Source organism: Streptomyces sp. NPDC034103 (assembly GCF_055575395.1).
In genome coordinates this window covers 450107-507321 of record NZ_JBVISS010000003.1, presented here as the reverse complement: position 1 = coordinate 507321, position 57215 = coordinate 450107, and the positions used below count along the sequence as shown (strand labels likewise).

The 57215-nt window shown below is 68.7% G+C and carries 52 protein-coding genes (2 of these 52 running past the window's edge); 26 read left to right on the top strand and 26 right to left on the bottom strand.

What is annotated here, in order from left to right:
- Nucleotides 1–926, bottom strand: the 5' portion of a protein-coding gene (gene thiC / locus ACZ56U_RS08535) for a phosphomethylpyrimidine synthase ThiC (RefSeq protein WP_469083266.1). 880 nt of this gene lie to the left of the window's left edge; the window shows 926 of its 1806 coding nt (coding positions 1–926); it begins with the start codon at nucleotides 924–926; the stop codon falls past the left edge of the window.
- Between the two features lie 253 nt (nucleotides 927–1179).
- Between thiC and ACZ56U_RS08530 the strand changes: the two genes are divergently transcribed.
- Nucleotides 1180–3021, top strand: a complete 1842-nt coding sequence (locus tag ACZ56U_RS08530) for a YibE/F family protein (RefSeq protein ID WP_469083265.1) — start codon at nucleotides 1180–1182, stop codon at nucleotides 3019–3021.
- 261 nt (nucleotides 3022–3282) lie between these two features.
- Here ACZ56U_RS08530 and ACZ56U_RS08525 read toward each other — a convergent pair whose 3' ends face one another.
- From ACZ56U_RS08525 to ACZ56U_RS08510, 4 genes are all read right to left on the bottom strand, one after another.
- Complete coding sequence (locus ACZ56U_RS08525; protein ID WP_391233510.1) at nucleotides 3283–3720, bottom strand: SsgA family sporulation/cell division regulator; 438 nt, start codon at nucleotides 3718–3720, stop codon at nucleotides 3283–3285.
- A 95-nt stretch (nucleotides 3721–3815) separates the two neighbouring features.
- On the bottom strand, nucleotides 3816–4550 hold the full coding sequence (locus ACZ56U_RS08520; protein ID WP_469083409.1) for an IclR family transcriptional regulator: 735 nt from the start codon (nucleotides 4548–4550) through the stop codon (nucleotides 3816–3818).
- Nucleotides 4551–5159: 609 nt separating this feature from the next.
- A complete protein-coding gene (locus ACZ56U_RS08515; protein ID WP_469083264.1) occupies nucleotides 5160–5372 on the bottom strand; it encodes a DUF5326 family protein in 213 nt (70 codons plus the stop codon).
- A 181-nt stretch (nucleotides 5373–5553) separates the two neighbouring features.
- On the bottom strand, nucleotides 5554–5871 hold the full coding sequence (locus ACZ56U_RS08510) for a cupin domain-containing protein (protein ID WP_469083263.1): 318 nt from the start codon (nucleotides 5869–5871) through the stop codon (nucleotides 5554–5556).
- A 60-nt stretch (nucleotides 5872–5931) separates the two neighbouring features.
- Here ACZ56U_RS08510 and ACZ56U_RS08505 point away from each other — a divergent pair, with 60 nt between their 5' ends.
- The 5 genes from ACZ56U_RS08505 to ACZ56U_RS08485 all read left to right on the top strand — a co-directional run bounded on the left by ACZ56U_RS08505 (nucleotide 5932) and on the right by ACZ56U_RS08485 (nucleotide 9764).
- Complete coding sequence (locus ACZ56U_RS08505; protein ID WP_469083262.1) at nucleotides 5932–6309, top strand: phage holin family protein; 378 nt, start codon at nucleotides 5932–5934, stop codon at nucleotides 6307–6309.
- 7 nt (nucleotides 6310–6316) lie between these two features.
- A complete protein-coding gene (locus ACZ56U_RS08500; protein WP_469083261.1) occupies nucleotides 6317–6814 on the top strand; it encodes a low molecular weight protein-tyrosine-phosphatase in 498 nt (165 codons plus the stop codon).
- Complete coding sequence (locus tag ACZ56U_RS08495; protein WP_469083260.1) at nucleotides 6811–8019, top strand: cystathionine gamma-lyase; 1209 nt, start codon at nucleotides 6811–6813, stop codon at nucleotides 8017–8019. The genes ACZ56U_RS08500 and ACZ56U_RS08495 overlap by 4 nt, the downstream gene beginning before the upstream one ends.
- Before the next feature lie 268 nt (nucleotides 8020–8287).
- Nucleotides 8288–9193, top strand: coding sequence for a LysR family transcriptional regulator (locus ACZ56U_RS08490; protein WP_469083259.1), 906 nt, complete (start codon nucleotides 8288–8290; stop codon nucleotides 9191–9193).
- Between the two features lie 88 nt (nucleotides 9194–9281).
- Entirely contained in the window at nucleotides 9282–9764 is a 483-nt protein-coding gene (locus tag ACZ56U_RS08485; protein ID WP_469083258.1) for an NUDIX domain-containing protein, read from the top strand.
- A 125-nt stretch (nucleotides 9765–9889) separates the two neighbouring features.
- Here the strand turns inward: ACZ56U_RS08485 and ACZ56U_RS08480 are convergent, their stop codons facing one another.
- Both ACZ56U_RS08480 and ACZ56U_RS08475 read right to left on the bottom strand, forming a co-directional pair.
- On the bottom strand, nucleotides 9890–11407 hold the full coding sequence (locus ACZ56U_RS08480) for a globin domain-containing protein (RefSeq protein WP_469083257.1): 1518 nt from the start codon (nucleotides 11405–11407) through the stop codon (nucleotides 9890–9892).
- Between the two features lie 422 nt (nucleotides 11408–11829).
- A complete protein-coding gene (locus ACZ56U_RS08475; protein WP_469083256.1) occupies nucleotides 11830–12462 on the bottom strand; it encodes an HAD family hydrolase in 633 nt (210 codons plus the stop codon).
- 229 nt (nucleotides 12463–12691) lie between these two features.
- Between ACZ56U_RS08475 and ACZ56U_RS08470 the strand changes: the two genes are divergently transcribed.
- Nucleotides 12692–13558 carry a GNAT family N-acetyltransferase gene (locus ACZ56U_RS08470; RefSeq protein ID WP_469083255.1) on the top strand — a complete coding sequence of 289 codons (867 nt, stop codon included), beginning with the start codon at nucleotides 12692–12694 and terminating at the stop codon, nucleotides 13556–13558.
- A gap of 63 nt (nucleotides 13559–13621) precedes the next feature.
- Here the strand turns inward: ACZ56U_RS08470 and ACZ56U_RS08465 are convergent, their stop codons facing one another.
- Nucleotides 13622–14830 carry an MFS transporter gene (locus ACZ56U_RS08465; protein ID WP_469083254.1) on the bottom strand — a complete coding sequence of 403 codons (1209 nt, stop codon included), beginning with the start codon at nucleotides 14828–14830 and terminating at the stop codon, nucleotides 13622–13624.
- Nucleotides 14831–14970: 140 nt separating this feature from the next.
- Between ACZ56U_RS08465 and ACZ56U_RS08460 the strand changes: the two genes are divergently transcribed.
- On the top strand, nucleotides 14971–15429 hold the full coding sequence (locus tag ACZ56U_RS08460) for a MarR family winged helix-turn-helix transcriptional regulator (RefSeq protein WP_469083253.1): 459 nt from the start codon (nucleotides 14971–14973) through the stop codon (nucleotides 15427–15429).
- Between the two features lie 9 nt (nucleotides 15430–15438).
- Entirely contained in the window at nucleotides 15439–15891 is a 453-nt protein-coding gene (locus tag ACZ56U_RS08455; RefSeq protein ID WP_469083252.1) for a GNAT family N-acetyltransferase, read from the top strand.
- A 273-nt stretch (nucleotides 15892–16164) separates the two neighbouring features.
- On the opposite strand, the gene ACZ56U_RS08450 is transcribed toward ACZ56U_RS08455, so the two are convergent.
- Both ACZ56U_RS08450 and dnaB read right to left on the bottom strand, forming a co-directional pair.
- Complete coding sequence (locus ACZ56U_RS08450) at nucleotides 16165–17550, bottom strand: serine hydrolase domain-containing protein (RefSeq protein ID WP_469083251.1); 1386 nt, start codon at nucleotides 17548–17550, stop codon at nucleotides 16165–16167.
- Nucleotides 17551–17614: 64 nt separating this feature from the next.
- Complete coding sequence (gene dnaB, locus ACZ56U_RS08445) at nucleotides 17615–19087, bottom strand: replicative DNA helicase (RefSeq protein ID WP_398836922.1); 1473 nt, start codon at nucleotides 19085–19087, stop codon at nucleotides 17615–17617.
- A 449-nt stretch (nucleotides 19088–19536) separates the two neighbouring features.
- Here dnaB and ACZ56U_RS08440 point away from each other — a divergent pair, with 449 nt between their 5' ends.
- The gene (locus ACZ56U_RS08440) at nucleotides 19537–20883 is read left to right on the top strand and encodes an MATE family efflux transporter (RefSeq protein WP_469083250.1); all 1347 of its coding nucleotides are present in this window, start codon (nucleotides 19537–19539) and stop codon (nucleotides 20881–20883) included.
- Between the two features lie 167 nt (nucleotides 20884–21050).
- Here ACZ56U_RS08440 and rplI read toward each other — a convergent pair whose 3' ends face one another.
- From rplI to rpsF, 4 genes are all read right to left on the bottom strand, one after another.
- Nucleotides 21051–21497: a 50S ribosomal protein L9 gene (gene rplI, locus ACZ56U_RS08435; RefSeq protein ID WP_391233494.1), complete on the bottom strand. Its 447-nt coding sequence runs from the start codon at nucleotides 21495–21497 to the stop codon at nucleotides 21051–21053.
- Between the two features lie 18 nt (nucleotides 21498–21515).
- Nucleotides 21516–21752: a 30S ribosomal protein S18 gene (rpsR, locus tag ACZ56U_RS08430; RefSeq protein ID WP_003949403.1), complete on the bottom strand. Its 237-nt coding sequence runs from the start codon at nucleotides 21750–21752 to the stop codon at nucleotides 21516–21518.
- A gap of 39 nt (nucleotides 21753–21791) precedes the next feature.
- Nucleotides 21792–22394, bottom strand: a complete 603-nt coding sequence (locus ACZ56U_RS08425; protein WP_469083249.1) for a single-stranded DNA-binding protein — start codon at nucleotides 22392–22394, stop codon at nucleotides 21792–21794.
- Between the two features lie 80 nt (nucleotides 22395–22474).
- Nucleotides 22475–22765 (bottom strand): 30S ribosomal protein S6, encoded by a 291-nt coding sequence (gene rpsF / locus ACZ56U_RS08420; protein ID WP_005482942.1) that lies wholly within the window; start codon nucleotides 22763–22765, stop codon nucleotides 22475–22477.
- Between the two features lie 264 nt (nucleotides 22766–23029).
- Between rpsF and ACZ56U_RS08415 the strand changes: the two genes are divergently transcribed.
- The 3 genes from ACZ56U_RS08415 (at nucleotide 23030) to ACZ56U_RS08405 (ending at nucleotide 25775) form a co-directional block, all read left to right on the top strand.
- Nucleotides 23030–23341, top strand: coding sequence for a hypothetical protein (locus tag ACZ56U_RS08415; RefSeq protein ID WP_469083248.1), 312 nt, complete (start codon nucleotides 23030–23032; stop codon nucleotides 23339–23341).
- A gap of 179 nt (nucleotides 23342–23520) precedes the next feature.
- Entirely contained in the window at nucleotides 23521–24642 is a 1122-nt protein-coding gene (femX, locus tag ACZ56U_RS08410) for a peptidoglycan bridge formation glycyltransferase FemX (RefSeq protein WP_469083247.1), read from the top strand.
- A gap of 101 nt (nucleotides 24643–24743) precedes the next feature.
- Nucleotides 24744–25775, top strand: coding sequence for an alanine racemase (locus ACZ56U_RS08405; RefSeq protein WP_391233490.1), 1032 nt, complete (start codon nucleotides 24744–24746; stop codon nucleotides 25773–25775).
- Between the two features lie 101 nt (nucleotides 25776–25876).
- Here ACZ56U_RS08405 and ACZ56U_RS08400 read toward each other — a convergent pair whose 3' ends face one another.
- Nucleotides 25877–27385: a glycosyltransferase family 87 protein gene (locus tag ACZ56U_RS08400; protein ID WP_469083246.1), complete on the bottom strand. Its 1509-nt coding sequence runs from the start codon at nucleotides 27383–27385 to the stop codon at nucleotides 25877–25879.
- Between the two features lie 108 nt (nucleotides 27386–27493).
- Nucleotides 27494–30124 carry a transglycosylase domain-containing protein gene (locus tag ACZ56U_RS08395; protein ID WP_469083245.1) on the bottom strand — a complete coding sequence of 877 codons (2631 nt, stop codon included), beginning with the start codon at nucleotides 30122–30124 and terminating at the stop codon, nucleotides 27494–27496.
- Nucleotides 30125–30487: 363 nt separating this feature from the next.
- Between ACZ56U_RS08395 and ACZ56U_RS08390 the strand changes: the two genes are divergently transcribed.
- From ACZ56U_RS08390 to ACZ56U_RS08375, 4 genes are all read left to right on the top strand, one after another.
- Nucleotides 30488–31180: a PadR family transcriptional regulator gene (locus ACZ56U_RS08390; protein ID WP_469083244.1), complete on the top strand. Its 693-nt coding sequence runs from the start codon at nucleotides 30488–30490 to the stop codon at nucleotides 31178–31180.
- 44 nt (nucleotides 31181–31224) lie between these two features.
- Nucleotides 31225–32307: an inositol-3-phosphate synthase gene (locus ACZ56U_RS08385; protein WP_391233486.1), complete on the top strand. Its 1083-nt coding sequence runs from the start codon at nucleotides 31225–31227 to the stop codon at nucleotides 32305–32307.
- 100 nt (nucleotides 32308–32407) lie between these two features.
- The gene (locus ACZ56U_RS08380; RefSeq protein ID WP_469083243.1) at nucleotides 32408–33670 is read left to right on the top strand and encodes an MFS transporter; all 1263 of its coding nucleotides are present in this window, start codon (nucleotides 32408–32410) and stop codon (nucleotides 33668–33670) included.
- A 123-nt stretch (nucleotides 33671–33793) separates the two neighbouring features.
- On the top strand, nucleotides 33794–34276 hold the full coding sequence (locus tag ACZ56U_RS08375) for a proline-rich domain-containing protein (protein ID WP_469083242.1): 483 nt from the start codon (nucleotides 33794–33796) through the stop codon (nucleotides 34274–34276).
- A gap of 120 nt (nucleotides 34277–34396) precedes the next feature.
- On the opposite strand, the gene ACZ56U_RS08370 is transcribed toward ACZ56U_RS08375, so the two are convergent.
- A complete protein-coding gene (locus tag ACZ56U_RS08370; RefSeq protein ID WP_469083241.1) occupies nucleotides 34397–35863 on the bottom strand; it encodes a CCA tRNA nucleotidyltransferase in 1467 nt (488 codons plus the stop codon).
- A 246-nt stretch (nucleotides 35864–36109) separates the two neighbouring features.
- On the opposite strand from ACZ56U_RS08370, the gene ACZ56U_RS08365 reads away from it, so the two are divergent.
- From ACZ56U_RS08365 to trxA, 7 genes are all read left to right on the top strand, one after another.
- Nucleotides 36110–38473, top strand: coding sequence for a DUF6049 family protein (locus tag ACZ56U_RS08365; RefSeq protein ID WP_469083240.1), 2364 nt, complete (start codon nucleotides 36110–36112; stop codon nucleotides 38471–38473).
- Between the two features lie 47 nt (nucleotides 38474–38520).
- A complete protein-coding gene (gene murJ, locus ACZ56U_RS08360; protein WP_469083239.1) occupies nucleotides 38521–40791 on the top strand; it encodes a murein biosynthesis integral membrane protein MurJ in 2271 nt (756 codons plus the stop codon).
- A gap of 138 nt (nucleotides 40792–40929) precedes the next feature.
- Entirely contained in the window at nucleotides 40930–42648 is a 1719-nt protein-coding gene (locus ACZ56U_RS08355) for a protein kinase family protein (RefSeq protein WP_469083238.1), read from the top strand.
- 31 nt (nucleotides 42649–42679) lie between these two features.
- A complete protein-coding gene (sigM, locus tag ACZ56U_RS08350) occupies nucleotides 42680–43405 on the top strand; it encodes an RNA polymerase sigma factor SigM (protein WP_469083237.1) in 726 nt (241 codons plus the stop codon).
- Complete coding sequence (locus tag ACZ56U_RS08345) at nucleotides 43402–44268, top strand: anti-sigma factor family protein (RefSeq protein ID WP_469083236.1); 867 nt, start codon at nucleotides 43402–43404, stop codon at nucleotides 44266–44268. The genes sigM and ACZ56U_RS08345 overlap by 4 nt, the downstream gene beginning before the upstream one ends.
- A gap of 163 nt (nucleotides 44269–44431) precedes the next feature.
- Complete coding sequence (trxB, locus tag ACZ56U_RS08340; protein WP_391233475.1) at nucleotides 44432–45400, top strand: thioredoxin-disulfide reductase; 969 nt, start codon at nucleotides 44432–44434, stop codon at nucleotides 45398–45400.
- 44 nt (nucleotides 45401–45444) lie between these two features.
- A complete protein-coding gene (gene trxA / locus ACZ56U_RS08335; protein ID WP_391233474.1) occupies nucleotides 45445–45777 on the top strand; it encodes a thioredoxin in 333 nt (110 codons plus the stop codon).
- A gap of 53 nt (nucleotides 45778–45830) precedes the next feature.
- Here the strand turns inward: trxA and ACZ56U_RS08330 are convergent, their stop codons facing one another.
- From ACZ56U_RS08330 to rpmH, 9 genes are all read right to left on the bottom strand, one after another.
- A complete protein-coding gene (locus ACZ56U_RS08330) occupies nucleotides 45831–46448 on the bottom strand; it encodes a GNAT family N-acetyltransferase (protein ID WP_469083235.1) in 618 nt (205 codons plus the stop codon).
- Between the two features lie 325 nt (nucleotides 46449–46773).
- The gene (locus tag ACZ56U_RS08325) at nucleotides 46774–47874 is read right to left on the bottom strand and encodes a ParB/RepB/Spo0J family partition protein (RefSeq protein WP_469083234.1); all 1101 of its coding nucleotides are present in this window, start codon (nucleotides 47872–47874) and stop codon (nucleotides 46774–46776) included.
- Nucleotides 47871–48944: a ParA family protein gene (locus ACZ56U_RS08320; protein ID WP_469083408.1), complete on the bottom strand. Its 1074-nt coding sequence runs from the start codon at nucleotides 48942–48944 to the stop codon at nucleotides 47871–47873. The genes ACZ56U_RS08325 and ACZ56U_RS08320 overlap by 4 nt, the downstream gene beginning before the upstream one ends.
- A 382-nt stretch (nucleotides 48945–49326) precedes the next feature.
- Nucleotides 49327–50046 carry a 16S rRNA (guanine(527)-N(7))-methyltransferase RsmG gene (rsmG, locus tag ACZ56U_RS08315; RefSeq protein ID WP_469083233.1) on the bottom strand — a complete coding sequence of 240 codons (720 nt, stop codon included), beginning with the start codon at nucleotides 50044–50046 and terminating at the stop codon, nucleotides 49327–49329.
- Between the two features lie 127 nt (nucleotides 50047–50173).
- Nucleotides 50174–50686 (bottom strand): Jag family protein, encoded by a 513-nt coding sequence (locus tag ACZ56U_RS08310; protein WP_469083232.1) that lies wholly within the window; start codon nucleotides 50684–50686, stop codon nucleotides 50174–50176.
- A 15-nt stretch (nucleotides 50687–50701) separates the two neighbouring features.
- A complete protein-coding gene (gene yidC / locus ACZ56U_RS08305; RefSeq protein WP_469083231.1) occupies nucleotides 50702–51979 on the bottom strand; it encodes a membrane protein insertase YidC in 1278 nt (425 codons plus the stop codon).
- A gap of 3 nt (nucleotides 51980–51982) precedes the next feature.
- Complete coding sequence (gene yidD / locus ACZ56U_RS08300; protein WP_469083230.1) at nucleotides 51983–52336, bottom strand: membrane protein insertion efficiency factor YidD; 354 nt, start codon at nucleotides 52334–52336, stop codon at nucleotides 51983–51985.
- Entirely contained in the window at nucleotides 52333–52704 is a 372-nt protein-coding gene (gene rnpA / locus ACZ56U_RS08295; RefSeq protein WP_469083229.1) for a ribonuclease P protein component, read from the bottom strand. The genes yidD and rnpA overlap by 4 nt, the downstream gene beginning before the upstream one ends.
- Nucleotides 52705–52725: 21 nt before the next feature.
- The gene (gene rpmH / locus ACZ56U_RS08290) at nucleotides 52726–52863 is read right to left on the bottom strand and encodes a 50S ribosomal protein L34 (protein ID WP_015659252.1); all 138 of its coding nucleotides are present in this window, start codon (nucleotides 52861–52863) and stop codon (nucleotides 52726–52728) included.
- A 373-nt stretch (nucleotides 52864–53236) separates the two neighbouring features.
- Between rpmH and dnaA the strand changes: the two genes are divergently transcribed.
- Nucleotides 53237–55219 (top strand): chromosomal replication initiator protein DnaA, encoded by a 1983-nt coding sequence (gene dnaA / locus ACZ56U_RS08285; RefSeq protein ID WP_469083228.1) that lies wholly within the window; start codon nucleotides 53237–53239, stop codon nucleotides 55217–55219.
- Between the two features lie 880 nt (nucleotides 55220–56099).
- Nucleotides 56100–57215: the 5' portion of a DNA polymerase III subunit beta gene (gene dnaN, locus ACZ56U_RS08280; RefSeq protein ID WP_469083227.1), read on the top strand. Its footprint extends 15 nt past the window's final position; the window shows 1116 of its 1131 coding nt (coding positions 1–1116); its start codon is at nucleotides 56100–56102; the stop codon falls past the right edge of the window.

Sequence of the window (57215 nt, the reverse complement as noted above, 5' to 3'; positions counted from 1 at the left end):
TACGGCAGCCGGACGCCCGCGTGGACCGTCATGTAGTCCACGCCCTGCTCGGCCTGCTCGATGACCGTGTCCTTGTAGATCTCCCAGGTCAGCTCCTCGGCGCGGCCGTCGACCTTCTCCAGCGCCTGGTAGAGCGGCACCGTGCCGATGGGCACGGGGGAGTTGCGCAGCACCCATTCGCGGGTGGTGTGGATGTTGCGACCCGTGGACAGGTCCATCACCGTGTCGGCGCCCCAGCGGGTCGCCCAGGTCATCTTCTCGACCTCCTCCTCGATGGAGGAGGTGACCGCCGAGTTGCCGATGTTGGCGTTGACCTTCACCAGGAACCGCTTGCCGATGATCATCGGCTCGATCTCCGGGTGGTTGACATTGGCGGGGAGCACCGCGCGGCCGGCCGCGATCTCCTCGCGGACGACCTCGGGGGACACGTTCTCCCGGAGAGCCACGTACTCCATCTCCGGTGTGACCTCGCCGCGGCGGGCGTAGGCGAGCTGCGTGACCGCCGCGCCGTCGCGGCCGCGACGCGGCAGCCGGGGGCGCCCCGGGAAGACCGCGTCGAGGTTGCGCAGATTGCCGCCGCGCGGCGAGGTGTGCTTGATGCCGTCGTCCTCGGGGCGGACGGGACGGCCCGCGTACTCCTCGGTGTCACCGCGGGCGATGATCCAGTTCTCCCGCAGCGGCGCCAGGCCCCGGCGGACGTCGGTATCGACCAAGGGATCGGTGTACGGGCCTGATGTGTCGTACAACGTGACCGACTGCCCGTTGGTGAGATGCACCTGACGGACCGGCACCCGCAGGTCGGGGCGCGAGCCCTCGACATACGCCTTGTGCCAGCCGATGGACTTCCCACCTTGTGCTGACGTTTCACCCTGAATAGGCGCTTCGTCCTGGCTGGAGGCAGGCGTGCGTGCGTCCTCGATGGTCATGAGACCTACTCCCTACGCCGGCATTACCCGGTAACAGGTTCGGCGGTCGACGCAGCGGTTTCCGTCTGCCGACGTTTCGTGTGGAACGTCACTCGCTGGTGACGATGTTCCACGTGAAACATCGCTGGGACGGAGGTCAGCGCCCTCTCAGCCCGGTGCTCCGAGCTCCCGCGTGTACAAAGGTGCCCCCACGCTAGCGTCAATTCGGGCGCGGTGAACAGAGGGCCCCTGTCGTTCTTGCGATGATCGGTCGGTGACCACGACGCATCAGCCCCCGTACCCACCCGAGCCCCCGCGCAGGCCCGGCCCCGGAAGCGGGCCCGGCAACGGCCCGAGACCGGGGAGCCGGCAAGAGCCGGGGTACGGCCGGGGGCCGGGGGGTGGCCAAGGACCTGGGGGCGGCCAGGCGCCTGGGGGCGGCGGCCAAGGCCCTGGGTACGACCAGGCGCCTGGGTTCGGTCCTGCCGGGTACGGCTCCGTCTCTAGCTCCGGCTCCGGCTCCGGTTCTGACGACTGGCATGGGCACGACGCCGGTGGCGGGCGTGGGCACGGGCACGATCGGGGAGACGGGCACGGCCAGGGTCATGGGCACAGCGGCGGCCCGGGTTCTGGCCACGGCTCAGGTTCCGGTGACGGCTCAGGTTCCGGTGACGGCTCGGGTTCCGGTGACGGCTCGGGGGGTGGCGGCCGGGGCGGTGACGGTGGCGATAGCGGCCGGGGTGGTGGTGGGCACGGTCACTCCCACAGCCACAGCCACGGGCCCGCGGCCCCCGTCTCGAAGCATCTGCGCAAGGTCATCGCGGCAATCCTCATCCCGTTCGGTGTCGCCGTGATCGTCGGGCTCGCCGTGCTGTGGCCGGGAGGTGCGCCGGGGCACGAGCGCACCGGCGTCGGCTTCGACCGGCAGACCCAACAGGCCACGGTCACCAAGGTCGTGAGCGTGAGCTGCAAGTCGGTGAACGCCTCGGGCGAGACGCCGACCGGCGACACCTCCACCGCCGAGGGGTCCTCCGCCCAGCAACAGGCGGAGGGCGACTGCAAGAAGGCGACGATCCGGGTCGACACCGGCAAGGACAAGGGCCGTACGTTCACCGAGATCGTGCAGCCGGACCAGTCACGGCAGTTGGATCAAGGCCAGGAAGTCGTGGTCGCGTACGAGCCCTCCGCGCCCAAGGACCTCCAGTACTCGGTCACCGACGTCAACCGCAGGCTCCCCATGGGGCTGCTCGCCGGCATCTTCGCGCTCGCCGTCGTGGTCGTCGGGCGGTTGCGAGGTCTCATGGCGCTGGTCGCGCTGGCGATCAGCTTCCTGATCCTGAACTTCTTCATCCTGCCCGCGATCCTCCAGGGCTCGAACCCGCTGGTCGTGGCCGTGGTCGGGGCGAGCGCCATCATGCTCATCGCCCTGTATCTGTGCCACGGACTGTCCGCGCGGACATCCGTCGCGGTGCTGGGCACACTCATCTCACTGCTGCTGATCGGCGTCCTCGGCTCGCTCTTCATCGGCTGGGCCGCGCTCACCGGCAACACGGACGACAACACCGGTCTGATCCATGGCCTGTACCCGTCGATCGACATGAGCGGTCTCCTGCTCGCCGGCGTCATCATCGGGTCGCTCGGTGTCCTCGACGACGTGACGGTCACTCAGACGTCGGCGGTCTGGGAGCTGCACGAGGCCAACCCGTCGATGGGCTGGCGAGGTCTGTACCGCGCGGGCATCCGAATCGGCCGCGACCACATCGCATCCGTCGTCAACACGCTCGTCCTCGCCTACGCGGGCGCCGCGCTGCCGCTGCTGCTGCTGTTCTCCATCGCACAGAGCAGCGTCGGGACGGTCGCCAACAGCGAGCTGGTCGCGGAGGAGATCGTGCGCACCCTGGTCGGCTCGATCGGCCTGGTCGCATCGGTGCCGGTCACGACCGCCCTCGCGGCGCTGGTGGTCTCGGCCGACCGGTCAGGGTCTGGGTCCGGGTCGGGTACCCCGACCGCCCCGGCGGGTGGCGAGCCGAGCGCGGCGGGAGTCCGGCCGGGCTCGTCGGGCACCCAGCCGATCCCGGTGCTGCGAGGCGGACGGGGCCGACGACGCAAGCACTGACCCGGACTACGACGCGGGGGGCACCGCGGGTCCGAATCAGCCCCCGCGAAGAAGCACCCGAAGGAGCATCCCCAAAGCAGCAACTGACGTCACGTGGCCCAGGTGCCTTCACGATGCCTGGGCAACTTCAAGACACGGCCGGGCACGCCGGAGGGAAGCCGCCCCCGTCCGAGGGGCCCCAGGCCCCACTGAAGCAGAAGCGTTCCTGCGCGAGCCCCACGCCAGCGCTGAAGCGTTACTCCTCCTCCGTGCCGTAACGCTTCAGCCAGCGCTCTGCTCCTCCGCCAGGATCCGGTCCAGCGCCTCCTCGAGGTGCGCGTCGAAGTCCGCGAGCGCCCCCTCCTGGCCGAGCGGCACCAGCTTGTCGGTGCGGTCGAGGAAGGCGATGAGGGGCGCCGCCGAGGAGCGGAACAGGGCCTGGTCGGCGCCGACCTGAAGACGGATCAGGACCTCACCCAGCGTGTCCACCTCGGCCGGCGCGATGCGCACGTCACCGTCGCCGCACGGGCGCCCCACGCCGTCGATCATCAGCTCACGCCCGAACGCCCAGGTCACCGGCGCGTCTCCGGGCAGATGGAAGGTGAGCCGCACGGCGTAGGGATCGTGGGTCTCGTAGCCCAGCTCCACCGGGATGCGAAAGGAGAGTTCCTCGGAGACGAGAAAACTCATCATGACCTCTGCCTGTACGGACTCACCCATCGTGTACCCCGTCATCTGCCGCTGGCCGGGAATGATCCCTCTGACTGTGGTCGAAGTTTGCTTAACGTACACGAGAGATCACAAGGAGTGAGTTTTCAGATACTGATAGAGATCGCCAACGACCCCAGGAGCCGCCCGACCTCGCTCTGTAGCTGACGGGCGGCCTCGGGCAACCGGCCGGCCTGATGGACGGGCAGGGAGATGGCCATCGTCGCGGCGGTGGTGCCCACGGTGAGGGGAATCGCCGCACACACCGTCCCGAGTGCGTACTCCTGCCGCTCGAAGACCGGCTCCATGCGCGACGTCCGGTCCAGGCGCCGCAGCAGCGTGTGATCGTCCCGCACGGTGTACGGGGTGATGGCCTGCACGGGGTAGCGGTCGAGGTGGTCGCGGCGGGCCTGCTCGTCCAGCTGGGACAGCAGGCACTGTCCGATGGCGTGCGCGTGCGCGGTCTCACGGAAGTCGGCCCACTCCTCGACCGCCGGGTTGCCGGGGGTGTCGGAGACGCACATGACCTCGATCTCGCCGTCCCGGTAGAGCGCGTAGTACACGGGCACGCCCAGGGCATCGCGCCAGTGGGCCAGGGTCTCGGCGACCGTGCTGCGACGTTTCTGCCGCGCTCCGCTGCTGCTCAGCCGCTCCGCCGCCTCGCCGAGGAAGAACAGTCCCTTCTCCCGGCGCAGATAGCCCTCGTGGACCAGGGTGCGCAGCAGGTGGTAGGCCGTGGGCAGGGCGAGGCCGGTCTCGCGGGCCAGCTGTTTGGCGGGGGCGCCGTGTTCGTGGCCGGCGACGGACTCCAGCAGGCGCATGGCGCGCTGGACGGACCCGATGAGGGTCGTGGGGTGCGGGGCCTCTGGCGCGTCGGTCCGCGTCGGTGACGGAGGCGTCTCCGGGCGGGGCCGGCTCGCGCGTACGGGCTGCTCCGGGGGCCGGGGGCGGGAATCCACTGACGGGACGGGGGCTCGTGCCGGGCCGGGTGCCGTGAGGGGTTGTGCGGGTCCGGTGTCAACCGTGGCCAAGGGTCACTCCCGAAGCGCGAGGGGGCCGCCCGTGCGGGGGAACACGGGAGGGGTGTGCGCCGCTCACGGGGGATCGTCCCCGCGTCGAATTCCGGACTTTAACCGTCCGTCACCGCTCGCACTCGGCCTGTACCGAAAACTTCCCCCGCCCGAGGGAACCGGTGATTCCTGTTACCGACCCCCGGTCCCGCTCATCGGAGGTCGTACGGCGACACGTTCGCGGCCGCCCGACACCGCTCATCGGTCCCTCGCAACGCCCTTCCCAGGCCGCCGCAGAACGCCGATCACCGGTCACGCACGCACCGCCGATCACCGGTCACCGCACGCACCGCCGGTCGGCGGGTCGACTCACGCCGCCGCTCCCCGGTCGCCGCATCACGCCCTCCGCCCGTCACCGCCCGCCGCCGGTGACCCCACGCGTCACCAGTCGCTGCGCGACGAGGAGCTCGACATGAACTTCCGCACCACGTAGATCAGTCCGCCGACCAGGGCGACGAAGACCAGCAGCTTGAAGAGCAGGCTGATGACGAAGCCGACGACGCTGGCTATCAGCCCGCCGAACACGACCAGGGCGATGACCGGCACCGCGATCCACTTCACCCACCAGGGCAGTCCCGCGAAGATCTCTCCCATTGCTCTCGTCCTTACCTCTCCGCCCGTCGCTCGTGCCGGGTCCGGTCGAAGACCCGGGCTCGTGATGCCGGATCCCTCTGTTGTTCCTGCACTCGATGCTAGGTCGGGGAGTTGCCCGGCGGGGGCCTCGCACCCCTTGTCCTCCCCTGACTGATCCCCTAGGGAATCCCGGGGTGGCGGCTCAGCTCTCGGGCGGAGAGAACACCACGAGGACCCGCAGATCCTCGCTGATGTGGTGGAACTTGTGGGCGACCCCGGCCGGTACATAGACCACGCTGCCGCGCGCGACCTCGGTGGTCTCCATGCCCACGGTGATCGCCGCACGGCCGCTCACCACGAAGTAGACCTCGTCCTGATGGTGCGGCTTCTGTGGATCACGCTCGCCGGCGTCCAGCGCGTACAGGCCGACCGACATGTTCCGTTCCCGCAGAAACTGCAGGTAGGCGCCCTCGTTCGCGGCGCGCTCCGCCTCCAGTTCGTCCAGCCGGAATGCCTTCATCGCCCTCGTCCGCCTCTTTCGCACTGCTCGTAGCCGATCTCGTCTGCCACGATCAGACACATGAAGAATTTCGTAGTCAAGACGATCGCCAACGCGGGTGCCCTTGCGGTCGCCGTCTGGCTGCTGGACAAGATCACGCTGACCGGTGGCAGCACGGGCAAGAAGATCGCCACCCTGATCCTCGTCGCGCTGATCTTCGGAGTGGTGAACTTCCTGGTCAAGCCGGTCGTACAGCTCTTGAGCCTGCCGCTGCTGATCCTGACGCTCGGCCTGTTCACCCTGGTCGTGAACGCGTTGATGCTGCTGCTGACCTCGTGGCTGGCCGACAAGGTCGACCTGAGTTTCCACGTCGACGGCTTCTGGACCGCCGTGCTCGGCGGCCTGATCATCTCGATCGTGTCCTGGGCGCTCAACGTCGTCCTGCCCGACGGGGACTGAGCTCTCCATGACGTATCGGGTCTGCTTCGTCTGCACCGGCAACATCTGCCGTTCGCCGATGGCCGAGTCCGTCTTCCGCGCACGCGTCGCGGAGGCCGGGCTCGGTGACCGGGTCGAGGTCGACAGCGCCGGCACGGGCGGCTGGCACGAGGGCGACGGCGCCGACCCGCGCACGGTGTCGGTCCTCGAGGAGCACGGTTACGACAGCGCCCACACGGCCCGTCAGTTCCAGCCGTCGTGGTTCGAGCGCCTCGACCTCGTCATCGCCCTCGACCACGGTCACCTCAAGGCCCTGCGCCGCCTCGCCCCCACCGAGGAGGACGCCGCGAAGGTGCGGCTGCTGCGCTCCTACGACCCGTCCGCGAGCGCGGACCTCGACGTCCCGGACCCGTACTACGGGGGCATGGACGGCTTCGAGGAGTGCCTTGAGATGGTGGAGGCGGCGAGCGAGGGCCTGCTCGCCGCGGTACGCGAGGACGTGGACGGACAAGGACGGGTGGCATGAGCGATTCGACGGAGAACACTGGCGACGACACACGCGCGGTAGCGGCGGGGAACACCGGCGGCACGCGCGCGGTAGTGGCGGGGCATGCCGGCGACGGCACGCGCGCGGTGCGGGCCGGACTGCCCGAGCCGGTCAGGAACGAACCCACGCTGCCCGGCCCGGTGTTCGCCGCGCACTTCCATCTGCCGGGCGAGGTGAGCGGTCCGTACACCTACGGCCGGGACGAGAACCCGACCTGGACGCTCCTGGAGCGCGCCATCGGCGAGCTGGAGGCGCCCGGGCAGGACAGCGTGCAGACGCTCGTGTTCGCCTCGGGCATGGCCGCCATCTCCGCTGTCCTCTTCTCACAGCTGCGCGCCGGGGACACGGTCGTGCTGCCCGCCGACGGTTACCAGGTGCTGCCCTTGGTGCGCGCGCAGCTGGAGGCGTACGGCATCGAGGTGCGGACCGCCCCGACCGGCGGTGACGCGCAGCTGGAGGCCTTGGACGGCGCGAAGCTGCTGTGGATCGAGACGCCCTCGAACCCGGGGCTCGACGTGTGCGACATCCGGCGGCTCGTCGAGGCGGCACACGCGCGTGGCGCCCTCGTCGCGGTCGACAACACCCTCGCGACCCCGCTCGGGCAGCGGCCTCTGGAGCTCGGCGCCGACTTCTCCGTGGCGAGCGGGACCAAGCAGCTCACGGGGCACGGAGACGTCCTGCTGGGGTACGTCGCCGGCCGCGAGGGCAAGGCGATGACCGCCGTACGACGCTGGCGCAAGATCGTCGGAGCGATCCCGGGTCCTATGGAGGCCTGGCTCGCGCACCGTTCGATCGCCACGCTCCAGCTGCGGGTGGACCGGCAGAACGCGACCGCGCTTCAGCTCGCCGAGGTCTTGAAGGGGCGCCCGGAGATCTCCGGGCTGCGCTATCCAGGGCTGCCCGACGACCCCTCGCACAAGGTCGCCTCGCAGCAGATGCGGCGTTACGGGTGCGTGGTCTCCTTCACGCTGCCCACGCGCGCGCGTGCCGACCGTTTCCTCGACGCGCTGCGGCTCGTGGACGACGCGACGAGCTTCGGTGGGGTGCGTTCCACGGCCGAGCGGCGGGGGCGCTGGGGCGGGGACGACGTGCCGGACGGTTTCATCCGCTTCTCCGTCGGCGCCGAGGACCCCGAGGACCTGGTGGCGGACGTGCTGCGCGCGCTGGACGAGTCCGCGCACTGACCCGCCTCGCCGCCCCTTGATCGCCGTCCTTCGATCGCTGTCCGTCGACCCCTGTCCGTCGCCCGCTGTCCGGCTGCGCACAACGAACGGTCCGAGCCTCCCCCCTCGTGGCTCGGACCGTCCTCGGTTCCGCGCGCGAAGAACCGCGCCAACAAGGCTAGTTGACTCTGTGTCAGTGTCCAATCACAGTAGCGACAGCGGCCTATCGACATATTTATAGTTGGGCGGGTTCGGGGCCGGGGCAGGGCGACGAAGGGGAGGGCCTGGTATGGATCTGGCCTTGCTGCGGACCTTCGTGACCGTGCACCGGGCCGGCTCCTTCACTCGCGCCGCCGCGCTGCTCGGCCTCTCCCAGCCGGCCGTGACCTCGCAGATCCGCACGCTGGAGCGGCAGTTGGGGCGCCCGCTCTTTCTACGGCAGGCGCGCGGGGTGACCCCGACCAGCATCGGCGACGAACTCGCCCACAAGGCCGCGCCGCACCTCGACGCCCTGGTCGAGATCACCGAGACCGGCCTGGACGACGAGTCCTCCCTGCGCACCCTCCATCTCGCCGGGCCACCCGAGTTCACCGCCGAGCGAGCCCTGCCCGCCCTCACGGAGCTGACCGGCGAGGACGGTCAGGGGTTCGCGCTGCGCGCCTCCTTCGGGAACGCCGAGGAGACCCTGGAAGGTCTGGCCGCCGGGCACCACGATCTCGCCATCACGACGGCTCGTCCACGCGGTGCCCTGCTCACGGCGACTGCGCTCTGCGACGAAGTGCACGTCCTGGTCGCCGCCCCGCACTGGGCGAAACGGATCAACACCGGGACCCTGCGACGCGTAGATGCCCCCGCCCTCAAGGGCCTTCCGGTGATCGAGGTGCACGAGTCACTGCCGTTCGTCTCCCGCTACTGGGCCTCGGTCTTCGACTGCCTTCCGGCCACTCCGGGCACGGTCATCGTTCCCGATCTGCGCGCGGCGCTCGCCTGTGCGGTGGCGGGCGCCGGGCTCGCGGTGCTGCCCAGCTATCTGTGCGCGCCCGCTCTGGAGCGTGGTGACGTCGTGGCCCTGCACCAGCCGGCGGTACCACCCCTGCGCACGTACTTCCTCGTGGTCCGGACGGGCACCTTGGCGATGCCACACGTCGCACGTGCTCACGAATGGCTGCTGCAGGCCGCTGCGAACTGGTGCTGACCTGCGGTTTTCTCCGCATCACGCGATGAACTCGACTGATCACGATGCGCGATGTTTCACGTGGAACCAACCGGGCCACATTTCACCCATGACCGTCCGACCCGTGGTCAAGCGCACCGCCCGCGCCGTTCTTCTGGACGGCGACGACCTGATCCTGATCAAGCGCACCAAGCCTGGTCTGGATCCCTACTGGCTCACGCCCGGTGGCGGGGTCGAGCCGGAAGACCCGACCGTGGTCCACGCCCTGCACCGCGAGGTGTACGAGGAGCTCGGCGCCAAGATCACCGACGTGGTGCCCTGCTTCGTCGACACCGTGGAGCACATCGGCGAGGACGGCGGCGCGACGGGAGTGAAGGTCCAGCACTTCTTCGTCTGCCACCTGGAGTCCATGGACACCTCGCTGCGGCACGGCCCCGAAGTCGACGAACCCGTCGGGGAGTACGAGATCGTGCGGGTGCCGTTCACCCGTATCGGGATCGCCTCCGTCCACCTCGTACCGCTGTCGCTGCGGCACTATCTGGACGGGAACATCGAGGGCGTCCGTGCCATGCACGCGCCGGACCTGGGCTGAGGCCTCGGCTGAGCCTTGGGGCGGGCTGGGCTGAGCTGGAAACGGTCGCCTAAGCCGAGCTTGAGGGGGTGGCCTTCGCCGACCTTGGGGCGGCGGCCTTCGCCGAGCTTCGGGCCAGGCTGAGGTCAGTCCCCGACGGCGACGAGTTCCTCCACCGAGTCATGTCGTATGCGCTCAGACGGGATGCCGATGTCCCTCAGGGCGTCCACGCCGCTGCGGATCATTCCGGGCGGGCCCGAGAGGAAGGCGTCGAACTCGTTCCAGGGGCCGTACCTGCGGATGGCCTCGGGAAGCTGAACGCGGGCCTGCTGGTCGATGACCGCGCGGACAGAGAGCCACGGGTGCGACTGCTGGAGCCTGAGCAGCGTGTCGATGTCGTACAGGTCGTGGTCGGTACGGGCGCCGTAGAAGACCTCGACCGGCCGCCGTTCTCCGCGTTCGGCGACATCCTCGACCAGGGCCTTGATGGGCGCTATGCCGGTGCCGCCGCCCAGGCAGAGCAGTCCGCTGTCGGTGGTGTGGTCCACGGTCATGGAACCGGTCGGCGGGCCGAGCCGGAGGATGTCACCGGGCCGCGCGCGGTGCACCAGGGCGTTGGAGACCCAGCCGGCCGGGACGGCCTTCACGTGGAACGACAGCAGGCCGTCCGAGCGCGGCGCCGAGGCGAAGGAGTAGTGCCGCCAGATCCGCGGCCACCAGGGCGTCTCCAGGCTGGTGTACTGGCCCGCGAGGAAGGGATAGGGCTGGTCCGGCCGTACGGTGACGACAGCGACGTCCGGTGTCCTCAGGTCGTGCGAGACGACCTCCGCGTACCACCAGGCCGGGGCGCGCAGTTCGTCGACGGCCGCCGCGTCGATCATCACCTGCGAGATCGTCGTGTACGCCCGGACCCAGGCGGCCTCCAGCTCCGGGTCCCAGATCTGCTCGGCGTACTTGCTCAGGGCGCCGATGAGGCACTCGCCCAGGGCCGGGTAGTGCTCGGGGCGGGTGCCGTACTTGCGGTGGCCGCGGCCGAGGTTCTGGAGGTAGTCGACGAGAACGGGGGTGTTGTCGATGTGCTCGGCCGCTGTGAGCAGCGCCCTGAGCAGCCGGTCCCGCTGGGTGTCCATGGCGGCCGGGAAGAGCGAGCGCAGGCCGGGGTGGCGGACGAAGAGCAGCGCGTAGAAGTACGAGGTGACCTTGTCGGCCACGGGGGCGACCTCCGCCATGGTCCGGCGGATGAGGACCGCGTCCGGTGTGGCTTGCTGGACCCGCGCCCGGGTGGAGCGCTGCGGAGACGCGCGGTGCTCGGGCAGCGTAAGGCGCGCCGGAGCGGGCCGGGGTATGTCGTGGAAGGCGGAAGCCGGTGTCAGAGGCGTCGGTTCGCCCTGGGCGGGCGGTGCGATGTCCTGGGGTGCCGACGCGCTCGGCCCGGACCCCGGTGCGTGGGTGTCGAAGCCCGATGCGCTCGTGTCGGAAGACGGCATATCCGTGTCGGAGCCTGATGTGGTCCTGCCGACCGGACGCAGTGCCGCGAGGCGGCTTCCCTCGGTGGTCTCCTGTTCGTTGCCGGGTGCCGACGCCGGCTGCTTGTGCGGCGTGAACCAGCCGTCTCCGCCGCCGGAAGTGCCGTTGTCGGCCGACGTGGTGGTCGGAGCGTCCATGGTGTGCCTCGCCTCGAACATCTTTCGGTCGGTCTGCGCACTTCCTCGGTCGGAATGTGCCTGCTTTCCCCCGCAGACGGTTGCTTTCCCCGTTCGTGCTCATTGCCGATACGGCCGCGATCAACCCTCATTCGCGCCCCACACGGACAAGCAAGGCGAGAGGGAGGACATGGGCCGCAGACTCTCACCGCAGCATCCCATCGCACGGGAGCGCACTGGCCGCATAACCGAGAACGCGAGTCTTCGATCTCGCCGTCCCGTTAGGCTCTTCTGCCTTGTTCTCGGTCCGGGCACCGTGCTGCACGCGGATGTGCCCACCTCGCGGGACAAGAACCGACGTCGACCCTACCGGTCGCCGTCTTGCACACACCCCCCATGCGCCCCCACGAAAGAGGTGAGAGGCGAACCGCCGATCGCCTCAATTACCGGGCGTGGCGCACCAATTCATAAGCGGCCCACAGGTCTCTGCCCGTGTAGGCATGGGTCGCGAGAGCGGACAGATGGCTGTCCGCATTGACCGCCACAGAGAGGGAAACAACGCCGAAGAGGTCCTTGTCCGAGGACGAGTCTCCATAAGCGACGCAGTCGGCACGCGTCACTCCGAACTCCGCGCAAAGCCGGTCCGCGATCAGGACCTTGGCCGCGGCACTGAGAATTCCGGACGGGTCGACGGGCTCGGTGAACGGCACAGCGGGGAAGCGTGATCCGTGGGCCGCGTGCGCACCCCATGTGGTGAGCCGCTCGACGAAGAAGGACGGTGAGAGCGACACGACGGCGCAGTAGTCACCGTCTTCCCGGATCGCCTCCCAGACGTCACGAATGCGGGTCAGCCACGGAGCACCCTCGAAAGCAGCGGCCACATGAGCTTCGGTGAGCTCCGTCCACAGTTCACGTACCCGCAGCGCATACTCGGGCGGGTCTATCAGCCCCGCCGCGATCGCCTGGTCGAGCGCCACCGCCTCGGCTTCCAGCCCTAGTTGCCGGGAGATCTCCACGGGCGAGGAAGTGCCGTACAGCAATGTGCCGTCGAGATCGAAGAGATGAAGTCTGGCCATGGCGCCGAGGCTAACCGGGCCGGCTTTCAGCCAGGTCGTCGAGGACGCCGGGACTCTCTGGGCGGGGCTTCGATTCGGGACACCCGTTGCCGCCGTTCGCCCATGTTTCACGTGAAACATGAACTCGCTGTCGGGACGCTGTACGGGCGGCGTCGGCATGGCCAAAACCTCGTATGTCTCATCGGAAACAGGTGGACGCCGAGGGCGCCCGTCAGACAGCCTGACCTGCGTGTCGACACCTTCCCTCGCCGATCTGCCCATCCGCCGACTGACCCGGCGCGATCTCACCGCCTGCGCCGACTTGTCCGAAGACCGGGGGTGGCCGCGCGAGGAGCACAAGTGGGGCTTCCTCCTCACAGCCGGAAAGGGATACGGCATCGACGACCCCGCCGGAGGTCTTGTCACCGCCTGCGCCGTCACCGAGTACGGCCCCCACGGCCGCCCCGATCTGGGAGCGATCGGCATGGTGCTGGTCGCCGAGCGGCACGCACGCCAGGGCATCGGCCGCCGACTGATGCATCACGTGCTCTCGGCGATGGGCACCACCCCGCTGACACTGCACGCGACGCCGAACGGACGCCCGCTGTACGAGGAGCTCGGCTTCAAGGTCACCGGGCGGGCGGAAATGGTCCGGGGCCGTCTCAGGGACGGGGGTTACCGGCCCACGGTCGCCACCCGCGCGGCCACCGCCGAGGACCTCACCGCCATCCTCCGCCTCGACGAGGAGGTCTTCGGCTCCGATCGCACCCACATCGTCACGCGCCTGCCCGCCTTCGCCGACCAGCTGCGGGTCGCCGAGGAGAACGGCCGGATCATCGGTTACGCGGGGGCCTGGCCCAATCAGGACACTCACGTCGTGGGTCCACTGGTCGCCCGGGACACCGAGACGGCGAAGGCGCTCGTCGCCTCCCTCGCCGCCCACACCGACCGCGCGCTGCGTACCGACATCGACGTGCGGCACGAAGAGCTGCTGACGTGGGTGAAGGACCGGGGACTGGAGTCCGTCGCCTTCAACTCGGTCATGACCTACGGGATGTCGGAGCTGCCCGGTGACTGGAGTCGACGGTTCGCGCCGGTGACGGTCGCGGCGAGCTGAGAACCGCCCGCACGGCGATGCCGGTCCTTTCGGATCCCGCATCACCGTCGTGCCGCATGCGGTTCAGTGATGGACGGCGGCTTTCCGCTCAGCCGGTACGGCACCCGTGATGACCTGGCTGGCCACCTGGTCGCGTCGCTCCAGAGCGGCGGAGACAAGGGCCAGTCCCAGGGCGGCCGCGGCGAGAGCGGCGCCCACCCAGTTGGGGGCGGTGTAGCCGAAGCCGGCGCCGATGACGAGGCCCCCGAGCCAGGCGGACAGCGCGTTGCCCAGGTTGAACGCGCCGATGTTCACGGCCGAGGCGAGGGTCGGGGCGCCGTGCGCCTGGTCGAGGACGCGCTTCTGCAGCGGCGGGACCGTGGCGAAGCCCAGGGCGCCGATGAGGACGATCGTGACGGCGGCGAGGACCTTGTGGTGCGCGGTGAACGTGAAGAGCGCGAGGACGACCGCCAGGGCGCCCAGGGACACGTACAGCAGGGGCATCAGGGCGCGGTCCGCGTACTTGCCACCGATGAGGTTGCCGCCGACCATGCCGAGGCCGAACAGGACGAGCAGCCAGGTGACGGAGCCGTCGGCGAACCCGGCGACGTGGGTCATCATCGGCGCGATGTAGGTGATGGCCGCGAAGACGCCGCCGAAGCCCAGGACGGTCATCGCCATCGCGAGCAGGACCTGGGTGTTCTTGAAGGCGGCCAGTTCATGGCGCAGACGCACGCCCTCCGGCCTGGGCAGGTCGGGGACGAGCTTGGCGACGCCGATCAGCCCTACGACGCCCAGCGCGGCGACGACGGCGAAGGTGACCCTCCAGCCGATGCTCTGTCCCACGAGCGTGCCGAGCGGGACGCCCACCACGTTCGCGACGGTGAGACCGGTGAACATCGTCGCGATGGCTCCGGCCTTCCGCTCCGGGGCGACCAACTCGGCCGCGACGACCGAGCCGATACCGAAGAAGGCGCCGTGCGCGAGTGAGGCCACCACCCGGCCGATCAGCATGACGCTGAAGGCGGGGGCCAGGGCGGACAGCAGGTTGCCCGCGATGAACAGGCCCATGAGGACCATCAGCATGCGCTTGCGGGAGACCTTGGTGCCGAGCGCCGTCATCAGCGGGGCACCGAACATGACGCCGAGCGCGTAGCCCGTCACCAGGAAGCCGGCCGTGGGAATGGAGACCCCGAAATCGTCGGCGACCTCGGGCAGCAAGCCCATGATCACAAACTCGGTGGTCCCGATCCCGAAGGCCCCGATCGCGAGAGCGAGGAGCGCGAGAGGCATGGGGTCTGCACCCTTCCAGTAGTTGCACGAGCGCTTTACAGCCCCAGACAATACTTGCAGACGCCTTATACTTGCAAGCGACGACTATTGCAGAGGTGCCCTATCCTGGTCTCAGCCGCTCCGGGACGAAGGAAGCACCGATGACAGCGACGGACCCCGCACTCACCGCCCTCGCACAGGGCTGGTGCGCCCTCTCCCTGCTCCACGGGAGGATCGAGGCCCACATCGAGCGGGCCCTCCAGGCGCAGCACGACCTCAGCGTCCGCGAGTACTCCCTGCTCGACGTGCTCAGCCGCCAGCACGACGGGGAGGGCGGGCATCTGCAGATGAAGCAGGTCGCCGACGCCGTCGTCCTGAGCCAGAGCGCCACCACCCGACTGGTCACCCGGCTCGAGGACCGAGGCCTGCTCACCCGCTACCTCTGCCCCACCGACCGTCGGGGCATCTACACCAACGTCACCGAAGCCGGCCTCAAGCTCCTCGCCGAGGCGCGGCCGACGAACGACTCGGCCCTGCGTGAGGCCCTCGACGCAGCGGCCCGGAATGCCGAACTGGCCCCTCTGGTCCGGGCCGTGGAGTCGCTGAAGGCGCCCGCATAGGCTGCGGCCATGGGAGATCTTGAAATACGGGCCGCCGCCCCTGCCGATGTCGCCGCGATCGTCGCCATGCTCGCCGACGACCCCCTCGGCGCACAGCGTGAGTCACCGGACGACCTCGCCCCCTACCTGGCGGCGCTGGAGCGGCTCGCCGCCGATCCCCACCAGCACCTGGTGGTCGCCGTCCGTGAGGGCCGGGTGGTCGGCACACTCCAGCTCACGATCATTCCCGGGCTGTCCCGCCGCGGCTCGACCCGGTCGATCATCGAGGGGGTCCGCATCCATGCCGACGAGCGCGGCAGCGGCCTGGGGACGCAGCTCATCGAGTGGGCGATCGACGAATCCCGGCGCCAGGACTGCCAGTTGGTGCAGCTGACCTCCGACGCCACCCGCACCGACGCGCACCGCTTCTACGAGCGGCTGGGGTTCGAGGCCTCACACGTGGGCTTCAAGATGGCGCTCTGACCTTCGGAGCCCTACGCCATACAGACTCGACCGGGCCGCTCTGCACGGCTACGACGTGCACACCTTCGACGCCGGGGCCCTCTGCAGCAGCCACAGCGGTCGCCAGCGGGAGCGGGTGGCCGCGATCAGGCCGATCGCCACCAGGGCAGCTGGGCCGCTCGGGCTCCCTGACGGGGCCTTCGTGCTCTCTGCCAGACGGCCGCTCGGTTCACCCGGGCACCGAAGGGCCTGTTTCACGTGAAACAGGCCCCACGCCTCACCCGATCCCGCGCCTCACCCGATCCCGCGCCACCCCTCCGGGTCCACCCCACCCGGCACAGGCGCCCCCTCGTCGTACGGCTGACGCGTGAACACGAACGAGCCGAGGTCCAGGTGGCTCACGCTGCCGTCAGGCCGCCGTACGGCCCTCAGCGGCTCTCCGGCGAAGTAGCCCTCCAGTCCCGTCCACGTGCCGTCCCCGTTCGCACGGAACCGCGAACGGCGGCCGATGCCGCTCAAGGGGGCCAGGGAGACGCCGCCCTCGGTCGTCAACCGCAGAGCGAACGCGTGAGTCCCCCAGTACCACTGACCCGCCAACTCCAGCACAGCCGAGTCGACTTCGGGCAACGGACGCCACGGCTCGGGCGTCCGCGGCTCGGCCTCCGCGACGATCCGGACGAGATCGGCACCCACGGAGCCGAGGAGCGGCCCGGAGGTGCAGTTGGCCAGCACCACCGCGGCGACGTCGTCCGCCACGCTGATGGTGAGGTTCGCCAGGAAGCCCGGCAGGGACCCCGAGTGCCCGACCAGCAGCCGACCGTCCCGGCTCTGCACCTGCATCCCGAGCCCGTAGGCCGCACCGTCCAGAACATCCGCCGCCTCGGCAGGCGCGGCGGGCGTCCGCATCTCCCGCACCGTCTCCGGACTCAGCACCCGGTCGTCGCCCCTGGCCAGGAACGCGGCGAAATTCGCCAGGTCGCCGGTGGTGGACCAGAGTTGGCCGGCCGGCGCCATCCGCCCGAGGTCCTCGGTGGGTTCCGGAAGCATCACGTCGGCCCAGGGGTGCACCGCCCAGCCGCCCGCGTGCGGCGCCCGTGGCTGGGTGCTCGTGCGGTCCAGGCCGAGGGGTTCGAGCACCTCGCGCCGCAGTACGTCCTCCCACGGGGCTCCACGCAGCTTCTCCACCAGCGCGCCGAGCAGGGTGTAGCCGGGGTTCGAGTAGTGGAAGCGGCGGCCGATCGGATGCAGGAAGGGCTGCTCACCGAGCACATCGGTCAGTTCGGGACGCAGGGAGCCCGGACTGCGCTCCCACCACGGCCCCGGCGACTCGGCCGCCAACCCGGCTGTGTGGGCGAGCAGTTCGGCGATGGTGGCCTCCCCCGCGCCGGTGCCCGGCAGATGCTTCTCCAGGGCGTCGCCGAGGTCGAGCAACCCCTCGTCACGCAGCCGCAGCACGAGCACGGCGGTGAAGGTCTTGGTGATCGAGCCGATCCGATACTGCACGTTCTCGTCCGGCCCGTGCCCGTCCACCGAGGTCCGCGAGCCGTGCCACACGGCTCTTCCGTCCCGTACGACCGCCGCGACCAGCGACGGCGCGCGCCCCTCGGACTGGGCCACGGCGATACGGTGCAGCAACGCCCGGCGCGTGCCCGGGAGCAGCTCTTCCTGAGATGTCGTCATGGGCCCAGTCCACCCCGCGGCACGCCGGGACGTCGAACTCATTAGGCCGCCGCGGCCGGCCGGCTCAGGTCTGCGCCATGTCCACGAAGCGCGAGTAGTGGCCCTGGAAGGCGACCGTGATCGTCGCTGTCGGGCCGTTACGGTGCTTGCCCACGATGATGTCCGCCTCACCCGCGCGCGGTGACTCCTTCTCGTAGGCGTCCTCGCGGTGCAGCAGGATGACCATGTCCGCGTCCTGCTCGATGGAACCGGACTCACGCAGGTCGGACACCTGCGGCTTCTTGTCCGTACGCTGCTCGGGGCCACGGTTGAGCTGGGAGAGCGCGATGACCGGGACCTCCAGCTCCTTGGCGAGGAGCTTGAGGTTACGGGACATGTCCGAGACCTCCTGCTGACGGCTCTCGGAGCGCTTGCCCGACTGCATCAGCTGGAGATAGTCGATGATCACGAGCTTGATGTCGTTGCGCTGCTTCAGCCGGCGGCACTTGGCGCGGATCTCCATCATCGACAGGTTCGGGGAGTCGTCGATGTAGAGCGGCGCGGCCGAGACCTCGGGCATCCGGCGCGCCAGGCGGGTCCAGTCGTCGTCCGTCATGGTGCCGGAGCGCATGTGGTGCAGGGCCACGCGTGCCTCGGCGGACAGCAGGCGCATCGCGATCTCGTTGCGCCCCATTTCGAGGGAGAAGATGACGCTCGGCAGGTTGTTCTTGATCGACGCGGCTCGGGCGAAGTCCAGCGCGAGGGTGGACTTACCCATGGCGGGACGGGCCGCGATGACGATCATCTGCCCCGGGTGAAGCCCGTTGGTGAGGGAGTCGAGGTCGGTGAAGCCCGTGGGCACACCGGTCATCTCGCCGGTGCGGGAGCCGATCGCCTCGATCTCGTCGAGCGCGCCCTCCATGATGTCGCCGAGAGGGAGGTAGTCCTCGCTGGTGCGCTGCTCGGTGACCGCGTAGATCTCGGCCTGGGCGCGGTTGACGATCTCGTCGACGTCGTCGTCGGCCGCGTATCCCATCTGGGTGATGCGGGTGCCGGCCTCGACGAGTCGGCGCAGGACCGCGCGCTCGTGCACGATCTCCGCGTAGTACTCGGCGTTCGCTGCCGTGGGCACCGTCTGGACGAGGGTGTGCAGATACGAGGCTCCGCCGACCTTGTTGATCTCGCCGCGCTTGGTGAGTTCGGCCGCGATGGTGATCGGGTCGGCCGGCTCGCCCTTGGCGTACACATCGAGGATCGCCTGGAAGATGGTCTCGTGCGCCGGCTTGTAGAAGTCGTGGCCCTTGATGACCTCCACGACGTCGGCGATCGCGTCCTTGGACAGCAGCATGCCGCCGAGGACGGACTGCTCGGCGTCGAGATCCTGCGGCGGCACGCGTTCGAAGGACGTGCCCCCGCCGTCCCATTCGCCGTTCTCCCGGCCACGGTCATGCTGCTCGTCTCGGCCCCGGCCACCGTCGCCGCGGCGACGCGAGGCGGGCAGGCGATCACTGGGACCGCTGTCGGCCCACGGATCGTCCAAGGGCTCGGAAATGCTCACCGAGCCACCTCCTCCCGTCCGCCGAGCGGACCTCGCCGTGCCCTCTGTTCTACGGCACGGCACTGACAAATAAGAGGCCCAACTCCGGTTCGGGCGCGTCGGTTTTGTGATGGTTTCCAGGCCGACGAACGGAGCGGGCGCCGGACCACGGTAGGCCCCCCGGCACCGTCAGCCAATCTGGTTATCCACAGGCCATGTGGACGACGGCCCAGATGCTGTGGAGAACTCCGCGAAACCTGTGCACGACACGGTGGACAGGCCTGTGAACAAGCTCGCGTATCTCCCGCAGGAACCGCCCTGACCTGCGAACTTCCCGTCCACTGGCTGTGCAGAAGAAAAACTTCCCCACTCGGACCAAGATCACATCGATCGACACGCGCACACACGTGCCGCAAGACTGCAAGTAAGGGTCACAAGTCCATTGCATCGCTTACCTGTGGACGATTAGATTGGTGCTCATGACACACGCTCCCGCGACCCCGCGCGCCCTACGGCGACAGCACGACCGCGAGATCGTCGCCTTGGCTGTTCCGGCCTTCGGCGCGCTCGTCGCCGAGCCCCTTTTCGTCATGGCCGACAGCGCGATCGTGGGCCATCTCGGCACGGCGCAACTCGCGGGCCTGGGAGTCGCCTCGGCCCTCCTCATGACCGGCGTCAGCATCTTCGTCTTCCTCGCGTACGCCACCACCGCGGCCGTAGCCCGACGTGTCGGCGCCGACGATCTCCCGGCCGCCATTCGCCAGGGTATGGACGGTATCTGGCTGGCACTCCTGCTCGGTGCCACAGTCGTCGCCATCGTCCTGCCCACCGCACCTGCCCTGGTCGAACTGTTCGGCGCCTCCGACACCGCCGCCCCCTACGCGATCACCTATCTGCGCATCTCGTCCTTGGGTATCCCGGCCATGCTCGTCGTCCTCGCCGCGACCGGAGTCCTCCGCGGGCTCCAGGACACCAGGACGCCTCTGTACGTAGCCATCGGCGGCTTCGTCGCCAACGCCGCCCTCAACGTCGGCCTCGTCTACGGCGCCGACCTCGGCATCGCCGGCTCCGCCTGGGGCACGGTCATCGCCCAGTGCGGGATGGCTGCCGTCTACCTCGTCGTGGTCGTCCGTGGAGCCGCCGCTCACGGTGCCTCACTGCGCCCCGATGTCACAGGCATCCGGGCCTCGGCACAAGCCGGCGTTCCGCTGCTCGTCCGTACGCTCTCGCTCCGGGCCATCCTCATGATCGCCACGGCCGTGGCAGCCCGACTCGGCGACGCCGACATCGCGGCCCACCAGATCATCCTGTCCCTGTGGAGTCTGCTCGCCTTCGCGCTGGATGCCATCGCCATCGCAGGACAGGCCATCATCGGGCGCTATCTCGGTGCGGGCGACGCCCAGGGCGCCCGCGAGGCCTGCCGTCGCATGGTCCAGTGGGGCATCGCGGTCGGCGTGGTGCTGGGTATCGCCGTCGTACTGGCCCGCCCCGTCTTTCTTCCGCTGTTCACCAGCGACTCCGTGGTGAAGGGTGCGGCATTGCCCGCCCTGCTCGTGGTGGCGCTCGCCCAGCCGATCTGCGGGATCGTCTTCGTGCTGGACGGTGTCCTCATGGGCGCGGGCGATGGACCGTACCTCGCCTGGGCCATGGTGCTGACCCTGGCGGTCTTCGCCCCGGTGGCTCTGCTCATCCCCGCCCTCGGCGGAGGTCTCACCGCGGTCTGGGGAGCGATGACGCTGATGATGGCGGTGCGGCTGCTGACCCTGTGGCTACGTTCCCGGTCAGGCCGCTGGATCGTGACCGGCGCGACGCGCTGACCGTTTCACGTGAAACACCAAGGCCTGCCACGTTTCACGTGAAACACCAGGGCCCGCCACGTTTCACGTGAAACATCACGAGCCCCTTCCGACTGCCGGGCATGCAGGAGGGGCCGTATCCGACGGGATACGGCCCCTCTCACAACTGCTCAAGCCGAGCGCAGCGGTCAGGCCGCGACGACCTCGATGTTGACCTTGGCGGCAACCTCGGGGTGCAGACGCACGGACGTCTCGTGAGCGCCGAGGGTCTTGATCGGCGCGCCGAGCTCGATGCGGCGCTTGTCGACCTCGGGGCCACCGGAAGCCTTGATCGCCGAGGCGATGTCGGCCGGGGTGACGGAACCGAAGAGACGACCGGCGTCGCCGGAGCGAACAGCCAGACGGACCTTGACGGCCTCGAGCTGGCCCTTGATCTGGTTGGCCTGCTCGATGGTCTGGATCTCGTGGATCTTGCGAGCACGACGGATCTGCTCGACGTCCTTCTCGCCGCCCTTGGTCCAGCGGATAGCGAACTTCCGCGGGATCAGGTAGTTGCGAGCGTAACCGTCCTTGACGTCAACGACGTCGCCCGCGGCACCGAGGCCGGAGACCTCGTGGGTGAGGATGATCTTCATGAGTCGGTCACCCTTCCCTTATCGCGCGGTGGAGGTGTAGGGCAGCAGCGCCATCTCACGGCTGTTCTTGACAGCCGTGGCGACGTCACGCTGGTGCTGCGTGCAGTTGCCGGTCACGCGGCGGGCACGGATCTTGCCGCGGTCGGAAATGAACTTCCGCAGCATGTTCGTGTCCTTGTAGTCCACGTACGTGACCTTGTCCTTGCAGAAAGCGCAGACCTTCTTCTTAGGCTTGCGCACAGGCGGCTTCGCCATGGTGTTTCTCCTGTGTGATCAAGAAGTGGGAGTGAGCCCCTAGAAGGGGGGCTCGTCCGAGTAGCCGCCGCCAGCGCTGCCGCCGCTGGAGTTTCCACCCCAGCCGCCGCCACCGCCGCCGCCCTGCTGGCCACCGGCGGGTGCGCCGCTGGCCCACGGGTCGTCAGCGGGAGCGCCGCCGCCCTGCTGGCCGCCGCCGGAGTTTCCACCCCAGCCGCCGCCACCCTGGCCGCCAGCGCCGCCGCCGTAACCGCCCTGGCCACCACGACCGGCACCGCCGGCCGTCTTGGTGACCTTGGCCGTGGCATTGCGCAGGCTGGCGCCGACTTCCTCGACGTCCAGCTCGTAGACCGTGCGCTTGACGCCCTCACGGTCCTCGTAGGACCGCTGCTTCAGCCGGCCCTGCACGATGACGCGCATGCCTCGCTGGAGCGACTCGGCGACGTTCTCCGCCGCCTGACGCCAGACCGAGCAGGTCAGGAACAGGCTCTCGCCGTCCTTCCACTCGTTGGTCTGACGGTCGAAGGTGCGGGGGGTGGACGCGACACGGAACTTCGCGACCGCCGCACCGGAGGGGGTGAAGCGCAGCTCGGGGTCGTCGACAAGATTGCCGACGACCGTGATGACGGTCTCGCCTGCCATGGGGAACCTCTCGGCGGGTTTGCTGCTCTGGCTGCTTGGTTGCTGCTACTCGAATCCCGAGATCAGCTGAGCGGGGAAGCTCAGTGGGTCTCGGGACGGAGGACCTTGGTCCGGAGGACCGACTCGTTCAGGTTCATCTGGCGGTCGAGCTCCTTGACGACCGCAGGCTCGGCCTGCAGGTCGATGACCGAGTAGATGCCCTCAGGCTTCTTCTTGATCTCGTACGAGAGACGACGACGGCCCCAGGTGTCGACCTTCTCGACCTTTCCGTTGCCCTCACGGACGACGGAGAGGAAGTTCTCGATCAGGGGGGCGACAGCGCGCTCCTCCAGATCGGGGTCGAGGATGACCATCACCTCGTAGTGACGCATGTGGAACCCACCTCCTTTGGACTCAGCGGCCACGGTCGTTCCGTGGCAGGAGGGTCGTGATGCGTACGCAACGGTATCGGCCGCCACTGACAATCGGGGCTTCCTCGCGGTAGTCCCGGTCGTGACACGGGCAGACACCGGTGCAGAGGGTACAGAGTACCCGCACCCTGGCTTCCGGTTGAAATCCGGCCGCCAGGACCGACAATCTGTACACATCGGGTGTGTATGGCGCTACGATGCGCCGCCTTTCGCAGGAGGTGCCCTATGGCACAAGCATTGCGACCCAACACCGTCGGAGGCCTGTTCGCCACGGACGGCAAATCCCACCCCCTCCAGGACACCCTGCTCGCGGTGACCCTGGTCCTGGGGATCACATCGTTCATCACGGCGATGTTCCACAATCTGCATCTGCTCAGCTCCTGGACCGGGCTGGTGGGAATCCTCATCGGCGCCTACGGCCAGTGGATCTCGGAGACGACCCGTGAGCGCTTCGGACTGATCCTCGGTCTCGGCGCCTCGGCGATCGGCTTCTTCCTCGGCATGGCGCACGGCGGCCTCTTCGGTGGGGTCTTCTGACGCCCAGGGCACCGTCCCACTGACACCACCCAAAGCACCACGGAACGCCCCGGCGGCCCATGAGCCGGGGCGCAGGTGCCGTACGCCCAGTCAGGGCGCCCGCCAGGCGCAGTAGGCTTCGGCGCGAGAGCCGGAGCCCCTGTACCCATGGGGACACACCAGCCCGAGGAGCGCCCCGAATGAGCCTGACCCTGAGGACGATCAGCCGCGAGCAGCATCTGGCATACATCCAGAGCCTGCCGTCGGCGAGCCACATGCAGGTTCCGGCCTGGGCAGACGTCAAGGCGGAGTGGCGCTCCGAGAGCCTCGGCTGGTTCGACGACAAGACCGGCGAGATGGTGGGCGCGGGTCTGGTTCTCTACCGCCAGCTGCCCAAGATCAAGCGCTATCTGGCCTATCTGCCCGAGGGCCCGGTCATCAACTGGTTCGCGCCGAACCTGACCGACTGGCTGGAGCCGATGCTCGCCCACCTCAAGCACCAGGGCGCGTTCTCGGTGAAGATGGGCCCGCCGGTCATCATCCGGCGCTGGGAGGCCACGTCGATCAAGGCCGGCATCCAGAACCCGGACGTGAAGCGGCTGCGTGACATCGAGGCCGACTTCATCGAGCCGCGCGCCTTCGAGGTCGCCGACAAGCTCCGCCGAATGGGTTGGCAGCAGGGCGAGGACGGGGGCGCCGGCTTCGGCGACGTCCAGCCCCGCTACGTCTACCAGGTGCCGCTGGCGAACCGGTCCCTAGAAGAGGTCCACAAGAACTTCAACCAGTTGTGGCGCCGCAACATCAAGAAGGCCGAGAAGGCCGGCGTCGAGGTCGTCCAGGGTGGCTACCACGACCTCGAGGAATGGCAGCGGCTGTACGAGATCACGGCCGTGCGCGACCACTTCCGGCCCCGCCCGCTGTCGTACTTCCAGCGCATGTGGACGGCCCTCAACACCGAGGACCCCAACCGCATGCGGCTGTACTTCGCCCGCCACAACGGTGTGAACCTGTCGGCGGCGACCATGCTGATCGTCGGCGGACACGTCTGGTACTCCTACGGCGCCTCCGACAACATCGGCCGCGAGGTCCGGCCCTCGAACGCGATGCAGTGGCGGATGCTGCGCGACGCCTACGCGCTCGGCGCGACCGTCTACGACCTGCGCGGCATCTCCGACTCGCTGGACGAGACCGACCACCTGTTCGGCCTGATCCAGTTCAAGGTCGGCACCGGCGGGCAGGCGGCCGAGTACCTCGGCGAGTGGGACTTCCCGCTCAACAAGCTGCTCCACAAGGCGCTCGACATCTACATGTCGCGCCGCTGAACCCCGCCGGTTTGCTTCCATAGCTTCGGGGGCTTCGACTCGTTCGTTCGCTTCCATACCTCTGATACACCGCAGCCACGAGAAAGGTTCCAGGTCCGGCCATGGCGCTCACGCTCTACGTCGACACCGCGCGCTGGCGTGCGCACCACAAGCACGTGCAGGACCAGTTCCCAGGGCTCGTCCCGGTCTGCAAGGGCAACGGCTACGGCTTCGGGCACGAGCGGCTGGCGGAGGAGGCCACCCGGCTCGGTTCGGACGTCCTCGCGGTCGGCACGACGTACGAGGCCGCACGCATCAAGGACTGGTTCGGCGGCGACCTGCTGGTGCTGACGCCGTACCGGCGCGGCGAGGAGCCCGTACCGCTGCCCGACCGGGTCATCCGCTCGGTCTCGTCCATCGACGGGGTCTACGGTCTCGTGGGCGCCCGGGTGGTCATCGAGGTGATGTCCTCGATGAAGCGGCACGGCATCAGCGAGCAGGACCTGCCGCAGCTGCACGCCGCCATAGAGAACGTCCGCCTGGAGGGCTTCGCCATCCACCTGCCGCTGGACCGCACGGACGGCTCGGACGCCGTCGAGGAGGTCATCGGCTGGATGGACCGCCTGCGCGCGGCCCGGCTGCCGCTGCACACGATGTTCGTCAGCCATCTCAAGGCCGAGGATCTCGCGCGCCTCCAGCAGCAGTTCCCGCAGACCCGCTTCCGCGCCCGCATCGGCACGCGGCTGTGGCTGGGGGACCACGAGGCCACCGAGTACCGCGGTGCGGTCCTGGACGTCACCCGCGTCAGCAAGGGCGACCGGTTCGGCTACCGCCAGCAGAAGGCGGCCTCGGACGGCTTCCTGGTCGTCGTGGCGGGCGGTACGTCGCACGGCGTGGGCCTGGAGGCTCCCAAGGCGCTCCACGGCGTCATGCCGCGCGCCAAGGGCGTCGCCCGCGCCGGCCTCGCCACGGTGAACCGGAACCTTTCTCCGTTCGTCTGGGGCGGCAAGCAGCGCTGGTTCGCCGAGCCGCCGCACATGCAGGTCTCGATCCTGTTCGTCCCCTCCGACGCCCCCGAGCCGACGGTGGGCGAGGAACTGGTGGCCCATCTGCGGCACACCACCACGCAGTTCGACCGCATCGTCGACCGCTGAGGACCGTAAGGACCACTGAGCAGTCGTACGTAGCCCACGGAAAAGGCCGTGCACGGCCTTTTCCGTGGGCTACGTACGCCCTGTTCGTACGCCCTGTTCGCTCAGAACGAACTGTCCCTGGAGGGGTCCGCTTCCGGTTCGCCCCATTCCACCGGCGTACCACCGAAGTGAGCGGCATGGCGCGGGGGATGGGCCGCGGGGCCGAGGACGAACACGTCCTCCGCACCGTCGAGCACGCCTCCCGAAGGGTCGTCGTCGCCGGCCCGGCGCACCACGTCCCGCTCCGGCATCCAGATGTCACGCACCACCACGGCACACAGGTACAGCGTCCCGAGCAGATGCAGGGCGATGGCCCAGTGGTAGCCGTCCTGGGGCAGACCCTTGTGGGCGTCCCCGCTGGTCGTGTACGCGAGGTACATCCAGATCCCCAGGAAGTACGCCACCTCGCAGGCCTGCCAGATCAGGAAGTCCCGCCACTTGGGGCGGGCCAGCACGGCGAGGGGGACCAGCCACAGGACGTACTGCGGCGAGTAGACCTTGTTGGTGAGGATGAACGCCGCGACGATCAGGAAGGCCAGCTGGGCGAAGCGAGGCCGGCGCGGGGCGGTCAGTGTGATCGCCGCGATGCCGGCGCAGGACAGCAGTACCAGCAGCGTGGCCAGCGTGTTGACCGTGTCGGTCTTCAGCGGGTCGGAGGAGTTCTGGGCCAGGATCAGCCAGAAGGAGCCGAAGTCGACGCCCCGTTCCTGGCTGAACTCGTAGAACTTCGACCAGCCGTCCCAGGCGAGGAGCATCACCGGAAGGTTCACGACCAGCCAGGAGACGGCGGTGCCCCCCAGAGCCTTTCCGAACTCCCGCCACTTGCCCGCGCGCCAGCAGAGCACGAACAGCGGGCCGAGCAGGAAGACGGGATAGAGCTTGGCGGCCGTGGCGAGGCCCAGCAGGACACCGAAGGCGAGCGCGCGGCCCCGGGACCACATCAGCATCGCGGCGGCTGTCAGGGAGACCGCCAGCAGGTCCCAGTTGATGGTGGCGGTCAGCGCGAAGGCGGGCGCCAGGGCGACGAGCAGGCCGTCCCAGGGGCGCCGGGCGTGGGTACGGGTCACGCAGACGGCGATGACGGCCGCACAGGCCATCAGCATCCCCGCGTTGACCATCCAGTACCACTGCTCCTGGTCCTGGATGCTGCCGCTGCCGGGCGTGAGCCAGGAGGCGACCTCCATGAACACACCGGTCAGCACCGGGTATTCGAGGTACTCCATGTCGCCGTTGAGCTTGTCGAAGTACGGAACGAGCCCGTCGGCGAAGCCACGCCCCGCGTAGAGGTGCGGGATGTCCGAGTAGCAGGCGTGGGTGTACTGAGAGCTGGCGCCGAAGAACCAGTCGCCGTTGTAACAGGGCGCCTTCTGGATCAGGCCGAGGGCGAACATCCCGATCGCCACGAGCGCGATCACCCGCACGGGAGTCCACCAGGACGTCCCGAGCAGCGCACGCCGCCCGATCGGACCACCGATCAACTCACTACCGCTCGCGGCGATCTCGTCGTCCTTGGTCGGCCGCACCGAGTCCGGCTCGTGCACGCTCGCTTGCGTCGATTCTGCGCTGGGCATGGGGCACATCCTGCCGTACGCGCCTAGGAATACGCCGAGGGCCGCCGCACCTGGTGGATGCGACGGCCCATGTTTCACGTGAAACACCCTCGGCGGGCGATAGGGCGGCTAACCGGTCGAACCTCCGAAGATGCCCCCATTGCCATTGCTATTGCCCCGGGTGGTGTCCGATTCCGTTGGCGTCGGTGTGGAGCTCACGCCTCCGTCCGTGGTGCCGCCGGAGTTCGCCCCGCCGGTGTCCTCGCACTGGAAGCCGAAGCAGCTCTCCGACGCCGAGGGCGAGGGAGCGCTGATGCTCGGGCTGGGCGTCGCGCTCGGCGTCTCACTGGGCGTCGGGCTGGGCGTCTCGGAGACGGTGGGGGTCGGGGACGGGGCTCCCTGCTCGTCCTGGATCTCGCCGATCTGCTCGGCGTCCGGGAAGCCGGGGTCGTTGGCCCCCTTCAAGGCGACCTTCATGTACTCGGTCCAGATGGACGTCGGGATATCACCACCGTGGATGGAATCCTCACCCGCCGTGCCGTTCATGGAGAGCAGCCTGCTGCTCTTCGGGTCCTCTCGGAACATCGCGATCGACGTCGACAACTGCTGGGTGTAGCCGACGAACCAGGCGGACTTGTTCTCGTCCGTGGTACCGGTCTTGCCGGCCGCCGTACGGCCCAGCGCCCTCGCGTTCTTACCCGTTCCGTTCTCGATGACGTTCTCGAGAACGTCCGTGACGTTGTGCGCCACGTTCTCGGGCATCGCCAGCGTGACCTTCGGCTTCTCGAAGCCCTGTAGCTCCTGCCCGTCCTTCTTGACCTGAGTCACGGAGTACGGGTCGGCATGCTTGCCCGAAGCCGCGAAGGTGGCGTAGGCGTCCGCCATCCGAATCGCGCTGGGGGTCGACGTACCGAGGGAGAAGGAGGCGTTGGGGTTCTGCGGCATGCTCTCGTCCAGGATCCCGGACTTCTCCGCGACGCTCCGCACATTGCCCAGCCCCACGTCCATGCCGAGCTGCACGAACGGCGTGTTGACGGACTGCTCCATGGCCTTGCGCAGGGAGATGTAGCCCCAGGGATAGTCGCTCTCGTTCTCCTGGTAGAAGACCGAGTTGTCCTTCTTCAGGACGTAGCTGCCGTCGTTGTTCCGGATCTTCAGATGGTCGTTGCCGTTGTACTTGCTCAGCGGCGAGACACCGACGTCCGGGTCCTTGTAGGTGCCGTACTCCATCGCGGCGGCGAGCACGAACGGCTTCCATGTCGAACCGACGGGTACGCCCGAGGTGTTCGCGTTGTTGTTGAAGTGGCCGTTCTCGTAACCCGCGCCGCCGTACAGCGCGACGATGGCACCGTCCTTGGGCCGCACCGACGCCGCACCGAACTGGACGTGCTTGTCCAGATCGCGCTTCTTCGGGTCGATCTTCTCTTTCTCGATCTTCTTGACGGCCACCGAGAGGGCGTTGACCTTGGACTTCTCGAAGGTCGTGTAGATCTGGTACCCACCCTTGTCGAACTCGGTCTGCGAGATCTTCGAGTGGGAGAGCACGTACTTCTTGGCCGTGTCGACGAGGTAACTGATCTGGCCAGTCATGCCCTTGGTCGCCTTGAGGCCCTGGGGCGTGGGCCACTTCTTGATGGCCTTCTGGTACTCCGCCTCCGTGATGCGCTTGTCGTCGTGCATCTGCTCCAGGATCCAGGCCCAGCGGCCCTTGGAGCGCTTGGTGTTGGCCTCCTTGGTCGCCGACGGGTCGAAGCTCGTGTTGTCCACCGGGTCGTAGTACGTCGGGCCCTTGAGCAACGCGGCGAGGAAGGCGCACTGGGAGACCGAGAGGTCCTCGGCATCCTTGCCGTAGTAGGTCTGCGCGGCGGCCTGGATGCCGTAGGCGCTACGGCCGTAGTACGACGTGTTCAGGTAGCCCTGGAGGATGTCCTGCTTGGTGAGCTTCGTGCCCACCTTTATGGAGATGAACATCTCCTTGAACTTCCGGGAGACCGTCTGCTCCTGGCTCAGGTACGTGTTCTTCACGTACTGCTGGGTGATCGTCGAACCACCCTGGGTGTCGCCGCCCCGGGCCATGTTGGCCAGTGCGCGCGCGATGCCCATGGGGTCGACGCCCGAGTCGGAGTAGAAGCTCTTGTTCTCCGCCGAGATCACGGCCCACTGCATGGCCGAGGGAATCTTGGAGATGTCGACGTTCTGCCGGTTCGCGCCACTGCCCGTGGCGACCATCTGAGAGCCGTCCGCCCAGTAGTAGACGTTGTTCTCCGACTTGGCGGCGGCGTTCTCGCTGGGGATGCCGACCATGGCGTACCCGATCCCCGCGATCGCGACCAGACCGCCGAGGAACGTCAGACACAGTCCGGACACGAGCCGCCAGGACGGCACCCAGCGCTGCCAGCCGTACTTGCCGGCCCGCGGGTAGTCGACGAACCGCTTCTCGCTCGAGGCGGAGGCTCGGCCCCGTCCAGGTCCGCTCGGGCCGCCCGGGGCCCCTCGCCGGGCGCCACGGCCGGTGGGCTCGGGCGCTCTGCGTCGGCTGCCCCCGGATCTCTGCGCCGCGCGTCGGGCCTCGGCCCGGCTGCTGTACGGCCGCTCCTCGCCGTCCGGCCCGTAGGAATCCGACCCGTACGCGTCGGATGGAGACCCGGTGGCGCCACGCGGTGCCGCACGGCGGCCGGAGGACGAGCCGGACTGGCCGCGTCGGGCCGCGGCACGTCCGCCTCCCTGCGGCTGCGGCGGTTTGCGACGGTGCTCGCTCATCGAACGACTACTCCTCGGGCAGGCGCACCCGTGCGCGCCTGGAAACAGCGGCTGGTTTCCGGTCCCCCCGAAGTACGGATGGCGACGCTTGCGCATTCACCCGTACTGCACCGGGGACGACGACGCCCCCAGGCGTCACTTGGTTCCCGGTGGTGTGCATGCCGCACAGACTACGCACCGTCAAAACCCGCCGAGCCCTGAAGGTCACCCCAAATCAGGCAACTTGCCTCCAACGAAACGGTGATGTGATCCCGTTCACCGTCCCCCCACTTGTCGCATCCGGAAGGTCGTTCTATCGTCTGGATGTATCGAGTCGATACATCGGAGCGAGACAAGCGGGCCGAAGGCCGAGAGGAGGCGATCATGAGCCGGCGTTCCGGGATCCTCGAGTTCGCCGTACTCGGTCTCCTCCGCGAGTCCCCGATGCACGGCTACGAGCTGCGCAAACGACTCAATACGTCGCTGGGCGTGTTCCGTGCGTTCAGCTACGGCACGCTCTACCCCTGCCTCAAGACGCTGGTCGCCAACGGCTGGTTGATCGAGGAACCGGGGAACGCTCCTGAGGACGCCCTCGCCGCATCGCTGGCAGGACGTCGCGCCAAGATCGTCTATCGGTTGACGGCGGAAGGTAAGGAGCACTTCGAGGACCTGCTCTCGCAGACCGGCCCCGATTCCTACGAGGACGAGCACTTCGCCGCACGTTTCGCCTTCTTCGGGCAGACGTCGCGCGACGTACGCGTACGCGTGCTGGAGGGCCGCCGCAGCCGGTTGGAGGACCGGCTGGACAAGATGCGCGTCTCCTTCGCGCGCACCCGGGAGCGCCTCGACGACTACACGCTTGAGCTCCAGCGCCACGGAATGGAGTCCGTGGAGCGCGAAGTGCGCTGGCTGAACGAGCTCATCGAGAGCGAGCGGGCCGGACGGGACCTCAAGGGGTCCGCTTCCGGGGGGCCCGCTCAGCCCTCTCAGCAGAACAACACATCTGGAGCGCCGGGCAACCTGCCACGGTCCGGGGACACCCCCCGGCCCGATACGCCCGACGACACCACCACGTGAGCGCCCAGTCAGGGCCTCACTCATACACACAGGGAGCAACCGGAATGGGTTCGGTCCGCGTAGCCATCGTTGGCGTGGGCAACTGCGCCGCGTCGCTGGTCCAGGGAGTCGAGTACTACAAGGACGCCGACCCGGCGTCCAAGGTCCCCGGCCTCATGCACGTCCAGTTCGGCGACTACCACGTCGGTGACGTCGAGTTCGTCGCCGCCTTCGACGTCGACGCGAAGAAGGTCGGCCTCGACCTCTCGGACGCCATCGGTGCCAGCGAGAACAACACCATCAAGATCTGCGACGTCCCGAACAAGGGCGTCACGGTCCAGCGCGGCCACACCCTTGACGGTCTCGGCAAGTACTACCGCGAGACCATCGAGGAGTCCGCCGAGGCCCCGGTCGACGTCGTCCAGGTCCTGAAGGACAAGCAGGTCGACGTTCTCGTCTGCTACCTGCCGGTCGGTTCCGAGGACGCGGCGAAGTTCTACGCCCAGTGCGCCATCGACGCCAAGGTCGCCTTCGTCAACGCCCTTCCGGTCTTCATCGCCGGCACCAAGGAGTGGGCGGACAAGTTCACCGAGGCGGGCGTCCCGATCGTCGGCGACGACATCAAGTCGCAGGTCGGCGCCACCATCACGCACCGTGTGATGGCGAAGCTGTTCGAGGACCGCGGTGTCCGTCTCGAGCGCACCATGCAGCTCAACGTCGGCGGCAACATGGACTTCAAGAACATGCTGGAGCGCGACCGCCTCGAGTCCAAGAAGATCTCGAAGACGCAGGCCGTCACCTCGCAGATCCCCGACCGCGACATGGGCGCCAAGAACGTCCACATCGGTCCCTCGGACTACGTGGCCTGGCTCGACGACCGCAAGTGGGCCTACGTCCGCCTCGAGGGCCGTGCCTTCGGCGACGTCCCGCTGAACCTGGAGTACAAGCTCGAGGTCTGGGACTCCCCGAACTCCGCGGGTGTCATCATCGACGCCCTGCGCGCCGCGAAGATCGCCAAGGACCGCGGTATCGGTGGCCCGATCCTGTCGGCCTCCTCGTACTTCATGAAGTCCCCGCCGGTCCAGTACTTCGACGACGAGGCCTACGCCAACGTCGAGAAGTTCATCAAGGGTGAAGTCGAGCGCTAAAGGCGCCGCGGCTCATTGAAAATCGCTCCTGCCAGGGCTGTGTCGAGGGTCCCCGGGTTGTACCGCCCGGGGACCCTGTCCTTATGTGAGGCTGTGCGCCATGGCCGTCGTACGTGACCTGCGCGTCCTGTTGCGTTTCCAAGGCTTCAGGCGCCTGCTCGCCGTACGTCTGCTCTCCCAGGGCGCCGACGGCGTCTACCAGGTCGCACTCGCCGCATACGTCGTCTTCTCCCCGGAGAAACAGACCTCGGCCACCGCCATCGCCTCCGCCATGGCCGTCCTGTTGCTCCCCTACTCCCTGGTGGGCCCCTTCGCCGGCGTCCTTCTGGACCGCTGGCGCCGCCGCCAGGTCTTCCTCTACGGCAATCTCCTCCGCGCTCTGATGGCCACCGCGACCGCCGTCCTGATGGTCAGCCACGTCCCGGACTGGCTCTTCTACGTCTCCGCCCTGTGCGTCACCGCCGTCAATCGCTTCGTCCTGTCGGGCCTGTCCGCCGCCCTGCCCCGTGTGGTCGACGAGGAACGCCTGGTCCTCGCCAACTCCCTGTCCCCGACGGCAGGCACCCTCGCCGCGACCGCCGGGGGTGGACTGGCCTTCCTCGTACGCCTGGTGGTCGCCGACTCCGACGCGGCCGTGGTCCTGCTGGGCGCCGCCCTCTACCTGTGCGCCGCGCTCGCATCGCTGCGCATGTCACGCGAGCTTCTCGGCCCCGACCGGGAGTTGGTGCGCCCGCACCTCTCGGCGGCGCTCTCCGGCACCGCCCGCGACCTGGTGGCGGGCGTCCGCCACCTCGCCTCCCCGCCCCGCCGACGGGCCGCCCAGGCGCTCGCCGCGATGACGCTGATGCGCTTCTGCTACGGGGCCCTGCTGGTCATGCTGCTGATGCTCTGCCGGTACGAGTTCTCCTCGACCACCGACGACGGCCTGGCCCTGCTGGGGCTGGCGTTGGGCATTTCCGGTGCGGGCTTCTTCGTGGCTGCCGTGGTGACCCCGTGGGCGGCGGGACGACTGCGGCCCGGCCGCTGGATCGCCGTGTGCGCGGTGTCCGCGGCGGTCCTGGAACCGGCCCTCGGTCTCCCCTTCACCGTCGCGCCCATGCTGGCGGCGGCGTTCGTCCTGGGCCTGACCACCCAGGGAGCGAAGATCGCGACCGACACCATCGTGCAGTCCTCGGTCGACGACGGCTTCCGAGGCCGGATCTTCTCCGTCTACGACGTGCTCTTCAACGTCGCCTTCGTCGGTGCCGCCGCCGTGGCCGCCCTGATACTCCCGCCCGACGGTCGTTCCGTCGTGCTGGTGGTCACGGTGGCCGTTATCTACGGAGCAGTTGGGGCGGCTATGTTCCGCTTTGAACGTTCGTAAGTGTCACATCAATGCCACAGAGCCCCCCTGGATTGCTGGAGTGTCAGTGGAGCCCGGTAACTTACGTGCGTCTTACGCGCTCCTTAGGTGCGTCACATACCCATGTTCTAGGGGGATCCCCGCATGTCCACTCCGCCGCCCCAGGGCCAGAACCCGTACGCCCAGGGCCAGCAGCTCCCGGCCCCGTACCCGCCCCAGGGCGGCAACCCCTTCGCTCAGGGCCAGCCGGGCGTTCCCCCGCAGGGCACCGCGCCGTACGCGCCGGTTCCGCCGGCTCCTCCCACCCGTCGCTTCGGCAAGAAGGCCTTGCGTATCGTCGGCTTCATCGTCGTCGCCCTGCTCATCGCCGGCGGCAAGTGGTTCTTCAGCAAGACCGACGCGGAGACCACGTCCGTGGGCAGCTGCATGCACAACGAGGGCACGCAGATCAATCCGGACCTGAAGACGGTCGACTGCACTTCGTCCGACGCTGAGTACAAGGTCGTCGAGAAGTTCGACGACACCAGCGACGACAGCAAGTGTGAGGCCGTCAAGACTGCGGAGATCTCGTACTACCAGACGGGCGACGGCCACGACGTGGTTCTCTGCCTGAAGGAAGTCAAGTAAGCACATCTTCGCTTTGAGGGGTGATGTTTCACGTGAAACATCACCCCTCAAGCGTTGCCTGGAGAAGGCTTCACGGTAGCGGGGCATGTTTCACGTGAAACATGCCCCGCTTTCCCTGCCTCAGCCTTGCTCGGCCCACCACTCCTTGAGCGCCTTGGCCGCAGCCTCTTCACCCATCGGCCCGTTCTCCAGGCGCAGTTCCAGCATGTGCTTGTAGGCGCGGCCCACGGCCGGGCCGGGCCCCACGCCGAGGATCTCCATGATCTGGTTGCCGTCCAGGTCCGGGCGGATCGCGTCGAGCTGCTCCTGCTCCTGGAGCTGGGCGATCCGCTCCTCCAGACCGTCGTAGGCCCGCGACAGCGCAGCGGCCTTGCGCTTGTTGCGCGTGGTGCAGTCCGAGCGGGTCAGCTTGTGGAGGCGGTCGAGGAGGGGGCCGGCGTCACGGACGTAGCGGCGGACCGCGGAGTCCGTCCACTCGCCCATGCCGTAGCCGTGGAAGCGCAGGTGGAGTTCGACCAGGCGGGAGACGTCCTTCACCAACTCGTTGGAGTACTTCAACGCCGTCATGCGCTTCTTGGTCATCTTCGCGCCGACCACCTCGTGGTGGTGGAACGAGACCCTGCCGTCCTTCTCGAAACGGCGCGTGCGCGGCTTGCCGATATCGTGCAGCAGGGCGGACAGGCGCAGCACCAGGTCGGGGCCGTCCTCCTCCAGCGCCATCGCCTGCTCCAGGACGATCAGCGTGTGCTCGTAGACATCCTTGTGCCGGTGGTGCTCGTCGCTCTCCAGACGCAGAGCCGGAAGCTCGGGCAGGACGTGGTCGGCGAGGCCGGTGTCGACCAGCAGCGTGAGGCCCTTGCGGGGGTGCGCGGACAGAACCAGCTTGTTCAGCTCGTCCCGCACCCGCTCGGCCGAGACGATCTCGATCCGCCCGGACATCTCCTTCATCGCGGTGACGACCTCGGGGGCCACCTCGAAGTCGAGCTGGGCGGCGAAGCGCGCGGCCCGCATCATCCGCAGCGGGTCGTCCGAGAAGGACGCCTCAGGCGTACCCGGGGTGCGCAGGACACGCTCCGCGAGGTCGTCCAGACCGCCGTGCGGGTCGATGAACTCCTTCTCCGGGAGCGCGACCGCCATCGCGTTCACCGTGAAGTCCCGGCGGGCGAGGTCCTCCTCGATGGAGTCGCCGTACGACACCTCGGGCTTGCGCGAGGTCCGGTCGTACGCCTCCGACCGATAGGTGGTGACCTCGATCTGAAAGCTTCTGACAACGTCTCCGACGCGGGCGTCCTTCTGCACGCCAACCGTGCCGAAGGCGATCCCGACCTCCCACACGGCGTCCGCCCACGGGCGCACGATCTTCAGCACGTCCTCGGGACGGGCGTCGGTCGTGAAGTCCAGGTCATTGCCGAGGCGGCCGAGCAGCGCGTCCCGGACCGAACCGCCGACCAGGGCGAGAGAGAACCCGGCCTCCTGGAAACGGCGGGCAAGGTCATCGGCGACAGGAGCGACCCGCAGCAGTTCGCTGACCGCTCGGGACTGCACCTGGCTCAGGGCGCTGGAGGCGTGTTCGTTGGCGTTCGGCACAACAGAAGAGGGTACGTGGCCACGGCGACCCCGAGCGCCTCCATTAAATCTGCACAGACGGGTACGCGACGCCGCCGCCCCGGACGTACGGAATCGCTCCCCTTTATACGCCCACATACGGGACGCCCCGGGCCCTTCCCCCGATCTTGTGGAGCAGTCCGCGGCACTTCCCCTCAGCGGGCATCGTTACCATGCGTGGACGCACATTCCGACGACCACTGACGACGACGAGGGACGGGCGAGCGCGTGGCCGAGGCGGCAGACTTCCAGGGAACGAGTCCCTCACCTGCCCGTCGCTGGCTGCGGCGCACCGGAGCTCTGCTCACCGGGGCGCCCCTGCTGGCCGGCCTGCTTCAGCTGCCCGCCGCCGCGCCCGCGGAAGCCGCGTCCGGCACCGGCACGGTGGCCGTCTCCCTGGACTCGCTCACCCCCAGCGTCCCCACGGACGGCGACACGCTGACCGTGTCCGGCACCGTCACCAACAAGGGCAAGCAGGCGGTCACCGACGCGCAGGTGGACCTGCGGGTGGGGCCCGAGGTGAATACGCGTTCGGCGATCGACACCATCTCCGGGCGCACCGACTTCCAGCCGGGGCTCGACGGGGACATCGTCGGCGGCAAGTACGCCGAGAAGTTCGCCAGGCTCACCCCTGGGGTCGCCCAGACCTTCAGCATCTCCGTGCCGGTCGACGAGCTGGACCTCGGTTCGGACGGCGTCTACCAGCTCGGTGTCTCCCTGACCGGTGAGACCACCGCACAGCAGTGGCAGCAGGTGCTCGGCATCCAGCGGACGTTCCTGCCCTGGCAGCCCGAGGGTGCCGACACCAAGACGAAGACGACGGTCCTGTGGCCGCTGGTCTCCACCGCCCACATGACGGCGGAGACGGGGTCCAACGAGCAGCAGACGCCGGTCTTCCTCGACGACGACCTCGCCAAGGAGATCGCCCCGGGCGGCCGCCTGGAGCAGATGCTGTCGCTGGGCAAGGAGCTGGACGTCACCTGGGTGATCGACCCGGACCTGCTGGCCTCCGTCGACGCGATGACGCACGCCTACCGCGTCGAGTCGGGCGGCGGCACCGTGGCCGGGACGCATCAGCGGGTCGCCATGGAATGGCTGGCCGAGCTCCAGGAAGCGGTCGCGGACAAGGAGATCATCGCCCTCCCCTTCTCCGACCCCGACCTGGCTTCCCTCGCCCACAACGGAACCTCCGTCACCGGCTCGCTCAACCACCTCAAGGAAGCCACCGACGCCGCCATCACCACGGTGAGGACGGTGCTGCACGTGACGCCGAACACCGACTTCGCCTGGCCGCTCGAGGGCGCCGTGGACCCGTCGATCGTCAAGGTCGCCACCTCCGCGGGCGCCGACAAGGTGATCGCCCGCAGTGACAGCCTTCAGGAGCTGGGCGGGCTGACGTACACGCCCTCCGCGGCCCGCCCGATCGGCGGCGGCACCACCGCGGTGGTCGCGGACGCCCGGCTGTCCACGGCCTTCCGGGGCGACCTGACGAAGGCGTCCACGGCCACGCTCGCCGTACAGAAGTTCCTCGCCTCGAGCCTGGCGCTGAACGTGCAGACCGACAAGCAGCGCAGCATCGTCGTCGCCCCGCAGCGGATGCCGACGGCGAGCCAGGCGCGGGCGATGGCCGATGCCGTGTCCGCTCTCCAGGACGGGGACTGGTCACGGTCCCAGGACCTGACGTCGGCGGCCGCCGCGAAGCCGGACACCAGTGCCACCACCAGGGTGCCGGCGTCGTCCGCCTACCCGTCCGCGCTGCGCAAGCGGGAACTGTCCAAGGCCGCCTTCGAGGAGATCGCGACCACGCAGGCCGAGCTCGGCAAGTTCAAGGTCATCCTCAGTGACCAGTCCCGGGTGGTGACCCCCTTCGGGCGGGCCATGAACCGTGAGATGTCCACGTCGTGGCGCGGCCGCGCCGCCGAGGCGCAGCGCTACCGCACCAGCGTGAAGGTCTACCTCGACTCCCTCACCGACCAGGTCAAGCTGATCGACAAGTCGGAGACCAAGCTCTCGGGACGCAGTGCCACGATCCCGGTGACCGTCCAGAACAACCTGGTGCAGGGCGTCGAGCACCTCGTGCTGCGGCTCACCTCCACGAGTCCCACCCGCCTCAAGATCGGCGACGGCGACTACCAGGAACACCGGGTCGAGGTCTCCGGCGGGCACAGCCAGTCGGTGAAGTTCACCACCTCGGCCCAGGCCAACGGCCGCGCGACGGTCACCGCTCAGCTGTACACGGAGGACGGCCAGGCCTACGGCGATCCGGTCCAGTTCGACGTCAGGGTCACCGAGTTCACGGCCACGGTCATGCTGGTCATCGGTGGCGGCTTCCTCCTGCTCGTCCTCGCCGGCTTCCGGATGTACACGCAGCGCAAACGCGCCGCCGCGCGGGAAGCCGAGGAGGGTGGCCCGGACGAGGCCGACGAGGCCGCGGACGCCACGGAGAACCCCGAGGCCCCCGGAGACCGTCCTACGGAGGAGTCCGGTACCCGGCTCGATGCAGGCGACCCGCAGCAGCCGAGTGACCCTGCACCGGACACCGCAGCGGAAAGCGCCGACCCGTCCGGCACGGGTGAGAGAGTGGACCGTTGAGGATGTCGAGGCCGCCGATGGGCCCGGGACGATGAGGTGGGGTAACCATGAACGCGCCGTACGACGGTGACCGCGGCCAGGCCGCGGACAGCCCGGGCCACCCCGAGGGTCCGCCGCCCGAACACGGCCAGGTACCGCCGCAGCCCCCCGCGGACATGTACCTCCAGGACGCCTACGAGCAGGACCCCTACCGGGCGCAGGACCTCTCCGCCCAGGACCCGGTCGCCGAGGCGCTCTACGACCGCGCCGCGCACCCTCCGCCGCCCCCGGGCACGTACCCGCCGCAGCAGCCGCTGTACGCCCAGCCCCAGCAGTCCCCGTACGCCCCCGACCCGCAGGTGTGGGCCCAGACGCCGGCGCCCGAGCCGTCCGGTCCGACCCAGTACCTGCCGTACGGCGACGACCCCCGCACCACCCAGTACGTCGGTGTCGACGACCTCGTCACGCACTCCGCCGAGGAGCGGCACGAGCCGGACGCCTTCGCCCATCTCTTCCGGGACCAGCAGGAAGGCGGGTTCCGGGACGGCCGTTCGCCCTACCGGTCACCGTCGGTCCCCGGCCCCTCCCCGGCGCCGGTGCCGGGCGCCGAGCCGCCCATGCCGCCCTCCGCGGACAGCACGATGAACCTGGGTACCGCGCCCGTGCCGCCTCCGGCCGCGCAAGCTCCGTCGGCTCCGTCGAGGAAGGGCGGCAAGGCCGCGGGCCTGCTGAAGTCGAGCGCGGTGATGGCCGCGGGCACCATGGTGTCGAGGCTCACCGGGTTCGTCCGCTCGGCGATGATCGTCTCGGCTCTCGGTCTGGGCCTGCTGGGTGAGTCCTTCCAGGTGGCCTACCAGCTGCCGACGATGATCTACATCCTGACCGTGGGCGGCGGCCTCAACTCCGTGTTCGTCCCTCAGCTCGTGCGTTCCATGAAGGACGACGAGGACGGCGGCGAGGCGTACGCCAACCGGCTGCTGACGCTCGTCATGGTCATCCTCGGCGTGCTCACGGTGCTCGTCATGTTCGCCGCGCCGCTCCTGGTGCGGGCTCTGTCGAACCCGCTGGCCAGTAATCCCGCGGCCAATGAGACCGCTGTCACCTTCACCCGGTACTTCCTGCCCTCGATCTTCTTCATGGGCATCCACGTGGTGATGGGCCAGATCCTCAACGCCCGCGGCCGGTTCGGCGCGATGATGTGGACGCCGGTCCTGAACAACATCGTCATCATCGTGACGCTCGGCGCGTTCCTGTGGGTGTACGGCACGTCCGAGCGCTCCGGGATGACGGTCCAGAGCATTCCGCCCGAGGGCGTCCGACTGCTCGGTGTCGGCGTCCTGCTCGGCCTCGTCGTGCAGGCCCTCGCGATGATTCCTTACCTGCGTGAGACCGGCTTCAAGGTGCGTCTCCGCTTCGACTGGAAGGGTCACGGCCTCGGCAAGGCCGCGATGCTCGCCAAGTGGACGATCTTCTTCGTCCTCGCCAACCAGGCCGGTGCCCTTGTCGTCACCCAGCTGGCCACCGCGGCCATCACGGATTCCGGCGTCCCCGGCACCGGCTTCAGCGCCTACGCCAACGCCCAGCTCATCTGGGGCCTGCCGCAGGCCATCATCACCGTCTCCCTGATGGCCGCCCTGCTGCCCCGTATCTCCCGCTCGGCCGCCGAGGACGACGCGGGTGCCGTGCGCGACGACATCTCCCAGGGCCTGCGCACGACAGCGGTGGCGATCGTGCCGCTCGCCTTCGGGTTCGTCGCCCTCGGCATCCCGATGTGCACCCTGATCTTCGGCTCCTCCGGCGCCGACCAGGCCACGAACATGGGCTTCATGCTGATGGCGTTCGGCCTCGGTCTGATCCCGTACTCCGTGCAGTATGTCGTCCTGCGCGCGTTCTACGCCTACGAGGACACCCGGACGCCCTTCTACAACACGGTCATCGTGGCGGCCGTCAACGCCGCCGCGTCCGCCGCCTGTTACTTCGTACTGCCGGCGCGCTGGGCGGTCGTCGGTATGGCCGCCTCGTACGGCCTCGCCTACATGATCGGCGTCGGCGTCGCCTGGAGCCGTCTGCGCAAGCGGCTCGGCGGGGACCTGGACGGTGCCCGTGTCATGCGGACGTACGCCAGACTGTGCATCGCCTCGGTGCCGGCGGCCGTCCTCAGCGGTGCGGCCTGCTACGGCATCGGTCACACGCTCGGCCAGGGTGTCGTCGGCTCCTTCGCCGCCCTGCTCGTCGGTGGTGTGGTCCTGCTCGGGATCTTCTTCGTGGCGGCCCGCAAGATGCGTATCGAGGAGCTGAACTCCCTGGTCGGCATGGTGCGCGGGCGGCTGGGGCGCTGATACGGGGGTACGCGCACAACCATTGCCCGCCACCGTGTGTCGTGCATAGCGGCGGACTGTGGGCACAATTGGGTTCGGCGTCGGACGGCGCGCACGTAGGTCGGTCAGCGCGCAACGAATGGGGAGGCAGGAACGACGGTGGCGGAACGGAGCACGGCTGCCGTCGACGTGGCAGACAGCGGCGATGAGCCGCTGACCGCAGAGGCGGACCAGTCCACGGCCGACGGGGAGGCCCAGAACCGGGAGCGGGACACGGACAACAACGAGGCACAGGGGAGTGGCGGGACCGGGAGTCCCGAAAAGGCCTCACCGCCCGAGCTGCACAGCGGCCACAAGCTCGCCAGGCGCTACCGGCTCGAGGAGTGCGTCACCCGTCTGGACGGGTTCAGCAGCTGGCGTGCGGTCGACGAGAAACTGCGTCGCGCGGTCGGCGTGCACATTCTGCCCGCCGACCACTCACGAGCCCGTTCCGTGCTGGCCGCCGCCCGCTCGTCCGCGCTGCTCGGCGACCCGCGCTTCGTCCAGGTACTGGACGCCGTCGAGGAGAACGACGTCGTCTATGTCGTCCACGAGTGGCTGCCCGACGCCACCGAGCTGACCGCGCTCCTGGCCCCCGGGCCGCTGGAGCCGCACGACGCCTACCAGATGGTCAGCCAGGTCGCCGCGGCCATGGCGGCGGCTCACCGTGAGGGCCTCGCGCATCTGCGCCTGAACCCCAACGCGGTCCTGCGCACCTCCAGCGGCCAGTGGCGCATCCGCGGCCTCGCCGTGAACGCGGCCCTGCGCGGCATCACCTCCGACACCCCGCAGCGCACGGACACCGAGGCCATCGGCGCCCTGCTGTACGCGGGACTCACCCAGCGCTGGCCGTACGAGAACGACGCCTACGGCCTGTCCGGGCTGCCCAAGGACGTCGGCCTGATCGCCCCCGACCAGGTACGCGCGGGCGTGCACCGCGGACTGTCTGAACTGTCGATGCGCGCTCTGGTCAACGACGGCGCGACCGCCTCCCGCCACGAGTCCGCGTGCACCACGCCGGAGGAACTGGTGAAGGCGATCGGCGAGATGCCCCGCATCCGCCCGCCGGAGCCGGCGTTCACCGCGCCGCCCGAGTACCAGCGCACCACCTACCAGCAGGGCACGTACGGTCGTCCGGCGCCGCACCCGGGCGTCACGCAGCCGCTGGCGGCCCCTCCGCCGCCGCTGCAGAGCCGCACCGGCCGGGTCCTGAAGTGGGCCGTGTCCGCGCTGCTGATCGCCGCGCTGGGCCTCGGCAGCTGGCAGCTCGCGGACGCCCTCATGGACCAGGGCAACCAGTCCGACGACACCAACCAGACCCAGACCACGGACGACAACGACAAGGGCGCCGAAAAGATCAAGGCGCCCAAGACGCTCGCTGTCAAGGGTGCCCAGGAGTACGTGGCCGGGGGCGTCGCCCAGCATCCCGAGGACGTCCACCTGACGTACGACAAGAGCGCCACGACCGGCTGGCGGACCAACAGCTACAACGACGGTCCGGAAATAGTGATCAAGCCCGGTGTCGGCATCGTCTACGACCTCGGTTCCGAGCAGGAGGTGTCGGCCGCGGCCCTCGCCTTCCGCTACGGCGGCAACCACACCACCATCAAGCTGTACGCCACCGACTCGCTGGGCTCGTCCACGCCGCTGAGTTCCATGAAGGAGCTGGGCGAGGTGACGACAAGCGGGACCTCGGCGAAGGTGAGCGTCGACAAGCCGATCAAGAGCCGCTACGTGTTGGTGTGGATGACCGCGATGCCGTACTCCGGCGCCGACGCCGCCAACTACAGCCAGCCCGGCTACAAGCAGGCCATCACCAACGTGCAGTTCACCGGCTGACAACGCACCGCATCCCAGGGGAGGGGGTCCGATGGCAGATGACACCGCATACGGCGACACCAGCGATCAGGACCTCCTCGCCCGTCACGTGGACGGCGACCCCGACGCGTTCGGCGAGCTCGTAAGGCGTCACCGGGACCGGCTGTGGGCTGTGGCCCTGCGCACGCTCGGGGACCGCGAGGAGGCCGCTGACGCCGTCCAGGACGCCTTGGTCTCCGCCTACCGGGCCGCCCACACCTTCCGCGGCCAGTCGGCTGTCACGACCTGGCTGCACCGCATCACGGTGAACGCCTGCCTCGACCGCGCCCGCAAGGCCGCCTCCCGCAAGACCTCACCGGTCGACGACACCGAGCGTCTGGAGCAGCTCCTGGAGCCGCACGAGTCCGCCTCGGCGCCCGCGGAACGCAATGACGTCCACCGCCAGCTCCTGGAAGCCCTCGGCACACTGCCCCCCGACCAGCGGGCCGCCCTCGTCCTGGTGGACATGCAGGGCTACCCGGTCGCCGAGGCCGCCCACATGCTCGACGTCCCGACCGGCACGGTGAAGAGCCGCTGTGCCCGCGGCAGAGCCAAACTCCTTCCCCTCCTCGCCCATCTGCGGCCGGAGAAAAACGGTGACGGCGGAGAACCGGGCCAGGAACGGAACCGGATGCAGGGGACATCCGTCCCACCCGCAGCGGAACCTCGTGACAGAGGGCCCCGCGAGACAGGTCCAGGCGATTCAGCTGCTGTGAAGGGCGGAGGTGGGCGAGCGTGACATCGACAGACACGTCCGGGCACCCGGACGTCGCGGAGATCTCCGACCTCACCGAGGGCCTTCTCCCCCCGTCCCGGACCACCGACGTACGACGGCATCTGGACGCATGCGACCTCTGCGCCGACGTCCATGCCTCCCTGGAGGAGATCCGCGGTCTGCTCGGTTCGATCCCGGGACCGCCGCGCATGCCCGACGACGTCGCCGGGCGTATCGACGCCGCCCTGGCCGCCGAAGCCCTCCTCAACTCCACGGCGTCCGAGGCCCCGGACCCGCCCGTGCTCACCGCGTCGCATGTTTCACGTGAAACATCGGTGTCGGCAGACCGCCCCGCCGGTCACGCGCGTACGTCCAGCACCGGCCCGGGTCGCAAGGACCGCTCCCGCGGCGGGCGCCGCAGGATCGCCGTTCTCGGCACGGTGTTCACCGTCGCCGTCCTGGGGTTCGGCTCCGTGCTGCTGTCGTCCCTCGACGACGGTCGGCCGTCCGACCCGACCGCACAGGCCGGTGTCTTCTCCGGAAAGAAGGTCGAGACCGAGGTCTCCGCGCTTCTGTCACGCCGTTCCGGCGACGTGTCGCGCCCGCCCCGCAGTTTCGGCACGAACAACGTCCCCGAGAACAGACTCAAGAACAGCACCATCCCTCAGGTTCCCCCTTGCGTCCTGCACGGCATCGGCCGCGAAGATGAGGCGCTGGCCGCCAAGAAGGGCACCTACGCGGGCGAGCCGGCGTATCTCGTGGTGATGCTCGACCCGAAGAACGACAACCGCGTCGACGCCTACGTGGTCGATGCGGCCTGCGAGACCGATGGCTCGTCCTCGGCAGAGGTTCTGCTGACGCAGTCCTACGCGCGTCCCACAGGCTGACGCTTCGTCTCCACCCAGCGTGGTATCTCGTACGGTGGCGCCTCTCCGTGTGCCCGGCCACACCGGGAATGCGCGCCCCTTAGGATCCGTTGGGTGGGGTGAGAGTCCTGAGAGGGGCTCCCACCGGTCGTACTGACGCAGTCCAGAGACGAGGAACCAAGCCGTGAGCGACGTCCGAAACGTGATCATCATCGGCTCCGGGCCCGCCGGCTACACGGCGGCGCTCTACACCGCGCGCGCGTCGCTGAAGCCGCTGGTGTTCGAGGGCGCCGTCACCGCAGGTGGTGCGCTGATGAACACCACCGAGGTGGAGAACTTCCCTGGCTTCCAGGACGGCATCATGGGCCCCGAGCTCATGGACAACATGCGGGCGCAGGCCGAGCGGTTCGGCGCCGAGCTCATCCCGGACGATGTCGTCAGCGTCGACCTGACCGGTGACATCAAGACCGTCACCGACACCGCGGGCACGGTCCACAAGGCGAAGGCCGTCATCGTCACCACCGGCTCGCAGCACCGCAAGCTCGGCCTGCCCAACGAGGACGCTCTCTCCGGCCGTGGCGTCTCCTGGTGTGCCACCTGTGACGGCTTCTTCTTCAAGGACCAGGACATCGCCGTGATCGGCGGCGGTGACACCGCGATGGAGGAGGCCACCTTCCTCTCGCGCTTCGCCAAGTCCGTGACCATCGTCCACCGCCGGGACACCCTGCGCGCCTCCAAGGCGATGCAGGAGCGCGCCTTCGCCGACCCGAAGATCAAGTTCGTGTGGGACAGCGAGGTCGCCGAGATCCAGGGTGACCCGAAGCTGGCCGGGCTGAAGCTGCGCAACCTCAAGACCGGCGAGCTCTCGGACCTCGCGGTCACCGGGCTGTTCATCGCGATCGGTCACGACCCGCGCACCGAACTCTTCAAGGGCCAGCTGGAGCTGGACGAGGAGGGCTACCTGAAGGTGGAAGCCCCCTCCACGCGGACCAACCTGACGGGTGTCTTCGCCGCCGGCGACGTCGTCGATCACACCTACCGCCAGGCGATCACCGCGGCCGGCACCGGTTGCTCCGCCGCCCTCGACGCCGAGCGGTTCCTCGCCGCCCTCGCGGACGGGGAGCCGGCCGAGCCCGAGAAGACCGCTGTCTGACCCCCTCCCACCCCACCCCGCACAACCCAGTTAAGGAGCCCGCCGTGGCCGGCACCCTGAAGAACGTGACCGACGACACCTTCGAGCAGGACGTCCTCAAGAGCGACAAGCCCGTCCTGGTGGACTTCTGGGCCGCCTGGTGCGGTCCGTGCCGTCAGATCGCTCCGTCCCTCGAGGCGATCGCCGCCGAGTACGGCGACAAGATCGAGGTCGTCAAGCTCAACATCGACGAGAACCCGGGTACGGCCGCCAAGTACGGCGTCATGTCCATCCCGACCCTGAACGTCTACCAGGGTGGCGAGGTCGCCAAGACCATCGTCGGCGCGAAGCCGAAGGCCGCGATCGTCCGCGACCTCGAGGACTTCATCGCCGAGTGACGTTTCACGTGAAACACGAAGGGGCCGGCCCAGGAGGGCCGGCCCCTTCTCGTTCAGAGCGGCCGCAGCGCCGGTTCCTTCTGCACGGCTCCCAGGAGCCGGTCCAGTGCCATCTCCACGTCTTCCTTCCAGGAGAGGGTCGTCCGCAGCTCCAGCCTCAGACGTGGATGCACGGGGTGCGGGCGGACCGTCTTGAAGCCGACGGACAGAAGGTGATCGGCGGGCAGCAGACAGGCCGATTCCTTCCACCGGGCGTCCCCGAACGCCTCGATCGCCTTGAAGCCCCGGCGCAGCAGATCCTTGGCCACCGTCTGGACCATCACTCTGCCCAGTCCCTGTCCCTGATAGCCGGGCATGATGAACGCCGTCATCAGCTGCACGGCATCGGGTGAGACCGGGCTCGTGGGAAATGCCGTCGACCGGGGGACATAGGCCGGGGGCGCGTAGAGAACGAAGCCCACCGGCACCTCGTCGATGTACACGACCCGTCCGCACGATCCCCAGTCCAGCAGAACTGCGGAGATCCAGGCTTCCTTCTCCAGGGTGGCCGTGCCCGCTTTTACCGCGGCTTCGCCGCTGACTGGGTCCAACTCCCAGAAGACGCACGAGCGACAGCGCTGGGGAACGTCCGGAAGGTTGTCCAGCGTGAGCGGTACGAGCCGACGCCCCATGAAGGCTGTTCCTCGCTTCCCTCGCCCGCGGCATCACGGGCGGCAGTCAGAGCGTTCCGTTCCCGAAGCAGGCTACCGACGAAGCCGCCGACCGCGCCCAGCCCCAGGCCCACGCTCACCAGTCCACTGCGGCTCACCGTTCGCATGACACCTGCCCTCCCCTGAAGGTGCTGCCGGGTGGTCGCGCCATACCCGAATGCATCGTATCCACGATGTGATTCCCTCGACACCGCCCGAAAGCAAAGAGCGGGCTGTGTCCGGTACCCACCGGACACAGCCCGCTCCGTCGACCACCGAGGCATCACTCCTCGGCCTGGTCGAAGGTTCAGCCCTCGGACTCCTCGGCGTCGCCGTCCAGAAGGCTCTTCTGAAGGACGGGTCCCTCGCCGGGGGCGAGCGTGCTGAGGATTCGCTCGAGGTCCTCCATGGAGGCGAACTCGACCGTGATCTTGCCCTTCTTCTGCCCCAGGTCGACCTTCACCCGGGTCTCGAAGCGGTCCGAGAGACGGCCTGCCAGGTCCGTCAGCGCCGGGGAGAGCCGAGTGCCGGCCCGCGGCCCCTTGGCGCGCTGCGGGGTCTGGGGACGCGATCCCATGAGGGTCACGATCTCCTCGACGGCGCGTACCGACAGGCCCTCGGCGACGATCCGGTGAGCCAGGCGGTCCTGCTCCTCCGAGTCCTCGACGGAGAGCAGCGCCCGCGCGTGGCCGGCGGACAGGACTCCGGCCGCCACACGACGCTGGACAGCCGGTGAGAGCCTCAGCAGACGCAGGGTGTTGGAGACCTGCGGGCGAGAACGGCCGATGCGGTCCGCCAGCTGGTCGTGCGTGCAGTTGAAGTCCCTCAGCAGCTGGTCGTAGGCGGCGGCCTCTTCCAGCGGGTTCAGCTGAGCCCGGTGCAGGTTCTCCAGGAGGGCGTCCAGGAGGAGCTTGTCGTCCTCCGTGGCCCGCACGATCGCGGGGATCGCCTCCAGGCCCGCCTCACGGCTGGCCCGCCAACGCCGCTCACCCATGATGAGCTCGTAGCGTCCGGGACCGGCCTGTCGTACGACGACCGGCTGGAGGAGACCGACCTCCTTGATGGAGGTGACGAGTTCCTGGAGGGCGTCCTCGTCGAAGACCTCACGCGGCTGGCGCGGGTTCGGCGTGATGGAGTCCAGGGGCAGCTCGGCGAAGTGGGCACCGACAGGGGCCGTAAACGCCTCCGCGGCACCGTTCAGCGACGGATCCTCGGTTTCATGTGAAACAGGCGGCAGCGTGGCCACCTTCGCCGCGGCGACTCCGCGGTCGGTCGTCAGCACCGGTACGGCACTCGGGGACGCGGAACCCCCGCCTCCCACCGCGGCCGGCACCGGCGTCTTCTCTGTCGGGGCAGCAGGGATCAGCGCGCCGAGCCCACGGCCCAAACCCCTCCGTCGCTCACTCACTGAATGCCCTCCACCATGCTCGGGTTGCTCTGGTTGCCGATATGGGCCTGCGTCGGGTCATAGGCGACGCCCACACCCCTCAGCGCGATTTCTCGTGCCGCCTCGAGATAGGAGAGGGCACCGCTCGATCCTGGATCGTAGGTCAGCACCGTCTGCCCATAGCTCGGCGCCTCAGAGATACGGACCGAGCGGGGAATGCTCGTCCGCAGCACCTCGTCGCCGAAGTGGGTGCGCACCTCGTCCGCGACCTGGGACGCGAGCCGCGTCCGGCCGTCGTACATGGTGAGCAGGATCGTCGAGACATGCAGGGTGGGGTTGAGGTGCCCTCGCACCAGATCGACGTTGCGCAGCAGCTGCCCCAAGCCCTCCAGCGCGTAGTACTCGCACTGGATCGGGATGAGGACCTCGGCACCTGCCACCAGGGCGTTGACCGTCAGCAGCCCCAGCGAGGGCGGGCAGTCGATCAGGATGTAGTCCAGCGGGTGGTCGTAGGCCTGGATCGCCCGCTGAAGCCGACTCTCACGTGCCACCAGGGACACCAGCTCGATCTCCGCGCCCGCGAGGTCGATCGTGGCGGGAGCGCAGAACAGCCCCTCTACATCCGGGACGGGCTGGACGACTTCGGCCAGCGGCCTGCTGTCGATCAGTACGTCGTAGATGGACGGCACTTCGGCGTGGTGGTCGATACCCAGTGCCGTGGATGCGTTGCCCTGGGGGTCGAGGTCGATCACAAGGACCCGGCCGCCGTGCACCGCCAGTGAAGCAGCGAGGTTGACCGTTGTCGTCGTTTTCCCTACGCCACCCTTCTGGTTGGCGACCACGATGATACGGGTCTGCTCGGGCCGCGGCAGGCCCTCGCCGGCGCGGCCCAGAGCCTCTACTGCCAGTTGGGCAGCACGACCGATGGGAGTGTCGTCCATCGGGGGCGGTGTTTCACGTGAAACATCCTCCCCCATCGATTCGGTACGGGGACCGGGGACCGGATCGGTCATCGGTCCCGCGATGTTGGCGTCGGACCGCAACGATTCACTCTCCTCGACTTCAGGCTCGCAATGAACAGAGCCTCCCATGTCTTCGGGGTCGTGAACCAGTGAGGCCTGGGGTTCTGTGGAGAAATCCACCTCTGTGGACAACTCCGGCACCTCTCCGAGTGATCCGAGAGGCTTTCGGTCACGCGGTTCGGCCGCGGCGCGACCACGGCTGATGATGCCGTGCAGCAGTGAGCGACGTTTCACGTGAAACACGATGCACAGCACGAGCGGCCGAACTGTCGCGACACTCCGGCATGGGTAGGTTTGGCAGCTTGTGTGGAGTACGTCTCTTCGTCAGGACGGATCAATGACGCCGACCGCGCCCCTGACCCCGGCCACCCGCACTGCCTGGATCAGCAGCCCCCGACCAGGCACCCCGCCACCACCCCCGGCACCACCTCCGCCACCGCCTCCGACGGAACTACCCCCGGCGCCTACGAGCCCGCCCCGTACGTGCCGCCTTGGCCCGCTTCGCGGCGAAGCGCACACCGCCGGGGCTCTCGCCGACCTCGACCCGAACCACCGTGGACAAGGGATCCACGACACCCTCACCGACGTGCAGGACCGAGGTTGCGACGGCACCCAGCTTGCTCAGGGCCGTACCCGCCGCCTTGAGCTCCTCCTCGGCTGTGTCGCCCTTGAGGGCGAGCATCTCGCCGTAGGGACGCAGCAGCGGAACACCCCAGGTCGCCAGGCGGTCCAGCGGGGCCACGGCCCGCGCCGTCACCACATGCACCGGCGGCAGCTTGCCCATGACCTCCTCGGCCCGGCCGCGCATGACCGTGACATGGTCCAGGCCGAGCAGTTCCACGACCTCCGCCAGGAAGGTCGTGCGCCGCAGCAGAGGCTCCAGCAGCGTGATCTTCAGGTCCTCCCGGACGAGCGCCAGGGGAATGCCGGGCAGACCGGCCCCCGAGCCCACGTCACACACCGTCACGCCCTCGGGAACGACCTCCGAGAGCACCGCGCAGTTCAGCAGGTGCCGTTCCCACAGCCGGGGCACCTCCCGCGGGCCGATCAGACCGCGCTGCACGCCCGCCTGGGCGAGCAGCTCGGCGTAGCGGACCGCATCCGCGAAGCGATCGCCAAACACCTCGCGCGCCTGTTCGGGCGCGGGGGGAAGCTCCGCTGCCTCCGTCACGGGGACCGTCCTTCCGTACCGCGGTGGGCGCACCGTGCGCCCATCGCCACAACCACCAGAACTATCAGGCTGACAAAGTTCGGCCCCGTCTGCGCTACAGACGGGGCCGGAGGAACGTACGGACCGATCAGGCGGGAAGCACAACGACGAAGCGCTGCGGCTCCTCGCCCTCGGACTCGCTGCGCAGACCGGCGGCCTTGACCGCGTCGTGCACGACCTTGCGCTCGAACGGCGACATGGGCCTCATCTTGACGGGCTCGCCGGTGCTCTTGACCTCGGCGGCGGTCTTGGCGCCCAGCTCGGAGAGCTCGGCACGCTTCTTGGCGCGGTAGCCCGCGATGTCCAGCATCAGCCGGCTGCGGTCCCCGGTCTCCCGGTGCACGGCCAGGCGCGTGAGCTCCTGGAGCGCCTCCAGCACCTCGCCGTCCCGGCCGACCAGCTTCTGAAGGTCGCGGCCGCCAACGTCGCTGATGATCGACACAGCGGCGCGGTCGGCCTCGACGTCCATGTCGATGTCGCCGTCGAGGTCGGCGATGTCGAGCAGACCCTCGAGGTAGTCCGCCGCGATCTCGCCCTCCTGCTCCAGGCGGGACAGGGTGTCTACACCCTCGGCAGCGGCGGAGGTGGTGCCTTCCGTCACGGGATGGACTCCTTCTTACTTCTTGGACGGGGACTTGGGCCGCTGCGGACCCTTGCGCTGTCCGGACTGGGCCTTGCTGCGGGTGCTGCCGCCGGGCTGCTTCTTGGCGGGACCGGCGGCGGGCTTGGCGTCCTCGGGCTGGTCGGCCTTCTCCAGCGAGGTGGGCTCGCCGGCCGCCTTCGGGGCAGCCGAGGCGGTCCCGGACTGACGCCGCGACTTGGACTGCCGCTTCGGCTGCTGGCGCTTGGGAGTGCCGGCGGCCGTCGTCGGCGTACCGTCCTCGGTCTGGGTGACGACCTGGGTGTCGCTCTTCACCACGGTGCCGTCGGGCTGGGCCGCGAGGCCCGCCTTGTTCAGGGCGTTGATGAACTTGCGCTCGAACTCGTTGCGGTCGCGGCCCTTGGCGACGATGGCCTTGACGATGGCCTTCTCGCCGCGTCCACGGGTCTTGCCGTGGTGCGTGACGTGCTTGTGGAGGCGCTCCAGGTACGCGGCCTGGGCCTTGGAACCCGGGGTCGGGTTGTTGCGGATGACGTACATCTGCTGGCCCATGGTCCACACGTTGGTGGTCAGCCAGTAGACGAGGACACCGACGGGGAAGTTGATGCCGAAGACGGCGAACATGACGGGGAAGACGTACATCAGCATCTTCTGCTGCTGCATGAACGGCGTCTTCACCGTGGTGTCGACGTTCTTCGTCATCAGCTGGCGCTGCGTGTAGAACTGCGACGCCGACATCATGACGATCATGACCGCGGTGACGATGCGGACCGTGGTCAGCGAGGCGTCGAGCGCGGCGACGTCCGAGGAGCTGTCGGTGAACTTCGCGGCCAGCGGGGCGCCGAAGATGTGCGCCTTCTGCGCGCTGTCCAGCAGGCTCTGGTTGATCGAGCCGATGGTGTCGTTGTTCGCGATGGCGTTGAGCACGTGGTACAGCGCGAAGAAGAACGGCGACTGCGCCAGGATGGGAAGGCACGAGGAGAGCGGGTTGGTACCCGTCTCCTTGTACAGCTTCATCATCTCTTCGGACTGGCGCTGCTTGTCGTTCTTGTAGCGCTCCTGGATCTTCTTCATCTCGGGCTGCAGCGTCTGCATGGCCCGGGTCGCCTTGATCTGCTTCACGAACAGCGGGATCAGGCAGATACGGATCAGGATCACCAGGGACACGATCGACAGGCCCCAGGCCCACCCGGTGTCAGGGCCGAAGATGGCGCCGTACACCTTGTGGAACTGGACGATGACCCAGGAGACAGGTGTCGTGATGAAGCTGAAGAGGCTGGCAATCGTGTCCACTAATCATGCTCCTTGGGCATGGGACGGTGTCTCTGCGGCCGGGCTCGAAGGCGTCTGTCCTTCAAGGGCCGTTTCGGCGGCGGAGGGCCCGCCCCTGCGTGCACGCCAGGCGTTACGCAGCATTTCGTGCCACCGCGGGCGCTTGCGGGGCGGAACATGGTCCACACCGCCCAGCGACCACGGATTGCACCGCAGGATGCGCCAGGCGGTGAGCGCCGTGCCCTTGATCGCACCGTGCTGGTCGATGGCCGTGTAGCCGTAGTGGGAGCACGACGGGTAGTACTTGCAGACAGGCCCCAGCAGCGGACTGATCGTCCACTGGTACAGCTTGATCAGAGCCAGCAGCGGGTACTTCATCGCGCGCCCCCTCCCAGCAACCGCTCGATGGCGGCATCCAGGTCTCGGGCCAGCTGTGCATGGTCGGCGTCACCCGCACCGGGCAGCGCTCGTACGACTACCAGGCTACCGGGGGGAAACAGGTCGACCCGGTCACGCATCAGATGGCGAAGCCTGCGCTTCACCTTGTTGCGTATCACCGCGCCGCCCACGGCCTTGCTCACGACGAAACCCGCACGCGTCGGGGGAGCGCTCTCCCCAGGCGCGTGCGGGTCCGTGGCACCGCTACGAAGGTGGACGACGAGGGACGGGCGTCCGGCCCGGCGCCCTCGTCGTACTGCGGTCGCGAAGTCCTCGCGCCGCCTCAGCCGGTTCTCGGTGGGCAGCACGATGGCATGACCTGACCGGAATCAGGCGGACAGGCTGGCGCGACCCTTGGCACGGCGGTTCGCGAGAATCGCGCGACCGGCACGGGTACGCATCCGCAGACGGAAGCCGTGGGTCTTGGCGCGACGACGGTTGTTCGGCTGGAAGGTGCGCTTGCTCACTCGGGGGCTCCAGAAATCAATCGGTGGTGGCGGGTGCCGTCCTGGCTGTCACCGTGCGCCCACGAGTAGCTCTCGTTACGCCCGAGTGCACCGCTTCCCGATCACCTGCGCGATCTTGGCCCATCGGAGGCAGGCGGCAGCAGCCATCGACAACTCGACCTGGTTACGGTACGCGCGGCTACGCCATCCGGTCAAACCAGCGGTCACCGGGAGACACTATCCACAGGCTGGGGACAACAACTTGAACCGTACCCGTCGCCCTGACTACCGTGGCTGAACTCCGATTCGTTCCCATGTATCTGCCCCACCCCGGTTGAACCCCGACTCGTCCCACAACCACACGTTCGTGGGACCCCGTGAGAGAGCGTGCCCTGTGGCTGACGTACCTGCCGATCTTGCCGCAGTGTGGCCACGAGTACTGGAGCAGCTCCTCGACGGGGGCCGTGGGCAGGGGGTCGAGACGAAGGACGAGCACTGGATCCGCCGCTGCCAGCCCCTCGCCCTGGTCGCCGACACCGCCCTGCTCGCCGTGCCGAACGAATTCGCGAAGGGCGTGCTCGAAGGCCGCCTCGCCCCCGTCGTCAGCGAGACCCTGAGCCGTGAGTGCGGCCGCCCGATCCGGATCGCGATCACCGTCGACGACTCCGCCGGCGAGCCCTCGCCACCCCCGGCCGCCCGCCCCCAGTCGCGCTACGAGGAGCCCGAGCTCCCCGCCGGCCAGTACGACGGCCAGCCGGACAGGCAGCCGGACAGGCAGCCCGACCGGCAGTACGACAACAACCCGTACGAGCCCCCGGCCGAGCGGAAGTACGACGGTTACGGCCGCCACCGCGCCGACGACAGCCGGCCCGGCCGCGCCGAACAGAACGACCAGCTGCCCACCGCGCGCCCCGCCTATCCGAGCGAGTACCAGCGCCCGGAACCCGGCGCCTGGCCGCGGCCGCAGCAGGACGAGTACAGCTGGCAGCAGCCGCGCCTCGGCTTCCCCGAGCGGGACCCGTACGCGTCGCCGCCGTCGCAGGACGGGTACGCGCAGGACTCCTACGCCTCGCCGTCGCAGGACTACCGCCCGCAGCCGATGGACCGCTCGCCCTACGACGGCCAGCGCGACTACGACCAGCAGCGGCACTCCTATGACGACCAGCGGCCGGACTACGACAAGCCGCGCCCCGACTACGACCAGTCCGGCCCGCGCCGCGACCTGCCCGAGCCGCCCTCCGGCGGCGGCCACGTGCACCGCGGCGGCCCGGCGGTACCCCCCTCCAGCGGCGCCCCGAGCCCGCTGGCCGCGAAGCCCGCGCCCGCGACGGGTCCCGGCGAGCCGACCGCGCGGCTGAACCCGAAGTACCTCTTCGACACCTTCGTCATCGGCGCCTCCAACCGCTTCGCGCACGCGGCCGCGGTGGCGGTCGCCGAGGCGCCGGCGAAGGCGTACAACCCCCTGTTCATCTACGGGGAGTCCGGGCTCGGCAAGACGCACCTGCTGCACGCGATCGGGCACTACGCGCGCAGCCTGTATCCCGGCACGCGCGTGCGCTACGTGAGCTCGGAGGAGTTCACCAACGAGTTCATCAACTCCATCCGCGACGGCAAGGGCGACAGCTTCCGCAAGCGCTACCGCGAGATGGACATCCTGCTCGTAGACGACATCCAGTTCCTCGCGGACAAGGAGTCGACGCAGGAGGAGTTCTTCCACACCTTCAACACGCTCCACAACGCCAACAAGCAGATCGTGCTCTCCAGCGACCGGCCGCCCAAGCAGCTGGTGACGCTGGAGGACCGGCTGCGGAACCGTTTCGAGTGGGGCCTGATCACCGACGTCCAGCCGCCCGAGCTGGAGACCCGGATCGCGATCCTGCGCAAGAAGGCGGTGCAGGAGCAGCTCAACGCCCCGCCGGAGGTGCTGGAGTTCATCGCCTCCCGGATCTCGCGCAACATCCGTGAGCTGGAGGGCGCGCTGATCCGGGTGACGGCCTTCGCCTCGCTGAACCGGCAGCCGGTGGACCTGGGCCTGACGGAGATCGTCCTCAAGGACCTCATCCCCGGCGGTGACGACGGGGCGCCCGAGATCACCTCGACGGCCATCATGAGCGCGACCGCGGACTACTTCGGCCTCACCGTCGAGGACCTGTGCGGCACCTCGCGCGGCCGCGCGCTGGTGACCGCCCGCCAGATCGCCATGTACCTGTGCAGGGAGCTCACGGACCTCTCGCTGCCGAAGATCGGCGCGCTGTTCGGCGGCCGCGACCACACCACCGTCATGCACGCGGACCGCAAGATCCGCAATCTGATGGCCGAGCGGCGCTCCATCTACAACCAGGTCACGGAGCTCACCAACCGCATCAAGAACGGCTGAGAACGCCGCTCGTACGTCGCTGAGGGCGCCCCGGGACGAGTTCCCGAGGGCGCCTTCCGCATGTTCCGGGGGTGTCCGCGGTTCACGACGCCGTAGCCGACTGTTCGAATACCTGCGGGGTTACGGCCTCCCTCCACAGATTTGGTGACTTTCTCCCGTCCACACCCTGGGGACCGGAAAGTTGTCCAGACTGTGTCCACAGGGGCTCCTGGTGAAAACCCATCAGGGCTGGTCACCTGGCTGTGGATTGGTGGACGAAGGATCTCCACAGGCTGTGGACAAGAAAATGATCCACAGGCTGTGCACGGAGTTTTCCACCGACAACCCACAGGCTGAGGCACGTTGTCCCCAGCGATCACCAGTTTCTCCACACCGTTGTCCACTGTTCGGCAACGCGACGCGCCTGCTCACCGGGTCGAGTGAAAGGCGTCACACGAAGGTGCCGGGGAGCCCTGTGGGAAACAGCGCGAAAGCTGGGGACGGCGCTGGGGAGAACTCGCCTCAACCTGTGTACGGAGTGTGCAGAACTTTTTGTTCTCCACAGATGGGCCCGGTTGTCCACCGGTGTCGCCCACAGGGTCGGTGGATAAAATTTGCCACCTGACCTGCGAAAACGCAGTTATCCACCGTTTCCACAGCCCCTACTACTACTCCCAACTAGAGAGAGCTGGGAATCCGTTTAGAAGGGGGTCCTGTGCACAACTCGCTGTCCGGCCCCCTGCTGCCCCTCGTCACGACTTGACCCCGAGAGGCACCTACTGTCAGTGGGGTGCGTCAGACTGTTCCCCGGTGTCCTTCCCTTCACACAGGCTGACGACACCGAGACAGACGACGAGGGCCAGGCAGAGCGAAGCGCCGGCAACAGCAGGAGGCGGCAACAGTGAAGATCCGGGTGGAACGCGACGTACTCGCGGAGGCAGTGGCCTGGGCGGCACGCAGCCTCCCGGCCCGTCCGCCGGCGCCTGTCCTCGCCGGCCTTCTGCTGAAGGCCGAGGAGGGTCAGCTGAGCCTGTCCAGCTTCGACTACGAGGTCTCGGCGCGGGTCGGCGTCGAGGCGGAGATCGAGGAGGAGGGCACCGTCCTGGTGTCGGGCCGTCTCCTCGCCGACATCTGCCGCGCCCTTCCCAACCGGCCGGTGGAGATTTCCACAGACGGTGTACGGGCGACCGTGGTCTGCGGCTCGTCCCGCTTCACCCTCCACACCCTGCCTGTGGAGGAGTACCCGGCGCTGCCGCAGATGCCGACCGCGACCGGCACCGTCCCCGGTGAGGTCTTCGCCTCCGCCGCCGCCCAGGTCGCCATCGCGGCCGGCCGTGACGACACGCTGCCCGTGCTGACCGGTGTGCGCATCGAGATCGAGGGCGACACCGTCACGCTGGCCTCCACCGACCGCTACCGCTTCGCGGTCCGCGAGTTCCTGTGGAAGCCGGAGAACCCGGAGGCGTCCGCGGTGGCCCTGGTGCCCGCCAAGACGCTCCTGGACACCGCCAAGGCGCTCACGAGCGGCGACAGCGTCATCCTGGCCCTGTCCGGCTCGGGCGCGGGCGAGGGCCTGATCGGTTTCGAGGGCGCCGGGCGTCGTACGACGACCCGCCTGCTGGAGGGCGACCTCCCGAAGTACCGCTCGCTGTTCCCGACGGAGTTCAACTCCGTGGCCGTGATCGAGACCGCCCCCTTCGTGGAGGCCGTCAAGCGTGTGGCCCTGGTCGCCGAGCGCAACACCCCGGTGCGGCTGAGCTTCGAGCAGGGTGTGCTGATCCTGGAGGCCGGTTCCAGCGACGACGCACAGGCTGTGGAGAGGGTCGACGCCCAGCTCGAGGGCGACGACGTCTCGATCGCCTTCAACCCGACCTTCCTGCTGGACGGTCTGAGCGCCATCGACTCCCCGGTCGCCCAGCTGTCCTTCACGACGTCCACGAAGCCCGCGCTGCTCAGCGGCAAGCCCGCGCTGGACGCCGAGGCGGACGACGCGTACAAGTACCTGATCATGCCGGTG

What these genes read in the sequence shown, in the direction of transcription:
- ACZ56U_RS08525 (WP_391233510.1), bottom strand. Translation starts at nt 3,720, where the DNA reads ATGGGTGAGTCCGTACAGGCAGAGGTCATGATGAGTTTTCTCGTCTCC.
- ACZ56U_RS08485 (WP_469083258.1), top strand. Translation starts at nt 9,282, where the DNA reads ATGACCGTCCGACCCGTGGTCAAGCGCACCGCCCGCGCCGTTCTTCTG.
- ACZ56U_RS08495 (WP_469083260.1), top strand. Translation starts at nt 6,811, where the DNA reads ATGAGCGATTCGACGGAGAACACTGGCGACGACACACGCGCGGTAGCG.
- murJ (WP_469083239.1), top strand. Translation starts at nt 38,521, where the DNA reads ATGAACGCGCCGTACGACGGTGACCGCGGCCAGGCCGCGGACAGCCCG.
- rpsF (WP_005482942.1), bottom strand. Translation starts at nt 22,765, where the DNA reads ATGCGTCACTACGAGGTGATGGTCATCCTCGACCCCGATCTGGAGGAG.
- ACZ56U_RS08515 (WP_469083264.1), bottom strand. Translation starts at nt 5,372, where the DNA reads ATGGGAGAGATCTTCGCGGGACTGCCCTGGTGGGTGAAGTGGATCGCG.
- ACZ56U_RS08405 (WP_391233490.1), top strand. Translation starts at nt 24,744, where the DNA reads ATGGCGCTCACGCTCTACGTCGACACCGCGCGCTGGCGTGCGCACCAC.
- ACZ56U_RS08510 (WP_469083263.1), bottom strand. Translation starts at nt 5,871, where the DNA reads ATGAAGGCATTCCGGCTGGACGAACTGGAGGCGGAGCGCGCCGCGAAC.
- ACZ56U_RS08505 (WP_469083262.1), top strand. Translation starts at nt 5,932, where the DNA reads ATGAAGAATTTCGTAGTCAAGACGATCGCCAACGCGGGTGCCCTTGCG.
- ACZ56U_RS08415 (WP_469083248.1), top strand. Translation starts at nt 23,030, where the DNA reads ATGGCACAAGCATTGCGACCCAACACCGTCGGAGGCCTGTTCGCCACG.
- ACZ56U_RS08455 (WP_469083252.1), top strand. Translation starts at nt 15,439, where the DNA reads ATGGGAGATCTTGAAATACGGGCCGCCGCCCCTGCCGATGTCGCCGCG.
- ACZ56U_RS08375 (WP_469083242.1), top strand. Translation starts at nt 33,794, where the DNA reads ATGTCCACTCCGCCGCCCCAGGGCCAGAACCCGTACGCCCAGGGCCAG.
- ACZ56U_RS08480 (WP_469083257.1), bottom strand. Translation starts at nt 11,407, where the DNA reads ATGGACGCTCCGACCACCACGTCGGCCGACAACGGCACTTCCGGCGGC.
- ACZ56U_RS08450 (WP_469083251.1), bottom strand. Translation starts at nt 17,550, where the DNA reads ATGACGACATCTCAGGAAGAGCTGCTCCCGGGCACGCGCCGGGCGTTG.
- ACZ56U_RS08400 (WP_469083246.1), bottom strand. Translation starts at nt 27,385, where the DNA reads ATGCCCAGCGCAGAATCGACGCAAGCGAGCGTGCACGAGCCGGACTCG.
- rplI (WP_391233494.1), bottom strand. Translation starts at nt 21,497, where the DNA reads ATGAAGATCATCCTCACCCACGAGGTCTCCGGCCTCGGTGCCGCGGGC.
- ACZ56U_RS08395 (WP_469083245.1), bottom strand. Translation starts at nt 30,124, where the DNA reads ATGAGCGAGCACCGTCGCAAACCGCCGCAGCCGCAGGGAGGCGGACGT.
- rpsR (WP_003949403.1), bottom strand. Translation starts at nt 21,752, where the DNA reads ATGGCGAAGCCGCCTGTGCGCAAGCCTAAGAAGAAGGTCTGCGCTTTC.
- ACZ56U_RS08390 (WP_469083244.1), top strand. Translation starts at nt 30,488, where the DNA reads ATGAGCCGGCGTTCCGGGATCCTCGAGTTCGCCGTACTCGGTCTCCTC.
- ACZ56U_RS08385 (WP_391233486.1), top strand. Translation starts at nt 31,225, where the DNA reads ATGGGTTCGGTCCGCGTAGCCATCGTTGGCGTGGGCAACTGCGCCGCG.
- ACZ56U_RS08465 (WP_469083254.1), bottom strand. Translation starts at nt 14,830, where the DNA reads ATGCCTCTCGCGCTCCTCGCTCTCGCGATCGGGGCCTTCGGGATCGGG.
- ACZ56U_RS08475 (WP_469083256.1), bottom strand. Translation starts at nt 12,462, where the DNA reads ATGGCCAGACTTCATCTCTTCGATCTCGACGGCACATTGCTGTACGGC.
- femX (WP_469083247.1), top strand. Translation starts at nt 23,521, where the DNA reads ATGAGCCTGACCCTGAGGACGATCAGCCGCGAGCAGCATCTGGCATAC.
- sigM (WP_469083237.1), top strand. Translation starts at nt 42,680, where the DNA reads ATGGCAGATGACACCGCATACGGCGACACCAGCGATCAGGACCTCCTC.
- yidD (WP_469083230.1), bottom strand. Translation starts at nt 52,336, where the DNA reads ATGAAGTACCCGCTGCTGGCTCTGATCAAGCTGTACCAGTGGACGATC.
- ACZ56U_RS08500 (WP_469083261.1), top strand. Translation starts at nt 6,317, where the DNA reads ATGACGTATCGGGTCTGCTTCGTCTGCACCGGCAACATCTGCCGTTCG.
- ACZ56U_RS08490 (WP_469083259.1), top strand. Translation starts at nt 8,288, where the DNA reads ATGGATCTGGCCTTGCTGCGGACCTTCGTGACCGTGCACCGGGCCGGC.
- ACZ56U_RS08460 (WP_469083253.1), top strand. Translation starts at nt 14,971, where the DNA reads ATGACAGCGACGGACCCCGCACTCACCGCCCTCGCACAGGGCTGGTGC.
- ACZ56U_RS08330 (WP_469083235.1), bottom strand. Translation starts at nt 46,448, where the DNA reads ATGGGGCGTCGGCTCGTACCGCTCACGCTGGACAACCTTCCGGACGTT.
- ACZ56U_RS08425 (WP_469083249.1), bottom strand. Translation starts at nt 22,394, where the DNA reads ATGGCAGGCGAGACCGTCATCACGGTCGTCGGCAATCTTGTCGACGAC.
- ACZ56U_RS08320 (WP_469083408.1), bottom strand. Translation starts at nt 48,944, where the DNA reads ATGGGAGGCTCTGTTCATTGCGAGCCTGAAGTCGAGGAGAGTGAATCG.
- ACZ56U_RS08380 (WP_469083243.1), top strand. Translation starts at nt 32,408, where the DNA reads ATGGCCGTCGTACGTGACCTGCGCGTCCTGTTGCGTTTCCAAGGCTTC.